The organism is Nonomuraea sp. NPDC051191 (genome assembly GCF_044455665.1).
Taxonomy (GTDB): domain Bacteria; phylum Actinomycetota; class Actinomycetes; order Streptosporangiales; family Streptosporangiaceae; genus Nonomuraea.
The window spans coordinates 1-57,150 of sequence record NZ_JBITEZ010000011.1 but is presented as its reverse complement, the minus strand read 5'-3'; the positions used below and the strand labels follow the sequence as shown (position 1 = coordinate 57,150).

Annotated in this window: 47 protein-coding genes (1 of these 47 only partly in view); 26 read left to right on the top strand and 21 right to left on the bottom strand. The window is 71.3% G+C overall.

The features are described from left to right. The 4 genes in view from ACIA8R_RS30195 to ACIA8R_RS30180 are tightly spaced (at most 4 nt apart) and all read right to left on the bottom strand, a layout consistent with a single transcriptional unit that may run on beyond the window. Window positions 1-288, bottom strand: the beginning of a protein-coding gene (locus ACIA8R_RS30195) for a carbohydrate ABC transporter permease (RefSeq protein WP_397041514.1). Its footprint begins 744 nt before the window's first position; 288 of the gene's 1,032 nt are visible here — the first part of the coding sequence; the start codon lies at window positions 286-288; its stop codon lies beyond the left edge, outside the window. 4 nt (window positions 289-292) lie between these two features. Beyond that, window positions 293-1,219 carry a carbohydrate ABC transporter permease gene (locus ACIA8R_RS30190; RefSeq protein ID WP_397041513.1) on the bottom strand — a complete coding sequence of 309 codons (927 nt, stop codon included), beginning with the start codon at window positions 1,217-1,219 and terminating at the stop codon, window positions 293-295. Then, window positions 1,204-2,577 (bottom strand): ABC transporter substrate-binding protein, encoded by a 1,374-nt coding sequence (locus ACIA8R_RS30185; protein ID WP_397041512.1) that lies wholly within the window; start codon window positions 2,575-2,577, stop codon window positions 1,204-1,206. The genes ACIA8R_RS30190 and ACIA8R_RS30185 overlap by 16 nt, the downstream gene beginning before the upstream one ends. After that, complete coding sequence (locus ACIA8R_RS30180) at window positions 2,574-3,344, bottom strand: GntR family transcriptional regulator (protein ID WP_364102121.1); 771 nt, start codon at window positions 3,342-3,344, stop codon at window positions 2,574-2,576. The genes ACIA8R_RS30185 and ACIA8R_RS30180 overlap by 4 nt, the downstream gene beginning before the upstream one ends. A gap of 126 nt (window positions 3,345-3,470) precedes the next feature. Here ACIA8R_RS30180 and ACIA8R_RS30175 point away from each other — a divergent pair, with 126 nt between their 5' ends. The 3 genes from ACIA8R_RS30175 to ACIA8R_RS30165 all read left to right on the top strand — a co-directional run bounded on the left by ACIA8R_RS30175 (window position 3,471) and on the right by ACIA8R_RS30165 (window position 6,794). Next, window positions 3,471-4,094, top strand: a complete 624-nt coding sequence (locus tag ACIA8R_RS30175; RefSeq protein ID WP_397041511.1) for a polysaccharide deacetylase family protein — start codon at window positions 3,471-3,473, stop codon at window positions 4,092-4,094. Between the two features lie 23 nt (window positions 4,095-4,117). Then, the gene (locus tag ACIA8R_RS30170; RefSeq protein WP_397041510.1) at window positions 4,118-5,137 is read left to right on the top strand and encodes a zinc-binding dehydrogenase; all 1,020 of its coding nucleotides are present in this window, start codon (window positions 4,118-4,120) and stop codon (window positions 5,135-5,137) included. A 199-nt stretch (window positions 5,138-5,336) separates the two neighbouring features. Continuing rightward, on the top strand, window positions 5,337-6,794 hold the full coding sequence (locus ACIA8R_RS30165) for an FAD-binding protein (protein WP_397041509.1): 1,458 nt from the start codon (window positions 5,337-5,339) through the stop codon (window positions 6,792-6,794). A gap of 23 nt (window positions 6,795-6,817) precedes the next feature. Here the strand turns inward: ACIA8R_RS30165 and ACIA8R_RS30160 are convergent, their stop codons facing one another. After that, window positions 6,818-8,002, bottom strand: coding sequence for an alpha/beta hydrolase family protein (locus ACIA8R_RS30160; protein ID WP_397041508.1), 1,185 nt, complete (start codon window positions 8,000-8,002; stop codon window positions 6,818-6,820). Between the two features lie 112 nt (window positions 8,003-8,114). On the opposite strand from ACIA8R_RS30160, the gene ACIA8R_RS30155 reads away from it, so the two are divergent. Genes ACIA8R_RS30155 through ACIA8R_RS30145 form a run of 3 tightly spaced genes read left to right on the top strand, consistent with a single transcriptional unit; the run spans window position 8,115 to window position 11,377 of the window. Continuing rightward, a complete protein-coding gene (locus tag ACIA8R_RS30155) occupies window positions 8,115-9,245 on the top strand; it encodes a sensor histidine kinase (protein WP_397041507.1) in 1,131 nt (376 codons plus the stop codon). A gap of 5 nt (window positions 9,246-9,250) precedes the next feature. After that, window positions 9,251-9,937, top strand: coding sequence for a response regulator transcription factor (locus ACIA8R_RS30150; RefSeq protein WP_364102106.1), 687 nt, complete (start codon window positions 9,251-9,253; stop codon window positions 9,935-9,937). A gap of 36 nt (window positions 9,938-9,973) precedes the next feature. Continuing rightward, window positions 9,974-11,377 (top strand): hypothetical protein, encoded by a 1,404-nt coding sequence (locus ACIA8R_RS30145; protein WP_397041506.1) that lies wholly within the window; start codon window positions 9,974-9,976, stop codon window positions 11,375-11,377. Between the two features lie 62 nt (window positions 11,378-11,439). On the opposite strand, the gene ACIA8R_RS30140 is transcribed toward ACIA8R_RS30145, so the two are convergent. Next, the gene (locus tag ACIA8R_RS30140) at window positions 11,440-12,873 is read right to left on the bottom strand and encodes a hypothetical protein (RefSeq protein ID WP_397041505.1); all 1,434 of its coding nucleotides are present in this window, start codon (window positions 12,871-12,873) and stop codon (window positions 11,440-11,442) included. A 358-nt stretch (window positions 12,874-13,231) separates the two neighbouring features. On the opposite strand from ACIA8R_RS30140, the gene ACIA8R_RS30135 reads away from it, so the two are divergent. Continuing rightward, window positions 13,232-13,705 carry a hypothetical protein gene (locus ACIA8R_RS30135; protein ID WP_397041504.1) on the top strand — a complete coding sequence of 158 codons (474 nt, stop codon included), beginning with the start codon at window positions 13,232-13,234 and terminating at the stop codon, window positions 13,703-13,705. Between the two features lie 360 nt (window positions 13,706-14,065). Here ACIA8R_RS30135 and ACIA8R_RS30130 read toward each other — a convergent pair whose 3' ends face one another. Then, window positions 14,066-14,647, bottom strand: coding sequence for a DinB family protein (locus tag ACIA8R_RS30130; protein WP_237104576.1), 582 nt, complete (start codon window positions 14,645-14,647; stop codon window positions 14,066-14,068). 42 nt (window positions 14,648-14,689) lie between these two features. Next, complete coding sequence (locus ACIA8R_RS30125) at window positions 14,690-15,511, bottom strand: NAD(P)H-binding protein (protein ID WP_397041503.1); 822 nt, start codon at window positions 15,509-15,511, stop codon at window positions 14,690-14,692. 131 nt (window positions 15,512-15,642) lie between these two features. Between ACIA8R_RS30125 and ACIA8R_RS30120 the strand changes: the two genes are divergently transcribed. From ACIA8R_RS30120 to ACIA8R_RS30100, 5 genes are all read left to right on the top strand, one after another. Further along, window positions 15,643-16,107: a MarR family transcriptional regulator gene (locus tag ACIA8R_RS30120; RefSeq protein WP_364102088.1), complete on the top strand. Its 465-nt coding sequence runs from the start codon at window positions 15,643-15,645 to the stop codon at window positions 16,105-16,107. Between the two features lie 76 nt (window positions 16,108-16,183). After that, window positions 16,184-17,710, top strand: coding sequence for an ABC transporter transmembrane domain-containing protein (locus ACIA8R_RS30115; protein ID WP_397041502.1), 1,527 nt, complete (start codon window positions 16,184-16,186; stop codon window positions 17,708-17,710). After that, window positions 17,707-19,437: an ABC transporter ATP-binding protein gene (locus tag ACIA8R_RS30110; RefSeq protein ID WP_397041501.1), complete on the top strand. Its 1,731-nt coding sequence runs from the start codon at window positions 17,707-17,709 to the stop codon at window positions 19,435-19,437. Before ACIA8R_RS30115 ends, ACIA8R_RS30110 begins: the two co-directional genes overlap by 4 nt. 193 nt (window positions 19,438-19,630) lie before the next feature. Next, on the top strand, window positions 19,631-19,771 hold the full coding sequence (locus ACIA8R_RS30105; protein ID WP_397041500.1) for a hypothetical protein: 141 nt from the start codon (window positions 19,631-19,633) through the stop codon (window positions 19,769-19,771). Window positions 19,772-19,867: 96 nt separating this feature from the next. After that, window positions 19,868-20,011, top strand: a complete 144-nt coding sequence (locus tag ACIA8R_RS30100) for a hypothetical protein (protein WP_397041499.1) — start codon at window positions 19,868-19,870, stop codon at window positions 20,009-20,011. A gap of 104 nt (window positions 20,012-20,115) precedes the next feature. Here the strand turns inward: ACIA8R_RS30100 and ACIA8R_RS30095 are convergent, their stop codons facing one another. Next, on the bottom strand, window positions 20,116-21,108 hold the full coding sequence (locus ACIA8R_RS30095; RefSeq protein ID WP_397041498.1) for an SDR family NAD(P)-dependent oxidoreductase: 993 nt from the start codon (window positions 21,106-21,108) through the stop codon (window positions 20,116-20,118). 84 nt (window positions 21,109-21,192) lie between these two features. Between ACIA8R_RS30095 and ACIA8R_RS30090 the strand changes: the two genes are divergently transcribed. Both ACIA8R_RS30090 and ACIA8R_RS30085 read left to right on the top strand, forming a co-directional pair. Beyond that, window positions 21,193-21,792 carry a helix-turn-helix domain-containing protein gene (locus tag ACIA8R_RS30090; protein ID WP_364102150.1) on the top strand — a complete coding sequence of 200 codons (600 nt, stop codon included), beginning with the start codon at window positions 21,193-21,195 and terminating at the stop codon, window positions 21,790-21,792. Window positions 21,793-21,928: 136 nt separating this feature from the next. After that, entirely contained in the window at window positions 21,929-22,474 is a 546-nt protein-coding gene (locus ACIA8R_RS30085; RefSeq protein WP_397041497.1) for a hypothetical protein, read from the top strand. A 61-nt stretch (window positions 22,475-22,535) separates the two neighbouring features. Here ACIA8R_RS30085 and ACIA8R_RS30080 read toward each other — a convergent pair whose 3' ends face one another. From ACIA8R_RS30080 to ACIA8R_RS30060, 5 genes are all read right to left on the bottom strand, one after another. Then, entirely contained in the window at window positions 22,536-23,465 is a 930-nt protein-coding gene (locus tag ACIA8R_RS30080) for a hypothetical protein (RefSeq protein WP_397041496.1), read from the bottom strand. A 13-nt stretch (window positions 23,466-23,478) separates the two neighbouring features. Further along, a complete protein-coding gene (locus tag ACIA8R_RS30075; RefSeq protein ID WP_364102064.1) occupies window positions 23,479-24,444 on the bottom strand; it encodes a hypothetical protein in 966 nt (321 codons plus the stop codon). A gap of 8 nt (window positions 24,445-24,452) precedes the next feature. Continuing rightward, a complete protein-coding gene (locus ACIA8R_RS30070; RefSeq protein ID WP_397041495.1) occupies window positions 24,453-33,101 on the bottom strand; it encodes an RHS repeat-associated core domain-containing protein in 8,649 nt (2,882 codons plus the stop codon). A gap of 347 nt (window positions 33,102-33,448) precedes the next feature. After that, window positions 33,449-33,616, bottom strand: a complete 168-nt coding sequence (locus tag ACIA8R_RS30065) for a hypothetical protein (protein WP_397041494.1) — start codon at window positions 33,614-33,616, stop codon at window positions 33,449-33,451. A gap of 38 nt (window positions 33,617-33,654) precedes the next feature. Beyond that, window positions 33,655-34,392 carry an SDR family oxidoreductase gene (locus ACIA8R_RS30060; RefSeq protein ID WP_397041493.1) on the bottom strand — a complete coding sequence of 246 codons (738 nt, stop codon included), beginning with the start codon at window positions 34,390-34,392 and terminating at the stop codon, window positions 33,655-33,657. Between the two features lie 36 nt (window positions 34,393-34,428). Between ACIA8R_RS30060 and ACIA8R_RS30055 the strand changes: the two genes are divergently transcribed. After that, entirely contained in the window at window positions 34,429-35,325 is an 897-nt protein-coding gene (locus ACIA8R_RS30055; protein WP_397041492.1) for a LysR family transcriptional regulator, read from the top strand. A gap of 162 nt (window positions 35,326-35,487) precedes the next feature. Here the strand turns inward: ACIA8R_RS30055 and ACIA8R_RS30050 are convergent, their stop codons facing one another. Beyond that, complete coding sequence (locus tag ACIA8R_RS30050) at window positions 35,488-35,958, bottom strand: nuclear transport factor 2 family protein (protein ID WP_397041491.1); 471 nt, start codon at window positions 35,956-35,958, stop codon at window positions 35,488-35,490. A gap of 122 nt (window positions 35,959-36,080) precedes the next feature. On the opposite strand from ACIA8R_RS30050, the gene ACIA8R_RS30045 reads away from it, so the two are divergent. Beyond that, window positions 36,081-36,677, top strand: a complete 597-nt coding sequence (locus ACIA8R_RS30045) for a TetR family transcriptional regulator (protein WP_364102046.1) — start codon at window positions 36,081-36,083, stop codon at window positions 36,675-36,677. A gap of 267 nt (window positions 36,678-36,944) precedes the next feature. Here the strand turns inward: ACIA8R_RS30045 and ACIA8R_RS30040 are convergent, their stop codons facing one another. Then, a complete protein-coding gene (locus ACIA8R_RS30040) occupies window positions 36,945-37,529 on the bottom strand; it encodes a hypothetical protein (RefSeq protein ID WP_397041490.1) in 585 nt (194 codons plus the stop codon). A 156-nt stretch (window positions 37,530-37,685) separates the two neighbouring features. On the opposite strand from ACIA8R_RS30040, the gene ACIA8R_RS30035 reads away from it, so the two are divergent. After that, window positions 37,686-38,396 (top strand): 2-phosphosulfolactate phosphatase, encoded by a 711-nt coding sequence (locus ACIA8R_RS30035; protein ID WP_364102040.1) that lies wholly within the window; start codon window positions 37,686-37,688, stop codon window positions 38,394-38,396. Window positions 38,397-38,606: 210 nt separating this feature from the next. Here the strand turns inward: ACIA8R_RS30035 and ACIA8R_RS30030 are convergent, their stop codons facing one another. Continuing rightward, entirely contained in the window at window positions 38,607-40,661 is a 2,055-nt protein-coding gene (locus ACIA8R_RS30030; protein ID WP_397041489.1) for an endo-1,3-alpha-glucanase family glycosylhydrolase, read from the bottom strand. 244 nt (window positions 40,662-40,905) lie between these two features. Between ACIA8R_RS30030 and ACIA8R_RS30025 the strand changes: the two genes are divergently transcribed. The 5 genes from ACIA8R_RS30025 to ACIA8R_RS30005 all read left to right on the top strand — a co-directional run bounded on the left by ACIA8R_RS30025 (window position 40,906) and on the right by ACIA8R_RS30005 (window position 45,455). Then, window positions 40,906-41,103, top strand: a complete 198-nt coding sequence (locus ACIA8R_RS30025) for a hypothetical protein (RefSeq protein WP_364102034.1) — start codon at window positions 40,906-40,908, stop codon at window positions 41,101-41,103. 162 nt (window positions 41,104-41,265) lie between these two features. Then, on the top strand, window positions 41,266-41,688 hold the full coding sequence (locus ACIA8R_RS30020; RefSeq protein WP_397041488.1) for a hypothetical protein: 423 nt from the start codon (window positions 41,266-41,268) through the stop codon (window positions 41,686-41,688). A gap of 108 nt (window positions 41,689-41,796) precedes the next feature. Next, window positions 41,797-42,159 carry a nuclear transport factor 2 family protein gene (locus ACIA8R_RS30015; RefSeq protein WP_357703870.1) on the top strand — a complete coding sequence of 121 codons (363 nt, stop codon included), beginning with the start codon at window positions 41,797-41,799 and terminating at the stop codon, window positions 42,157-42,159. A 723-nt stretch (window positions 42,160-42,882) separates the two neighbouring features. Next, on the top strand, window positions 42,883-44,301 hold the full coding sequence (locus ACIA8R_RS30010; RefSeq protein WP_397041487.1) for an FAD-dependent oxidoreductase: 1,419 nt from the start codon (window positions 42,883-42,885) through the stop codon (window positions 44,299-44,301). After that, entirely contained in the window at window positions 44,298-45,455 is a 1,158-nt protein-coding gene (locus tag ACIA8R_RS30005; protein WP_397041486.1) for an MFS transporter, read from the top strand. The genes ACIA8R_RS30010 and ACIA8R_RS30005 overlap by 4 nt, the downstream gene beginning before the upstream one ends. On the opposite strand, the gene ACIA8R_RS30000 is transcribed toward ACIA8R_RS30005, so the two are convergent. The 3 genes from ACIA8R_RS30000 to ACIA8R_RS29990 all read right to left on the bottom strand — a co-directional run bounded on the left by ACIA8R_RS30000 (window position 45,421) and on the right by ACIA8R_RS29990 (window position 47,868). Beyond that, entirely contained in the window at window positions 45,421-46,404 is a 984-nt protein-coding gene (locus ACIA8R_RS30000) for a sugar-binding transcriptional regulator (RefSeq protein ID WP_397041485.1), read from the bottom strand. The genes ACIA8R_RS30005 and ACIA8R_RS30000 overlap by 35 nt on opposite strands. Before the next feature lie 100 nt (window positions 46,405-46,504). Continuing rightward, complete coding sequence (locus ACIA8R_RS29995; protein WP_397041484.1) at window positions 46,505-47,122, bottom strand: LysE family translocator; 618 nt, start codon at window positions 47,120-47,122, stop codon at window positions 46,505-46,507. Then, entirely contained in the window at window positions 47,119-47,868 is a 750-nt protein-coding gene (locus ACIA8R_RS29990) for a metallophosphoesterase (protein WP_364102010.1), read from the bottom strand. The genes ACIA8R_RS29995 and ACIA8R_RS29990 overlap by 4 nt, the downstream gene beginning before the upstream one ends. Before the next feature lie 72 nt (window positions 47,869-47,940). Between ACIA8R_RS29990 and ACIA8R_RS29985 the strand changes: the two genes are divergently transcribed. Beyond that, a complete protein-coding gene (locus ACIA8R_RS29985; protein ID WP_397041483.1) occupies window positions 47,941-48,579 on the top strand; it encodes a CGNR zinc finger domain-containing protein in 639 nt (212 codons plus the stop codon). Between the two features lie 98 nt (window positions 48,580-48,677). Here ACIA8R_RS29985 and ACIA8R_RS29980 read toward each other — a convergent pair whose 3' ends face one another. After that, window positions 48,678-49,430 carry a S8 family serine peptidase gene (locus ACIA8R_RS29980; protein ID WP_397041482.1) on the bottom strand — a complete coding sequence of 251 codons (753 nt, stop codon included), beginning with the start codon at window positions 49,428-49,430 and terminating at the stop codon, window positions 48,678-48,680. A gap of 422 nt (window positions 49,431-49,852) precedes the next feature. On the opposite strand from ACIA8R_RS29980, the gene ACIA8R_RS29975 reads away from it, so the two are divergent. The 3 genes from ACIA8R_RS29975 to ACIA8R_RS29965 are packed head-to-tail and all read left to right on the top strand — an operon-like array spanning window position 49,853 to window position 57,046. Next, window positions 49,853-52,777, top strand: a complete 2,925-nt coding sequence (locus ACIA8R_RS29975) for an AAA family ATPase (RefSeq protein WP_397041481.1) — start codon at window positions 49,853-49,855, stop codon at window positions 52,775-52,777. A gap of 33 nt (window positions 52,778-52,810) precedes the next feature. After that, window positions 52,811-52,942 (top strand): hypothetical protein, encoded by a 132-nt coding sequence (locus ACIA8R_RS29970; protein ID WP_357703855.1) that lies wholly within the window; start codon window positions 52,811-52,813, stop codon window positions 52,940-52,942. A 33-nt stretch (window positions 52,943-52,975) separates the two neighbouring features. After that, entirely contained in the window at window positions 52,976-57,046 is a 4,071-nt protein-coding gene (locus tag ACIA8R_RS29965) for a S8 family serine peptidase (protein ID WP_397041480.1), read from the top strand. The last annotated feature ends 104 nt before the right edge of the window (window positions 57,047-57,150 follow it).

Sequence of the window (57,150 nt, the reverse complement as noted above, 5' to 3'; positions counted from 1 at the left end):
CGCCGCCGGGTCGACGAACTCGCTCTCGGCGCGCCCCTTCTTCACCAGGGCCAGTTCGCGGACCGCGCCGTCGACCGGCACCCGGTACACGTCGTACCGCCGGCCCTCATGGGTGAAGGTGCGCGGGTCGGACGGCAGCAGCGGCGCGTGCGCCTGGCTGACCTGCCGCTCGCTCTTCAGCGACGACAGCGTCATCTGGACGAGCGGCGACAGGAACGCCACGACGATGCCGAACATCACGATCGTCATCAGCGCCGTCCGGATGCGGCGGGCCGGGGTCGGGGTCACCGGGTCACCTCTCGCTCGTGTAGTGGACCCACCGCCTGGACAGCCGGAACAGCACCAGGGTCACGACGAGGGTGATGACGAACAACAACCACGCCAGCGTCGAGCCGTAGGACATCTCCTGATAGGTGAAGAAGGTCTGGTACAGGTAGAGGTTGAAGAAGCGGGTCGCGCCGCCGGGGTCGCCGGTGCCGTTGAAGAGCACCAGCGGGATGAGGAAGTACTGCATGACCTCGACGACCGCGAGGACCAGCGTGTAGAAGATCACCGGCGACATCATCGGGATCGTCACGTGCCACAGCCGGCGCCACCATCCGGCGCCGTCCAGCCGGGCGGCGTCGTACAACTCGGTGGGGATGCCGCGCAGCCCCGCCAGGTTGATGATGATGCCCGAGCCGAGCCCCCACAGGCCGATCATGGCGAGCCCGGGGATCACCCAGGCGGGGTCGCTCAGCCAGCTCGGCGCACCGCCCACGCCCAGCCAGTGCAGCGCGGTGTTGATCCAGCCGTCGTCGACCAGCATGTTCTGCCAGATCAGCGCGCCGGCCACGAACGGCACCACGTACGGCATGAACAGCAGCACCCGCAACAGCCCGGCGCCGCGCAGGTACCTGCTGTTGACCGCGACCGCGAGCAGGAACGGCAGGGCGACGACCAGCGGCAGCCAGAGCAGGGCGAAGCGGGCGGTCACCCACAGCGAGGCCCACGCCTGCTGGTCGGCGAAGAGCCGCCGGTAGTTCGCCAGGCCGACGAACATGAGCGGCTCCTGCTCGGCCAGCGAGATGTTGAGGAAGGTGAAGACGAACGTGGCCGCCATCGGCAGCGCCGTGAACGCGAGGAACCCGATGATCCACGGAAGGACGAACAGGAATCCGTACCGGGCCTCCCGGCGGGCCGGCCGGGACATCGTCTCGCCCCTCATGAGCGGTTCCACGCCGCCTGGATCTCCTCGCGCATCTCCTTGAGCTGGGCGTTCATGTCGAGCCCGCCCTTGGTCATCCAGCGGCTGCGGTAGGTGCCGAGGATGGTGAGCGTCTGGTTGTACTTGGGCGTGTACGACTCCGAGTGCGGGTTGTCGGCGAACGCCACGCTGTCCTTGGCGACCTGCCAGTCGACCTTGTGGGTGAACTGCCCGGCCAGCTTGGCGAAGAAGGCCTCCTGGTCGGCGGTACGGGCGGGCATCGCGCCGTACGCGGAGAGCAGTTCCTGGGAGGCCGGGCCGACCAGGTAGGCCAGGAACTCGAAGGCCTCGGCGGGGTGTTTGCTGCCGGACAGGATCCGGAAGGTGTCCGCGCTGGTGGGCGAGGTGGTCCTGCCCTTGTACGAGGGCATCGCGGCCAGGTCCCAGTCGTCGCCGGCGCCGGCCACGCCGTAGGTGGACCACAGGAAGTTGACGCTCATCGCGACGTGCCCGGAGAAGAAGGAGGCGCCGTCCCCGTTGAACTGCTCGCTCTCGAAGACGGGGCCGGTCATGATGAACCGGTCCTTCCACATGCCGTCGTAGAAGAAGCGCCAGGCGTCGGCCCAGGCGTCGGGGATCTTCACGGTCTTGCCGTCGCCCGTGTCCAGCGATCCGGAGGCGAAGGCGGCGCCCTGGTAGCGCAGGTCGTCGCGGGCCGGTTCGAAGCCGTACTGCACGATCTCGCCGGGGTCGAATCCCGCCTGGGTGGCGTCCTTGCCGTTCTTGTCGACGGTGAGCCTGAGGGCCAGTTCCCTGAGCGTGTCGTAGTTCCACTCGCTCTGGCGGCCGTCGGGCCAGGTGTACTTCTCGCCGTACTTGTGCGGCGGCTCGGCCAGACCGGCCTCCTCGAACATGTCGGCCTTGTAGTACAGGGTCGACGGGTAGATCGCGAAGGGGATTCCCTCCTGCACGGAGCCGATCCGGTAGAGGTCGGCGCTGCCCTTGGCGTACGGGCTGAGGTCGAAGCCGCTGGACCTGATGAGGGGAGCCAGATCGAGCCACTGGCCGTGGAAGGCGGCGGCGCCGCCGACACCGACGGGACCGGCGAGGTCGGGCCCGTTGCCGGAGGCGATCTGGGTGGCGAGCGTGTCGCGGGCGGAGTCGTAGGTGACGACCTCGAGCTTCACCCTGATCCTGCGCTGGGCGGCGTGGAACTTCTCGATCACCTTCTGCTGCACCTTGACCTGCTCGGCCTGCTCGCCGGTGCCTAGGCAGCAGTACCAGCGCAGCTCCACCGTCGCGGCGTCACCGCTCGGCGGGGAGGCGGAGCCGCAGGCGGCCAGTGCCACGGCTGATGCGATCGCGACCAGGGCGTTCGATAACCGATTCACGTGTCTCTCCCGAGGCTGGGGTTCGGGGGGCGGGCGATGGAGAGCTCGAACGAGAGGCGGGCGCGGTCGCCTCTCACGTAACTGCGGGTGAACTCGACGGGCTCGTCGCCGGGGCCGAAGGCGATCCCCTCGACGAGCATGGCGGGGCGTTCCACCGGCTGGTCGAGCAGGCGGGCCTCGTGGGCGCGCAGCCGTACCGGCTCGATGACCTCGCGGGCGCGCACGATCCTGGCCCCGTAGTGCTCGCCCAGCAGGCTGTAGAGGGAGTTGCGTTCGAGGTCGTGGTCGAGCAGCCCGGCGAAGCGATCGGCCGGCAGGTAGACCTGCTCCAGGATCAGCGGCTCGCCGTTGGCGATGCGCAGGCGCTCAAGGTAGACGACCTGCGCGCCGGCGGCCAGGGCCAGTGCGGCGGCGACCATCTCTCCCGGCCTCTCGATCCCCGACTCGATCAGCCTGGTGTCCGGGTCCATGCCGTGCATGTGCATGAGGTCGGCGAAGCTCTGGCTGGTGCCCATGTCGACCTCCAGCCGGGAGTGCAGGACGAACGTGCCGCGTCCGCGGGTGCGCTCCAAGCGGCCCTCGCGGGCCAGCTCGGCCAGGGCCCGCCGGACCGGGATGAGGCTGCATCCGTAGCGGCGGGCCAGCTCTCTTTCCGGTGGCAGGCGGTCTCCGGCCTGCCATTCCCCCTCGTCGAGCGCGGTGCTCAGGTCCAGATAGACCTGGTGGTGGAGGGGGATCGGACCGGCTTCGAGCCGATAGCGGGCCATCGGGCGTTCGCTTCCTTCCGGAATCTGCCAAGCGGTTGTTTGATGACAATGTTGTCAGCAACACCGACACTGATCACAGCCGCTACCTCTGTCAAGGCGGCCCCGACTCAGAGGCAGGTGCAAGGCGTGACGCAGTCACCCCTAACCCGACCGGCGTCCTGGCGAGTGGCGCTGACCTTCGACGTCGAGCACGGCGACCAGCCCGCTCACCCGGACGGCACCCGGCACGTGCTCGATACGCTCACCGAGCGCAAGACCGTGGGGACCATGTTCATCCAAGGACGCTGGGCCCAGGCCAACCCCTCGCTGGCCGAAGAGCTGGCCGCCCGCGGTCACCTCATCGGCAACCACTCCCATCACCACGCGCCGATGAGCTGGTTGTCGCCCAAGGCCTTCAAACTGGACGTACAGCGCGCCGAACGCGCCATCCGCCGCGCCACCGGCCACGACCCGCGTCCCTGGTTCCGCTGCCCGTTCGGCGACGGCAGCGAGGACCCGGCGATCCGGTCCGCACTGGACCGGCTCGGCTACCGGGAGACGAGCTGGCACGTGGACCCGTTGGACTGGCGCGGCAAGGCCACCGGGCCGGGCGTCGCCCGCCTGGTCATCGAGGAGGCCACCGCGCACGGCGACGGCGCCGTGGTGCTGTTCCATCCATGGACCAAGGCCACCGGCCGTGCCCTGCCACTGGTCATCGACGGTCTGCGCGCGGCCGGTGCCCGGTTTGTCCGCATGGACGAACTCGCATGAACCGCCCACCGTGGGAGGGGCCGATGAGGTCGTTGTTCGTGGAGTTCCCGAAGCCGGGCCAGGTGCGAGTGGCGCACGAGGACGTCGCTCCTCCGGGCTTCGGCGAAGTGCTGTGCCGCACCACGCTGTCGCTGATCAGCCCCGGCACCGAGCTGGCCTGTCTGCGCGGCGAGTTCGACCCCGGCACCAACTGGGAGGAGTGGGTGCGTTACCCGTTCCGGCCCGGGTACAGCATGGCCGGGATCGTGGAGGCGGTCGGCGAAGGCGTCACGACGTTACGTCCCGGTGACCGCGTGCAGAGCTACGCGCCCCACCAGGAACTGGTCACACTCACCGAGCGCGAGGCCCGGCTGCTGCCCGGCGGCGTGACGGCCGAGGAAGCGGTGTGGGTCCCCCTCGTCGTCACCGCGGCGGCGGGCACCGCCAGAGCCGCGATCACCCTGGGCGAGACGGTCGTGGTCCTCGGACTCGGCCCGGTGGGTCAGCTGGTCGTCCAGTACGCGGTCGCGCACGGAGCCTCCCGCGTCGTCGCCGTCGACACCGATGCCAGGCGGCTCGACCTGGCGCGGGCGAGCGGCGCGAGCGACCTGCTCGCGGCCACCGCGGCCGACGCCCGCGCCGCCGTCGCCGACCTGACCGGCGGCCGGCTCGCCGAGGTGGTCTTCGACGTCACCGGCAACCCCGCCGTGCTCTCCCAGGCGGTACGGCTGGCCCGGACGCTGGGCCGGGTCGTCCTTCTCGGCGACACGCCCACGCCGTCCCGGCAGATGCTCGGCCCCGGCGTGGTCAGCAACTCGCTGACCATCCTCGGGGCGCACGCCGACCTCGTCTCCGACGACCCGTCGGCCGGCCCGCTCAACCGCGACGCGGTGACCGGGTTGTACTTCCGCCGCCTCGCCTCCGGCACGTTCCGCACCGCCGGGATGATCTCCGAGCGGGTGTCCCCCATGGACGCGGCAGCCACCTACGCACGCCTGCGGGACGGCGGCGCACCGGCCGGAGCACTCTGCTTCGACTGGACCGACGCGAAAGGGGAACAGTGACCCGGCCCTGGCCCGCAAGCGCGGAGATCGCCCGGTCCGTCCTGCCTTGATGTGCTCGCCTGCCGCCCGGCTCGCTCGTCGAGGCCCGCGGCGCCGGAGTAAGCCTTTTGTGGCTGTCATCCGGTTTCGTTCGGGTAGCGTCGCCGGTTGCCGTCGGCGATGATCGACGCGACGTGACCGCGCTGCGAAGGGGTCGGACATGACGTGGCACCCGTGGAGACGGACGTTCCTCGCGACGGGGGCGGCCGTGGTCGGCTTCGACCCGTCCACGCGCACGTGGGTCACCGACGCCGCCCGGTCTCAGGGGATGGTCGACCTGCCGCTGCTGAAGGGCAAGGTGATGACCGATCCCGCCTCCCGCGGCCAGGCGGCCGACGACTTCGGGCACCTGGTCCATCGGACCCCCAGGGCCGTGCTGGAGCCCGGCGACGTCACGGACATCATGCTGATGATGAGGTACTGCCGGACGCACGGCCTCCAGGTGGCCGCGCGCGGTCAGGGACACGCCACCTTCGGCCAGGGCCAGGTAGAGGGCGGTCTGATCGTCGACATGACCCCGCTCAACGCGGTCGAGGTGCGGGAGGACACGGCCGTCGTGGAGGCGGGCGCGCTCTGGAGCAGCTTGGCGCAGGCAACCCTGGCCCATGGCCTGACCCCTCCGGTCTTCACCGACTACCTGGAGCTCTCGGTCGGCGGCACGCTCTCGGTGGGCGGTCTCGGCGGCCAGACCCACCACCACGGATCCCAGGCGGACAACGTCGTGGAACTGGAGGTCGTCACGGGGGACGCCGCCCTGAGGAGATGTTCCGCGCAACTGCGCCGCGACCTCTTTCATGCGGTGCTGGCCGGCAGAGGACAGTGCGGCATCATCACCAAGGTCACCATGCGCCTGCGGCCCGCCCCCGCGACGGTCCGCCACTACCTGCTCTCCTACCCGAGCGTGGCCGCGCTGACCGCCGACCAGCGGCGCGTGGTCCACGACGGCCGCTTCGCCTACGTGGAGGGAGAGCTCGGGCTGCCCACCGGCTCCGCCGGCTGGAGTCACCAGCTTGAAGCGGTCGCCTTCTTCGACGGTACGACCCCGCCCGACGACGCCGAACTGCTCGACGGCCTGGGCGACCAGCCCGGCGACCGGCAGATCCAGGACATGTCCTACTTCGACTTCCTCAACCGGCTCGCCGCGGGCGTCGCCGATCTGAAGTCCGCAGGCGAGTGGTACCGCCCGCACCCCTGGTGGAACATGTTCCTGCCGGCGAGCCGCACCGACGCCTTCGTGGAGGACGTCATCAAGGACCTGACCGAGACCGAGGTCGGCGCCAGCGGCGTGGTCCTGCTTTATCCCTTCCCCCGCGCCCGCCTGCGCCTGCCCCTGCTGCGCGTGCCCGACGAGGAGACGGTCTTCCTCTTCACCCTGCTCAGAACCGCCTCGCACGGAGCCGAGAGCCCGGAGGACATGGTGGAGGCCAACCGTTCCCTCTACCTGCGCGCCCGAGCCGCCGGGGGTTACCAGTACCCGGTCGGCTCCATACCCACCACGCCCGAGGAGTGGCGCACCCACTACGGCCCCGCATGGGCCGCCTTCGAGGCGGCCCATGAACGCTACGACCCCGACGGAATCCTCACCCCGGGCCAGGGCGTCTTCCCTCCGGGACCGTGACGTCCCCGCCCGCCGACCCGGCCTCAGGGGTTCTGGAAGGTCACTTCCGGGTTGGCGGGTGACGGGCCGTTCAGCAGGGGCTGGTTCTTGCCGCGGAGGTGCTGGTCGAAGAAGGCGCCGACGTACGCCGTGGTGATCTCGCCCGATCGCTTGCCCGACAGGGGCGCGGAAGGGTCCACGATCCCGACCTGGGCGCCCAGGATGGGCAGGTCGATGAAGGTGAAGTGGCCGGAGTCGGCCACGGTCAGCCAGCGCTTCCAGCCGTCCAGGCGTGGCCAGTCCCGTCCCCAGGTGGTGTCGGCGGAGCCGGGTGAGTGCTGGACCTTGGTGCCGAGCATGAGGAACGGCCGCCCGTCGAGCCCGGCGACCGGGACCGGGGCGAAGAACGAGCCGTCCAAGTTCGCCCCGGCGCGGACCCGCTGGTCGGCGGCCATGACGCTCGCCGCGGCGTTGCCGCCGAGCGAGTGGCCCGCGGCGCCGATCCGGCGCGGGTCGATCATCTGCCAGTGCCTCCAGGCGGGCGCGGACCGTACGGGGCGGGTCAGCCGGTCGATCACGAAGGACAGGTCGGCTGCCCGGCTGACCGCGGCCTTGGCCATCAGCTCCTTCTCCGCCTCGTCGGTGGGGGCGCTCTCCACCGTCTCGCATGCGACGCAGGTCAGGGTACGACCGCCGGGGAAGGTCGCGCCGAACGACTCGTAGGCGTGATCCACAAGGGCGACGACGTAGCCCTTGGAGGCGAGGTCCTCGGCGAGGGTGGTCAGGGTGGCCCGGTTGAGGGTGAACCCCGGGGAGAGCACCACCAAGGGGTGCCTGCCGCCGACGGGACGAGCGTTCAGGTGCGCGTTCGTGCTGACCTCGGCGAGCTGCTCCGCCTTGAAGACGGTGTCGAGCCTCTGCCCCTTGAGAAGCAGCCGAGCCTCGTCGACGGTCATGTACGGCGCGGCGCTCCCGCCGGTGCGCGCCGGGAAGTACACCGACACCATCAGCTCGCGTGCGGCCGCGGGCATCCACGGGTCGCGGCGGCCGGCGTCGACGAGATGCAGGGTGTCGCGCCCCACTTCGTACTGGCCGGTGGGCCGCGGGATCGCGACGCGTACGTCGGAGGTGTCCGCGGTGGAGGCGGCGGCGGGCGATGCGGCCGCCGCCGGGAGGGCCAGCGCCAGGGCGAGGAGGAAAGGTGCGGGATTACGGCGAGTTCTGATCATGCACAGAACTGTAGAAACGACGCCACCACCCCTCACATGCCCGAAAGACAACTTCGGCCCCTTACTTTCGTCAGGGAGTGGAGCCCGTCGGGTGGCGGCCGATAATGAGCGAATGATCAACGTGGGTCGCGTCGGCGGGGTTGCGATGGTCCGGGCTGCCAGGTTCTCCGGTCGGAGCGCCGACGGCGCGATCGCGGCGTTCACCACCGCGGCCACCCTCGGCCCGCTGCTGGTGGACGGTCCCAAGGCGTGGTGGATCGTCGCCCTGGGCACGCTCGCCTCCGCACCCGTCTACTGGCGCAGGCGCGCGCCCATGGCCGTGGCGCTGGTCGTCGGCGCCGCGATGACCGCCATGGTCTTCTGGGAGAAGCCGTTCCTCCCGTTCGGCCCCCTGGTCGCCGTCCACACCATCGCCGACGTCAGCCCCACGTGGAAGCGCCTGGCAGCGATCCCGGCGATCGCCGCCATCGTCGGCGTCTCCCTGGCGCTGCCGGGGGAGGACAGCGAGACCTTCCGCCTGATCGGCACCGCCTTCGTGGCCGCCTACGCGCTGGGCACCAGCGCCCGGGCGAACCGGTCACGTACCGCGGAACTGGCCGAACGGGCCCGTCGCCGTGAACAGGAGCACATCGCCGCGGTGGCGGAGGAACGGGCGCGGATCGCTCGTGACATGCACGACATCATCACGCACGCCGTCGGGCTGATGGTCGTCCAGGCGGAGGCCGGGCCCGTGGTCGTACGGAGCGACGCGCCCAGGGCCGAGGCCGTCTTCGACGCGATCGCCGACACCGGCAGGGAAGCGCTCACCGAGCTGCGCGGCCTGCTCACGGCGCTGCGCACGTCGGCCGTTCCGGCCGGGGAGGACCTCGGGCCCGCCCAGCCGACCCTGGACGGACTCGCCTCACTGGCCGAACGCAGCGGCCTGGACGTGGTCATGACCGTGGACGGCGAGCGGCGGCGGATCTCCGGCAGCCTGGAAGCCGCCGTCTACCGGATCGTCCAGGAAGCCCTCACCAACGTGCGCAAACACGCCGGGGCGCGCAACGTACGGCTGCGACTGCGCTGGACCGCGCGGGAACTGCTCGTCGAGATCGCCGACGACGGCGGCGGACCACGTCGCGACGGCGGCGGCTACGGCCTGACAGGCATGCGGGAACGAGCGACCACCTACGGCGGGACACTCACCACGGGACCGGGACAGGACGGCGGATTCCTTGTCAGGGCCGTCTTTCCGCTTGAATAGCGCGCATGCTGCGCGTGCTCATCGCCGACGACCAGGATCTCTTCCGTGCCGGGTTCGGCCTGATCCTGGGTGCTCAGCCGGACATGCTGGTGGTGGGCGAGGCGTCCGACGGTGACGAGGCGATCGCGCTGGCTGGGCGGCTGCGTCCGGACGTGGTCCTGATGGACGTGCGGATGCCGAACAGGAACGGCATCGAGGCCACCAGGGAGATCTGCGCGACCACCTCCGCCAAGGTGCTTGTCCTGACCATGTTCGACCTGGACGAATACGTCTACGACGCCGTCCGCGCGGGCGCCAGCGGCTTCCTGCTCAAGGACATCCGCCGCGACGAGCTGGCGCACGCGGTGCGCACCGTGGCCGCCGGTGAGGCGTTGCTGGCGCCCGCCGCCACCCGCAGGCTGCTGGAGAACCTGGTCAGACGGCCGGCTCACGGCCCGATGCCACGGCTGGCCGGACGGCTGGAGGCGCTCACCGAGCGGGAACGCGAAACGCTCAGGCTGGTCGCCCGCGGACTGTCCAACGCCGAGATCGCCGCCGCGCTCGTGGTCACCGAGCACACGGTCAAGACGCACGTCAGCCGCATCCTGACCAAGCTGGACCTGCGGGACCGGGTGCAGGCGGCGGTGTTCGCCTACGAATGCGGCCTCGTGGTCGCCGGTGAGAGTGACATCGGAGATCACACTCACGACTGACGCGCCACCAGGGTGGCCGCGAGCAGCATCGTCGGCATGAAACGTGTCCTGATCGCGCTCGCCGCGGCCCTCGCCTCGGCTGTCCTGCTGCACTTCGGCACCGGGCTGCACCCCGTGGCCTGGCTGACGTGGCTCGCTCCCTTGCCCGTGCTGCTCGCCGCCCCCCGGGTCAGGGGCGGCTCGGCCTTCGCCGCGGGCGCCCTCGCCTGGCTCGGCGGGCAACTGCAGTGGTGGTCGTACTTCACCGGGACGATCGAGACGCCCGTCCCGGTGGCGGCCGGTCTTCTCGCCGGGCCGGCGCTGCTGTACGGCCTCGGCGTGCTGCTTCACCGTTCGCTGCTGGCCAGGCGGCGGCCGCTGTCGGCCGTGCTCGCCGTACCGGCGCTGTGGGTCGGCGTCGAATACCTGATGGCGCTGGCCGGACCGCACGGCGCCTGGTGGAGCCTGGCATACACGCAGGCCGACGTGCTGCCCGTCGTGCAGACGGCCTCCGTCGCCGGCGTCTGGGGGATCACCTTCCTGCTCCTGCTCGTGCCCGCCGCCGTGGCCGCGCTTCTCGCACCGGGCGCGACCCGCCGGCTCCCTGTCGCGGTGACCGCGGGCGCGCTGGTGGCGCCGGCCCTGGCGTACGGCCTCGTGCGGCTCGGCACCGGCCAGGACGGCGGGCAGCACCGCGAAGTCGCGCTGATCTCCACCGACAACCCGCTCGACACCGCGGAACTGGACACCCCGCAGGGACGCGACCTGCTCCGGCGCTACGGCCGGGCCGTCGAGGCGGCCGCCGCCCGCGGTGCCGGGATCGCGGTGCTGCCGGAGAAGACGTTCGGGGCGGCCACCGCCCGCCTGCCGCTGGCCAGGCCGGGAGTGACGGTCGTCGCCGGCGTCGCGCTCGGCACCGGCGCGACGCGGACCAACAGCGCGCTGGTCTACCCGTCCGGCGCCCGCTACGACAAGCACCACATGATTCCCGGGCTGGAGTCGGAGTTCACGTCCGGCAGCACGCTGACCATGCTCGGCCCGACGACGGGCCTGATCATCTGCAAGGACCTCGACTTCCCCTGGCTGGTACGCCAGTACCGCCAGGCCGGCGCGACGGCGCTGCTCGCCCCCGCCTGGGACTTCGACGACGACGCCTGGCTGCACAGCCGCATGGCGATGGTCCGCGGGGTGGAGAGCGGGTTGTCGGTGGTCCGCGCGGCCCGCCAGGGCTTCCTCACGGTGAGCGACACCCGGGGACGGGTGCTGGCCGAAGGCCGCAGCGGCGAATCCGGCGTGGAGACGGTGTTCGCGGCGCTGCCGCAGCAGGGCGCCTCGACCGTCTACACCAGCCTGGGCGACTGGGCCGCCTGGTCCTCGGTCGCGATGCTGCTCGTCGCACTCGCCAGACTCCGCATCGCCGCCCCGCACAGGATGCCGGATCAGCAGCCTTTGGCGGGCTGAACCCCGTGCGAGGCACGATCTTCCCACGGACGGGAGGCGCCCTGTCACGACCGGGGATCTGATCAGGACACCGAGGTCAGGTGGCCGTATCTGGACAGGGCCGTGGCCAGGTCGCCGGATTCGCCACGGAGAACCGCGTCCAGGAAGGCGATGGTGGCCTCCGCGGTGATGCGCGGCCCGGCGGTCCGGCCGAGCGAGCCGACGAGCGCGGGCAGGGGCGGCAGGAAGAGCGGGGCGTCGGTGAAGGTGAGGTGCGCCGTGCCGGGGACGGTGAGCCGGTAGCTCGTCGCCGTACTGAGCTGAAGCACCCGCGTGAGGCGCGGGATGTATTCCGGCGTCTCGCCCGGTTCGACGTCGTGGGTGAGCGCGAGCACGGGCTGGTGGAACGGTCGCGTCACGGGGTCGCGGGGGAAGCCGTCCAGGTCGATGACGGCTGCGAACCGGGGGTCCTGGCGGGCGGCCTGCAGGGCGGCGGCGCCTCCGAGGGAGTGGCCGGTCGCCGCGGCGCGGCGGGTGTCGAGCCGCCCGGTCAGGAGGCCGGGGATCTCTCCACGGTCCAGGCGGCCGAGCTGGGTGAGCACGAAGCTGAGATCGGCGGCCCGGACCGCCGTCCACCCGGCCGCGCGCCTGTCGTCCTCCGCCTGGTCACCGGTGGCCGCGACCCGGGTGCGGATCGTCCGGCCGTCGGTGAGGGTGACGACGGCCGAGTCGTACGGGTGGTCGAGGGCCGCCACGACGTACCCGCGGCCGGCCAGTTCCTCGGCCCAGGCGGTGTTCTGGGTGCGCACGCCGCCGAGCCCGGGCGAGAACAGCACCACGGGGAACCGGCCGCCTCCGCCGGCCACCGGCGCATCGGGCACCGAGCTCGTGCGGGCGCGTGGCGGCTCGTCGAGGATGAAGCCCGGAAGGCCCAGGTAGTCGGCCTCACCACGGGCGACGAGCTGTGCTTCTCGCATGGTGCGGCCGAGGTACCGGGCCCGCTGGGCGGCCGGGGGAGCGTCCTGCGCGGGATACCAGAGCTGGACGACGACCGTCCGCTTGTCATCGGTCCGGGACGTGGCGATCTCCGCGCGATCAGGGTCGCTCCATTGCACGACGGTGGTGCCGACGGCGTAGGCGCCCGACGGCTCGGGGAACACGGGCACGGGCAGCGCCCACGCCGCCACCGCGCCCGCGAGGATCAGGGCCAGGCAGGCCGCCGATCCCGGCAGGGCCAGCCACCATCGAGCCCGCCGTACGGGCCGTCCGGCACGCCATCGCAGCAGTGAAGGAGCAGCGAACGCCAGCGCGATGGCCCCTCCCGCGAGGACGGGGAGGAGTTGCCAGCGGATCCCGAGCACGGCCAGCACGGTCGCGGACACCGCGAGGAGCGCCGCGCCGGCCAGTGTCGAGAGGTGGCGCGCCCTGGGCGGCAGCCAGCGGGCCGGCACCAGTGCGACTGCGGATGCCAAGGCCACGAGCTCTACGGGGGAGAGCCCGAACACGGTCACGTTCATGTGATCACCGTGGCGGAACGACCCCGACCGGACATCGGGCCCAGTACCGAGAGTCGCCTGCGACCCCGGTATGACCCTTCGCGCCCCGTCTGCGACTGTTGGCTGATCTCTGCCCCGACCACGCGAAACCTCGGCGGAACGGGTTCCGGCCCTCATGCGATTTCCTCACCCGAAGATGTGGATGTTCTCCCGGACCCAGTCGTGAAGGGTCAGCGGCGGCTGGCCGGTGAGCCTTTCGACGGTGTCGAAGATCTGCCGGTCCCAGGCGGTCGATTGGCGCTTGAGCTCCAGCAGCGCCTCCAGCCGAGGCCCCGACCAGCCGAGGCGGTCGAATTCCGCTGGTGGACAGCTTGACCAGATGGGACGCCCCCGCCCGGGCCGCCGCGGCGACCAGGTTGCGTTCCTGGACGGGGCCGTCGGGACCGTAGCCGGGCGGCAGGACGAAGACCTTGTCGACGCCGTCGAGTGCGGCGTCGAGGGTGTCGGGCCGGTCGAAGTCACCGGTGGCGACTCGACGCCGGTGGGGAACGTGGCCTTGGCGGGATCGCGGGTCATGGCCCGGACGGGGACGTTCCGGTCGGCGAGCAGGGCGAGAAGGAACAGGGACAGGGCCGGCCCGATCGACGCGATCGCGATGGAGCACCGGGCCGGCGTCGATCACCGCGCACAGCAGCCCGATCAGCGCGAACAGGACCATGCTCGCGAGGGGACGGTGGCGCCGGCGGGCGCGGTCACGGCAGGTGCGGAAGAACGGGAAGTCACGAAGATCCTGGCGATCAGAGAAGCAAACTCCGGCGGAGCCTGCGAACGAACGGAAGAACATCGGCCCTGAACGGGCGACGGAGATGGGATCGGTCAGGCGTGAACCTGACGCGAACCGGCCTGCTCGGCCCTCTCAACCCTGATCCACCCGCTCGCGGGCTTGTCGATCAAGGTCCTTCATGTGTTCGTCTGGTCTCGAGGCTCCCGATCGATCGCCAGGATGCGGAAAGTCCGGAGTTGATCAACCGGACGGCGGCGACGCCAACACTCCAGGCCAGGGCGCTGCAACTTCGGACCGGCCGGTGAACGTCCGCAGACCCGCCGGGCCGCCCTGGACGGCGGGGTGGCCGATGGCGTCCAGGGAACGGCGTGCGCGGGTGGCTAGTGCGGTGACCGCTAACGTTCACCGGGTTCAGTGACCTGCGGCCGGTCAGTCGTCGTTGACCAGCCACTGCCGTCCGTCGATCAGCTCCCGGACCGCGTCGAGCTGTCCGGCGTGCGTCGCAGTGTCGACGATCACGTGCATCAGCACTTCGCGCAAGGACCCCAGCCGCCATGACCCCGAACCGAACATCTTCGTCGGCCACCAGGCCGGCACGGCATCGATCGCCGTCGCCCCGATGACCATGTTCGACTGCTCGATCGTCCGTCGATACCGCGCGAGCACGTCCGCACCGGAGAACTCCTCGGGGACCTTCCAACCGAACTCGCCGACCACGAGCGTGTCGATGACCTGGCGATCGGCGGTCATCGCGCCGCGAAACCAAAGCGCCTCGGACCAGGTCAAATGGTGCACCAGGTCGCGGGGCGACCAACCGGACGGCAGCACCACCTGGCGTAGTTGCTCCTCGCCAAGGCCGTCCAGGATGCCCAGGACGTGCTTGCGCTGCGAGTCCAGGTAACCGACCAGTGTTTCGCGCTCCACGGCCTTGCCCTCCCCACGATATTTGCCGACGTCAGACCATACAACAACGAGATCGGCAACCGCGTGGATCAACGTGAGCGCGGTCAAGCCGGTGCGTTGTCCACCCGGTGAACGTTCATGGTCACCGCACTAGCCGAGGAACGCCGTCCGGTTCTCCTCGGCCCAGGAGGCGAACGTCCGCGCGGGCGTCCCGGTCAGTTCCTCCACGAGCGAGGTGAGCTCGATCGGCCGGCCGTCGCAGCCCTTCCAGTAGTCCAGCAGGGCGTCCGCGAGGGTCGCGTCCATGTACTGCGCCATTTCGGCCTTCCACTCCTGCCTGGTGACGGGTGTGATCGCGATGTCCCGTCCGGTGACGCGCGAGAGGGTCTGGACCTGGTCGGTGAACGTGAGCGACTGCGGTCCGGTCAGTCTGTACGTCCTGCCGCCGAGGGCGGGGTCGGCCAGGACGGCAGCCGCCACCGCCGCGATGTCCGCCTCGTGGATGGCGTCGACGTGCGCGTGCGGGTAGGGCAGGGTGATCGGCCTCCCCGACTTGATCGCCCAGGACCACGCCATCGCGTTGCCGCAGAAGGTGCCGGGCCGCAGAACGGTGCTCGGCACGGGTGAGGCGGCCAGGGCGCGTTCGGAGACGAGATGCGTGGCGGCCAAGGGGCTGCTGTCGGGGTCGGGCGTGAGCACGGCAGCAGAGGACAGCAGCACGACGTGCTCGACCCCGGCGGCCTCGGCCGCCGCGGCGAACTCCTGCGCGTGTGACGGTTCGGCGTAGAGGAAGACCGAGGTCACGCCTGCGAGCGCGGGAGCGAAGGTGGTCGGGTCGCCCAGGTCGCACCTGACGACGGACGGGTCGGCAGGGGCCTTGGAGGCCGGTCGTACGGGCAGGCCCTGCTCGCGCAGGAGGCCGATAAGCGCGGTCGCGACAGCGCCGCGAGCGCCCGTGACAAGAGTGGTCATGTCAGTACAGATCCCCTCACAGGCTCGCGCCACCTTGAGCGCGGCGCCTGTCGATAGAATGAAGGCGTGACACAGAAGTTGTGTCGCGCAAGTATTGCGTGACGCACATTATGAGGAGGATGGAGCCGCCCGTGTCAAATCGAGCCGAGACGCTCAAGCGCATCAGCGACGAGAGTCAGCGCCACTACGCGGCCTACACGCTGTTCAACCAGGCCATGGCCGACCGGCTCGGCCTCCATCCCACCGACCTGCAATGCGTGGCCCTGCTGGATCTGGAGGACGGGCCGATCAGCACCGGTGAGATCGCCCGCCTGGCCGGTCTCACCCCGGGATCGGCCACCCGCCTGGTCGACCGCCTGGACAAAGCAGGTCTCGTCGTACGGCACGCCGACCCGGCCGACCGCAGGCGCGCCCTGGTCGCCCTGTCCCCGGAGGCCCGCGCCCGGATCGGTTCGGCCTGGGACGTCCCGGGCAGGGCGTTCGTCGAGATGCTCGACCACTACGACGACGACGCGCTGGCCCTGATCGCCGACTACCTCCACCGGGCCGCTTCGGTGGGCCGCGCGCAGGCGCAGCGCCTCACGGCCTCCAGCTAAGGCATGCTTCGGGCACCCGGACGCCCCCGAGCCCCCGTTCGGCAGGACGGTGAAAGCATGGTCTAGCGTGATCGCCATGAAGGCGGCTGCTCGGTATCTGTACTGGTTGGCGTGGGCGCAGAAGGGCCGGGTCGCGCTGGGTGCGACACTGGGCACCCTGTGGACGGTCGGCCTCACGCTCCCGCCGTACCTGCTGTCCAGGGCGATCGACGACAACCTGGCGCCCGGCTGGGTCCTGGCGCTGCTCGGCTCCGGCCTCGCCAACGCCTGGCTGGCGATGATGCGGCACCGCACGATGACCAAGATCCGGATGGACGCCAACTTCCGCACGGTGCGCGCCCTGGTGGAGCAGATCAACACTCTCGGCGCGGACCTGACCAAGCGCACCTCGGCAGGCGAGGTCGTGACGATCGGTATCGGCGACGTCATCACGATCGCCGCCGCGCTGACGGTGACCGGTCCCGGGGTGGGCGCGGTGATCAGCTACGGGGTGGTGGCGGCGCTGCTGCTCCAGGTCTCCGTGGTGCTGGCCGTGGTGGTGCTGCTCGGCGTGCCGGTGCTGGCGATCGTGCTCGGGCCGCTGCTCGGGCGGCTGATGAAGGTGCAGAACGGCTACCGCGAGAGCCAGGGCAGACTGACCACCCGGCTGGTGGACCTGATCGAGGGGCTGCGGGTGCTCAACGCGTTCGGCGGCAAGGACGCCTACGCCGAGCGTTACCTCGCCGACTCGGCGCGCCTGCGCGAGCAGGGTTACCGGGTGGCGTCGCTGACGAGCTGGATCGGCGCGCTGGGCGTCGGGCTGCCCGCGCTGTTCCTGGCAGCGGTGACGTGGCTGGGCGCCAGGCTGGCCGCAGACGGCGCGATCACGGTGGGCGAGCTGGTCGGCGTCTACGGATACATCGCCATGCTGGTGGTCCCCGTTTCGTTCTTCATCGAGGGCAGCTTCCAGATCAGCCACGGCCTGGTCGCCGCCCGGCAGGTCACCCGCTTCCTCGCGCTACGGCCCGGCGACCGCCCCCGCTCCCTCGGGACGCTGGAGATCGCGCCGGGAAGCCTTGTGGGGCTGGTCAGCGCCCGCCCCGAGGAGAGCGTGGCGCTGCTGGAGAGCCTCGGCGGCTTCGACGGCACCTCGTTGATCGCCGACCACGACGCCGCGCTGTTCGCCGGCACGCTGCGCGAGGTGCTGCAGGGCCGGGGCGCGGCCGACGACGAGACCATCCGTCGCGCCGTCACCGTCGCCGCCGCCCAGGACGTGGTCGCCGGACTGCGCCACGGGCTGGACTCCATGATCGAACCGGCCGGGCGCAACCTGTCGGGCGGCCAGCGGCAGCGGGTGCGCCTGGCCAGGGCACTGGTGGCCGATCCCGAGGTGCTGCTGGCGGTGGAGCCCACCTCCGCGCTGGACGCGCACACCGAATCCCTGCTCGCGCAGCGCCTTCGTGCGGCGCGCACCGGCCGTACGACGGTCGTCGCCACCACGTCGCCGCTGCTGCTCGCCCATACCGACCAGGTCGTCCTGATCGAGGACGGCCGGGTGTCCGCGACCGGCACCCACCGCGACCTGCTGGAATCCAGCGACGAGTACCGGACGGTGGTGTCATGATCCGCGCCCTCCCCGTCGCCGACCGCAAGCACGTGCGGCAGGCGGCCCTGCGACTGATCCGCCGCGACGTCCCCGGGTTCACCGCCACCCTCCTCCTCAACGGCCTGGCGGCGTCCGCGGCCCTGGTCAGCCCGTGGCTGCTGGGCCGCATCGTCGACACCATCTCCGCCGGCGGCGCCATCGACGTCCTGGCCGCGGTCGCCGTGGGCGGGGCGCTGCTGCAGCTCATCCTGTCCCGGTACGCCGAGAAGGTCGGCACCCGCTTCAGCGAGCGCACCCAGGAGCACATCCGCCAGGAGTTCCTCGACCGGGTGCTCGCCCTGCCCGCCGCCACGGTCGAGCACATCCGCACCGGAGACCTGACCGCCCGTGGCACCACGGACGTCGGCGTGGTCGGGCGCACCCTGCGCGACGCCGCCCCGGCCGTGCTGATCTCCTCCCTGCAGGCACTCTTCCTCGTCGTGGCCGTCTTCCTGGTCGACCCGCTGATGGGAGCCTGCGGTCTGGTCGCGCTCGCCGGCGTCGCGGCCGCCTCCCGCTGGTACCTGCGCCGCGCCCGCGACGCCTACCTGGAGGAGGGCGCCGCCCGCTCGGAACTGGCCGAACACCTGGCCGCCAACGCCGCCGGCGCCCGCACCATCGAAGCACTCGGCCTCCAGGACCGGCGGACCAGCGCCGCCGAGCGGGTGATCGAGCGCGGGCGGGTCGCCCAGCTCAGAACCCTCTTCCTGCGCGGCGTCCTCTGGCCGTCGGTGGAGGTCTCCGCTCTGCTCCCTCCGGTCCTGGTCCTGCTGCTCGGCGGAGTCCTGCTGGACAGCGGCCAGGTCACCCTCGGCGCCGTGGTCTCCTCCGCGCTCTACCTTCGCCAGCTCCAGCAGCCCGTCGAGACCATCCTCATCTGGATGGAACAGCTGCAGAGCAGCGGCGCCTCCTTCGCCCGGCTCGAAGGACTCCGGACCCCGGCGGCGCGGGCCGACGTGACCGCCCCTGACCCCCAGGACGACCACATCGTGGCGACCGGCGTGCACTTCGCCTACGAATCCACCGACGACGTCGTCACCGGCGTGGACCTGACCGTGCGGCCCGGCGAGCGCCTGGCCGTCGTCGGCCCTTCGGGAGCCGGCAAGTCCACGTTCGGCAAGCTGCTGGCCGGCATCGACCGCCCCCGCCTCGGCACGGTCACCGTCGGCTCGGTCCCCGTCGCCGACCTGTCTCCCGCCCAGCTCCGCAAGCACGTCGTGCTGGTCACCCAGGAGCAGCACCTGTTCCTCGGCACCGTCCGCGACAACCTGCAGCCGGCCGACCCCAATGCCGACGACAACCAGATGGAGAAGGCCCTGGCGGTCGTCGGCGCGGACTGGGTCACCTCACTGGACGACGAGCTCGGTTCGCAGTCCTCCGGCACCGAACTCGGCCCCGACCGGGTGCAGCAGCTCGCCCTGGCCCGGGTCGTCCTGGCCGACCCGCACACCGTCATCCTCGACGAGGCCACCGCCATGCTCGACCCGCGTACGGCCCGTCGCGCCGAACGGTCGCTGGCGGCGGTGCTGGACGGACGTACGGTGATCGCGATCGCGCACCGGCTGCACACGGCGCGGGACGCGGACAGGGTGGTGGTGATGGAGGCCGGACGCGTCGTGGAGGTCGGCGCGCACGACGAGCTGGTCGCGGCCGGTGGGGTCTATCAGTCGTTGTGGAGGGCTCACGCCCCTGAGTCATCGCTCTGACCTGCGAGATCGGTGAATCCGCGTGCACGGCACAGAGCGTGTGCGAACGAGAGCAGCCGGTGTGTCCGTCTCGCGTCTTTCTGCCGGTACGTCGGGACAGGAAACTGCGGACGGCGGCCAGGGCCGCCGTCACGCGAGCGGAGGAGGGGCCACACGCCGACGCCGGGCCGGTCCCGCGCTCCCCGGAGCCTGAGTGGCCGCCCCTCGCGCACCGGGATCGAGGGTGCTGACCCGGCGCACCGGTCCCCGCCAGATGGGCAGCGGCGCGAATCGCTACTGGGTGGTGGAGCAGACGCGCAACGAGGAATGGACCGCGCCCGACGGCAAGGCCTGATTCGGGTACCGGACGGCGGGGGCGTCCCCGAAGATCGGCCACCCGAAGGTCGTTCAGCAGAACGGACTGACGATCAAGGGCAAGACCGACCTGATCGTGGACACCGGCACGATGCTTCTGCTGTCCGAGAGCCAGACGACCGCGATCAGGGGCAAGCCGTCCCTCAACGAGACCAGCACCCACACCATGCTCGCGGCCGGCTGGACCAACACCGCGCCGGCCGTCCCCGCCCTGCCGTAGCGGGGTGACGGCCAAGCGCAACGAGCCTCGCTCGTTCAGCCGGAATGTCATCCAGAGGATCGTTAATGGAGAAAGGTGCCTCCGACCTGCGATGATCGGAGTGCCTAGATTGCCTCGGAGTGAACTTCCTGGTCAAGCAGGGCGTTGATCATCTCCTGGAGTCGGTCGCGTCCGATGGTGCCGAGTGCGCCGGACAGGGCCTGGGCGAGCTTGTCGAACGGGTCGTCCATCGGCAGCTCCTTCACCTTCTCGGCCAGTTCCTGCACGCCCCACAGCCCGTCTTTGTGAATGTGGCCGCCGAGGGACCAGCCATGATTGACCGTGACCGTTCCGCCTCGTACCGACAGCACCTGGCCGGTGAGCGGGCAGGCTGCGCCGGCCAGGTAGGCGGCAACAGGTGCGCAGGCGGCCGGGTGCAGTGGGTCGAACCGGCCCGCCGGCGGTTCCTCGCTCATACCTGGAACGGCGAGAGTGAGGCGGGTCCGGGCCATCGAGGGCGAGATGCAGTTGACCCGCACGCCGTACCGGCCGAGTTCGAGGGCGGCCACGGTGGTCAGCGCCGCGACCCCGGCGTTGCCTGCCGCATAGGAGACCTGCGCGGGCAGCGGGTTGAGCAGCCCGGAGCCGGAGGAGGTGTTGACCACGGCGCGGTCGGCGTGGACCCCTGCCTGATGCCGGTCGCGCCAGTGGCGGGCCGCCCAGTGCGTTACCGCGAAGGTGCCCTTCAGCTTGACGGCCACGACGTCGTCGAAGTCCTCCGCCGACAGGTCGGTCAGGCCCATGTTCCGTTCGATGGTCGCGTTGTTGACCACGACGTGCAGGTCGCCGAAGGACTCCAGAGCCGTCTCCACCATGCGGCGGGCGCCGTCCCAGTCGGTGACGCTGTCGGTGTTGCCCACGGCCTGTCCGCCGTGGGCAGTGATCTCTTCGACGACCTTCGCGGCTACGCCGGCGTCGCCGCCCCTGCCGTCGATGGCGACGCCGGGGTCGTTGACAACGACCTTGGCCCCTTCGGCGGCGAAGAACAGCGCCTCTTCCCGCCCGATGCCGCGCCCTGCTCCGGTGATGAGGACGACGCGTCCGTCCAGACTTCCCATGAACGATCTCCTTCACTGACTGCAGTCTATGTACTGATTCACAGTATGCATTAATTCAGAAGATGTAATAAACTGCCCTGCGTGATGGAGAAGCACGGACTGCGAGAGCGCAAGAAGCAGCGCACCCGGCAGGCCCTCATCGAGGCGGCGGTGCGCCTGTTCGAGGACAAGGGCTACGACCACGTGACGGTGGCCGAGATCGCCGACGCCGCGGAGGTGTCCCCCCGCACCTTCTTCCTCCACTTCCAGACCAGGGAGGATGTGCTTCTGGCCAATGCCGACGTGCGCGTCGATCTGGCGCTGCAGGCGATCGCCGAGCGCCGCGCCGGGGAACAGCTGTCCGAGGTGCTGGTGCGGGCGATGGACCAGATGATCGCCGATACCTGGGACAGCGACCTCCCCAGCGGGCTCGCGGCACTGCGGGCACGGCTCGCGGCCTCGGTGCCGGCGCTACAGGCCCGGCTGCTTCAGCGATACCTCACTGCGCAGGCCGAACTGGCCCAGGCTCTGCAGCGGGCATTCCCCGACAGGCTCGACACGATCACCGCCTCCGCCTTGGTCGGCGCGATGGTGGGCGCGATCAGCGCAGCCGCACTGACCGCGCTGCAGCGCGGCGACGGACCTGGCGAGGTACGGAACGCCATGCGGCAGGCCATGGCTTTGGTGGCGCAATCCGTCACCTGACCCCGTCCATCCGGCCATGTGCGGAAGCCGTAACCAGCTCGCGTGGGGGAGGCGAGTCACCCGCACCGCCTACGCGCTTCCCTGGCTGCTGCTCCCCACGTGCCTGTGGAGGTTGCCGTTCGCCTTTCACTTCGACATGGGCCAGCTCGACGACGCGCCTGTGGCACCGTTGTGGATCAGCATCCCCTATGTCTTCGGGCTCAGCGTGCTCACCGAGCTGGCGGCGCTGCTCAGCATCGGTCTGGTGCGCGGCCGGGGCGAGGTGGTCCCGAGCTGGATCCCGGTCATCGGCGGCAGACGTGTGCCGCCCATGGCAGCGGTCGTCCCTGCCGTGGCCGGTGGGCTGCTCTTGACTGCGGTGTCGGTCTGGATGACGCTCTCCTGGGTCGGCGTCTCCGACAGCATCGCGTACGAGAATGGCTGGTGGCGGGCGCTCACCGGGATCAAGGCCGTGGCGGCCGGCGCCCACGGCCACACCGAGAACGAACTGCGCGACGTCCGAGATTTGTGCAGGCTCTACGCCGTCCAGATCGCGAACGCCACCTTCGCCGGCCGCAGCGCCAGGCATGCCTTCCCGGACGTGCCCGAGATCGATCGCCTCGCCGAAGAGGAGCCGCGGCCGACCGGCCATGTGTGGAGGAGGCTGCCGGGTCGGGTCCCGGCTCGTCGGCGCGGTCGTTGAGGACGGCTTCGCGCGGTTGGAGCTGAGCAGCATCTTGAGTGCGGGAGCCGAGGTGGAAAGGTCATGAGCATTCCACCAGGAGGTAGCTCACCAGCGCGTTCGCGGCCGTGACCGTCGTCCCCGACCCGTTGTAGTCATTGTCCTGGAGTCCCTGCTCGGAGACGGCGGTCACCTCCCCGACGTCCGGCTCGTTAAGCATCACCGACGTCGGGGAGACACCGAAGCAGATCTGCGAGAGGTCCGGCGTGGGATCGAGCGTGGGGTCGAACTGGGGCCAGAACGACTGCAGGAGGTAGGCCGCCGAGGCCACGCTCGCGCCACCGAGGGCGGGCAGCGGCCCGACGGTCTGGGTCACGGGGGCGACGTTGGGCAGGTAGGCGAGGCCGAGCCCGAGGCCGGTTCCCTCGGGGGTCATCGCGATGACGGCGGCGTCGACCGTGCCCGAGAAGGCCGAGTCGCCGGTCCAGATGCCGCCGGCGACCGCCGACACCGCGGGCGTGCGCGACGTGAGCGGGTACGTGACGCCCACTCCGACGCCGAGGCTCAGGAAGTCGGAGTCGTCCTCGGCGAACGTGTACGAGAAGCCGGAGATGGCCGCGACCGCGTACACCGGCGGATACGACGTCGGCAGCGGCTCCTGCGCCACCTGCGACGACATCTGGTCGACCGGGATTCCATGCTGGTTCTGCATGACGAGCCCGGACGGGTCGTCCGAGCCGATCCAGGCGACGACCGTGACGTAGGTGTAGGACGAGGAGGTGTCGATGTCGTCCATGAGCAGGGTCTGGTTGATGATGACGGTCGTCGAATCCGCTTCGGCGTCGCTGCCCACCTGCAGGGACACGCCGATGTTCTGGATCTGCGCGTTGGGCGGCTGCGTCTGCCAGTTCAGGTAGCTCAGCGCGTAGACGAAGGGCCCCACGGTGCCGGTGAAGGCGAAGGTTCCCGAGCCGCTGCCGGTGATCTTCTGCGTCTGGATGGCGATCGGCATGGTGGCGCTCCTGTCAGGCGAACTGGGCGATGACGGCCATCGTGGCGGTGCTGTCTGAGGTGATGTAGGTTCCGGCGCCCCAGTCCGGGTTGTAGATGTTGAGGGTGAAATTTCCGGATACTTGGGCGCCGGAAATGGTCAGGTCGGACGACTGCATCGCCCCGATGAGCTCCAGAGTGGTGGTGTCCCCGTAGACGATCGTGACGTCCTGGAGCAGGATGGCCGCGTTCGCGATCTGCGAGTAACCGTCGGGGATGGTGAACGTCGCCTGGAACGTTCCCGTCATGCCGTTCTCCTTGTCGGGAGCGGCCCAGGTCACGTCCACCGTCCGCACCACGTCGAACCCCGTCAGGTCGGGAAGGTAGGACAGCAGGCCGACGTCGACGGTGCCGCCGGACTGGAAGTCCGTCAGGGCGGTGGTGCCGTTGACCTGCACCTGGTCGTTCAGCGGCGAGGAGACGCCCGAGCTCAGCGTGAGGCCGCCGATGTAGCCGCGCGAGCCGGTGGCGCTGGCGACGGAGAACCCGGAGAGGAACGCCAGATTCTCGGCGCCGTCGGGGACGTAGATCGGCGGCGAGTCCGCGCCGGACTTCAGGCCGAAGGTCGTCCCGCAGACCGCGGTCGTGACGGAGGTGCCGATCACGGCCAGCGCGGTCACCTGCACCACGCTGGCGGGGTCCGACTCCCCGTCCCAGAAGCAGCGCGCGGTGTCGCCGTTGTAGTCGGTGAGCATGACGTTGCCGCCCACGGCGAGGGTGTCGCCGAACAGGTTGGGCGTCAGGGACGCGCCGACGGCTCCCACCGGTTCGGCCCAGTACACCGAGTTGGTCACGTAGTTGAGCAGGAAGCCGCTCAGCGCGACGGCATAGGCGAGGATCTGCTCGCCCTGGCCGACGTCGCCGCTGAAGTCGAACACGACCGGCGAGGCGAAGGCGTTGCCCGAGGGCATCTTCTGCGTACGGACGCTGAGATGAGCCATGACTCCTCCTAGAAGCCGAACCGGAGATTCGTGTAGCACAGGTACCCGCCGCCGAGGAGCACCAGCGGCAGGGCGGAGATCGCGACGGTCGCCCACGGGTCGTTGGTCCAGGCCGTCTTGAGGGTGCCGGCGTTGATGTCCCCCCACTCGGCGCCGCCCTGGGCCACCACGCCCAGCAGCGACGTCCCCATGCCGAAGCCCAGGTAGGACAGACTCTCCATGCCGACGCCCTGGCGCAGCGGCCGGTCCTCGGCCACGTTGCACATCACCTGCTTCACCGCTCCCTGCACCGCCCCGCCCGGCCCGCCGGACGCCGCCGCGATCAGGCCGCGGACCAGCGCCGGCTTCGCGTACTGCAGGGCGCGCGTGGCGGCGGAGGCGGGCCGGGCGGGCGCCGGCGCCCGCTCCTGCGCCGCGCCGGCCGGTGGTTGCTCCCCGGGCGGCTCGGCTCCGGCGGACGGCGCGACCTGGTCGATGGCGCCGCCGCCTTCCTGCGTCACCTGCGCCAGCGGCGGCCCCGCGGCCTCGACGACTCCGGCCTCGGCGGACTCGGCACCCGGCGCCGCGGCCGCCCCGGCGGCCGCCGCCGGCTCCAGCAAGGACGACAGCCCCCCGCTGATGCCGCCGGTCACCAGCCCTCCGGCGGCGCCGGCGGCCAGACCGATGCCGAAGTCCAGGCCGAACGCCTTACCGCTCCAGTTGCCCGGAGGAGTGGTCACGGCGTATTCGAGCCCGCTGCCGGCCGCGCCCATGATGCCGCCACCGGCGGCGCCGATGCCGGCTCCCGTCGCCACCGCGCCGGCCAGGCCGCCGAAGATGCCCTCGGCCGCGAACGCCGCCGGCACCAGCGCGGCGGTCGCCCCGGCGGTGGCGATCGCGCTGGCCAGGATGAGCAGGGTGAGTGCGGCCTCGATGCCGGCCTCGCCCATCGCGGTCATCGCGCCGGTCGGGTCCGTCAGCAGCGCCGGCTGGTTGCCCGCGTAGACGTACGGGCTGGCGTACTGGCCGGCCGGGTCGGGGTTGAGGAACCGGGCGATCGACGGGTCGTACAGGCGGGCCGGGAACGCGTACAGGCCGGTCTCGGCGTCGAGTTCCTGCCCGGTGAACGACATCGGCACGAAGCCCGGCGACGGCTCGTGGGCCAGCACCTGACGGCCGAACACGTCGAAGGAGTAGGCCGCGACGAGCGCGCCGTCATCGTCGAGGACCAGCCGGGGAGTACGCAGGTGGTCGGTCACGATCGTGTGGCGCAGGCCGCCGCGCATCATCGCGACCAGCCCGCAGGGACCGTACACCCAGGCGGTCGGGGTGCCGGACGCGTCGACGGTGAGCAGCGGGCCCGGTGTCCCGGCGTGCACGTAGAGCGCGGGCGCGTCGTCGCCGGCGACCTGTTTGACCCGGCGGTAGCCGTTGACGTCGTAGGCGAAGGTCAGCGTCGTGCCGCCCGTGCCGGTGATCGTGGCGGGCAGGGCGGTGGCGTCGAGGTAGGTCAGCGTGAGGTCGTCGCCGCGCTGGGTGAGCAGGCCGTTGGCCTGGTAGGAGCAGGTCGCCGGGGTGCCGTTCGCAGGGGTCACCGAGGTGAGCCGGTTGGTGCCCGCCGCGTAACCGAAGCGGGCCGGGTCGCCGCCGCCGCGCGCGAGCGTCTGGATGTTGCCGTTCTGGTCGATCAGCCCCGCGGTGGTGGTGTAGCCGACGCCGACCGTACGGGTCCCGTCGGCGTCGTCGGCGCTCAGCAGCCGCTGCAGCGGGTCGTGGCTGTAGCGCACGGCCGCCGTGTCCTTGACGCCGTCGCCGCTGACCGACTCGACGAGCGTCTGCGGGTTTCCGGCGACGTCGTAGGTGAGTTCGAGCGCGAACGCCGTGTCTCCGGACGCGACCGCGAGCGAGCTCAGCCGGCCGAGCGGGTCGAAGGCGGCCGATCCGGCGCAGCCGCCGGGGTAGGCGTGCTTGACGGGCCGCCCCCGGGGGTCGTAGGCGTAGGTCGCCAGCGGAGTGCCGTCGTCGTCGGCGACGCTCACGACGTTGTCCCGGCCGTCGTAGGTGTAGCGCACGGCCGTGAGCCCGGTTCCGGACGCGCACGGGTAGCCGACGCGGGTGGCTCGGCCCTGGTTGTCGAACTCGTAGGTGGTGGTGAACGTGCCGAGCGTGCTCCCGTCCTGGCTCATCCGCACCGTCCTGCTCGCGAGCGTGCCGTCCGGCGCCCAGCCGAAACTCTCGGCGACCTCGTACGACGACGCGCCCGAGCCGGTGACCGCCACCGTGCCGACGACGTGGTCCAGCGCCGCGAGATCGCCGCCGTCGCCGTCGTACGTCCAGCGCCGCGTCACCTGGTACGGCGTCTCCGTCTGGTCCTCCGGCCAGCACGGCTCGTCGGCGTACTGCTGGAGCGAGCCGGAGTCCCAGCCGAGGGTGACGGTGCCCGACGACAGCCGCCGGCCCAGGACGTCCCACGTGTGGTAGGCGAACAGACCGGCGGCCTGCGCGGCCGCGTCCTGGACGAAGCGCACCCGCCCGCCGCGGTCGAACAGGTAGTGGGTGGCTCCGGTGTCCGGAGAGAGGTCCTCGACCACCTGCCCGACGGCGTTCTCCCGGTGGGTGAGCGACTGCGCCGGCTCGCCGTAGGTGTAGGAGTCGGGCAGCGCCGTGACGGTGTCGGCCATGCCGTTCGCGTACTGCGGCGTGACCGTGTCGAGCGCCGCGTCCGCGCCCGCCGGGGTGTAGCGTGCGGCGGGCCGGCCGCTCGCGTCGCGCAGCGTGGTCATCGCGGTCTTCGTCTGGCTCGTGCGGGTGGTGAGCTGGAACGTCGCGTCCGGCGGGTTCAGCCCGTACGGCAGCGCCTCCTCGTTCGCGTCGTACCCGAACTGGACGGTGGCCCGGGCGGCCGGCGTGGTCGATCCGCGGTCGATGACGGCGTGGTCGATGCCGGGGAAGCCGAGTTCGACCGGGCGGGCGTGCCGCGCCGGTTCGAGGACGGCGCGCGTGTACGGGTAACCGCCGTCGTCGGAGTCGTGGGTCCCGTCATACCAGTCGGCGACGTCCCCGGTCATCGTCGCGTCGCTGTCGAGCCCGGCGAGGAAGGCCGGTACGTCGACCAGCCCGCCGCGGTAGGCCAGGACCGGCAGGGACGCGCCGCCGCCGAACAGTCCCGGCGCCGGTTCGGTGCGCGCGATCTTTCGGGCGCACCCGTCGCGGATGGTCTGCGACACCAGGTAGTCCTCGTTCGTCAGGACGTGATCCTGGCAGGCCGCTCCCGTCGCGTCGCTGTGCCTGAGCCGTAGCGCCGGGCCGTCGAGGAGCACGAGGTTGGCGATGGCGAGCCCGTTGCGGCCGACGACGACGGTCGGCGCGCCGCCCGCCTGCGTCTGCTCGGCGAACAGCTGCCGGCCGTCGGCGTAGAAGATCAGCCGTCCGCCGATCAGGACGAGCAGGCACCACGTGGGCGGGCCCGCGACGGAGGCCGGTGAGCCGGTCGGCGTGCCGTCGAGTGCGAGCCGCCACTGCGCGGTGGCGGGGTCGAAGGTGACGGCGGCGTCGTCGCCGGCCGTGATCGCGAAGTCGTCGGTGAGCTGGAGCGGGCCGTCGCCGAGCGGGGCGAGCTCGACGTAGAGCGCGTACGACGGCCCGGGCGAGGCCGCGTAGCCGAGCGAGTCGCTCTGCGCGGACGGCTGGTGGGCGAGCACGCCACCGGTGGCGGTGAACGCCGTGGCGGCCGACGGCGTCCAGTCGGCCTGCCATCCGGTCCCGTCCCGGAACGTCTGGTGGCTGCCGCCGGAGAAGCACTTCACCGCCAGCGACCCGTTGGGGTCGGCGCCGTCGAAGCCGTCCGGATTGCCCTGCCGGGACAGGTATTTGAGCTGCAGGGACGACGGCGCCCCTGCCGAGGTGGTGCCGCCGATCACGCGCAGGAAGGTGTCGCGGATCAGGTGCCAGGTGTGCCCGGCGCGGTCGATGCGGGCCAGCGGCAGGCGGCTCGCGGCGTCGTAGGACCGGGCGGTGAACTGCGCGGTCAGCGGCACCACGGTGACGTCGTCGGCGTGCACCGCCGCCGTGGTGGTGTTGGCGGCGGCGACGGCGAGCGTGACGTCGCCGCCCGCCGGCACGGCGATCGCCGCCGACTGGGGCGACCAGGCGCCACCGGTGTCGGGGAACGGCAGGAACCGGGAAGTTGGCGTGCCGTCCGCGGTGACGGTGAACGTCCAGCCCGAGGTGCCCGGGGTGAAGCCCGCGCCGGTCTTGCACCAGCCGGTGAAGACGTAGGTCTGGCCGGTCTTCGGCGACAGGGCCGCGCGGGTGGCCGTCGCGCCCGCGCCCGGCAGCGCCAGGCTGCTCGAACCGGTGTGCGCGTCGGTGTCGTCCCATTTCGCCCCGCCGGTGAGCGTCCACCCCGTCAGGTCCTCGTAGGTCTCGAACCCGGTGTAGGCCGCCTGACCGGCGGTGAAGCTCGCGTTGGCGACATGTGCGAGGTCGAGCAGCCCGTCGGCGGAGGCCAGCGTAGCGTGGACCGTCCCGGCCGGGTCGGCGGACTCGGAGACCGCGCCCCGGGCGCTCACGGCCGTCGCGGTGCTGGTGGTCACCCAGTACGCCGGGTCCGGAGCGCCGTCGAACGGGAAGCTCCCGTCGTCGCCGCCCGACGGGTCGCCGGTCCACGCCCACTGCCGGGCGGCGGCCATGACGCTCACCTGCTTGCCCGGCTGCGACCAGGACGACCAAGTCGTCGCCGTGGAGCCGACGGTGACCGCCGCGGCGCCGTCGACGCTCACGGTGTGCAGCGAGGCGACCACCGGCTTCAGCAGGTTCGCCGCGAGCAGCCCGGGATACTGCTCGTACCCGTACGTGAGCCGCTCGGCGTGCGCCTCGACGCTTCCGGTGACCGTGGCGAGCTGCCAGCTACGACCCACGACGCCGCCGGAGAACGGAGCCGGGACGAGGAACGGGCGCATCGGGTCGATCGGGGCGTAGTCCAGCGTCGTCGTCATCGGCACGCCGTCCCGGCGCTCGACGACCTCGGTCGGACGCACGTAGGTGCCATAGATCGGCTGCGGGACGGGGTCCTGCGGCGACCGGCCGCGCTGATCGAACAGCGTCCACGTGGTCGTGCGGCTGTGCACCGGCGTCCCCGTGAACACGCGCACCGCGTCGGACGCGCCGGGGTCGCCGGTGTAGTCGATGTTGTAGGCCAGGCCCGACGCCGGGTCGGCCACCGCCCAATAGCAGTACGCGCCGTCGATCTGCAGGTACTGCACCGTGGCGCCGCTGCCCAGGGTGCTGCCCGCGGCGGCGAAGGCCCGCGCGAGGCCGTCGGGGACGGGCTGCGGCGAGCCGGGCGCGGCGTCCGGGTCGAGTCCGAGCGCGCTCGACATGGCTGTCGCGAACGTGAACGCGCCCGCGAACGCGGCCGTCTGCCGCAGCAGCCCGTCGAAACACAGATCGCTCGCCCCGGGCAGGGTGCCGTTGAGGTAGGAGTAGACCGTGCGCCCGAAGACCGAGGTACCGGCGTCGGCGGCGCCGTCGTACACCGCTGCCCGGTAGTACTTGACGACCTGCCCCGTCGGATCGCACGCCGCCGTCGCCGCGTCGAACTCGTACCCGGTCGTGTACGTGCCGCCGAAGCCGTCGCCGATGACCAGCGTGCTGACCGGGTAGCCGGTTACCGGGCCGCTCATCGCCTGACCGGCGTACCGGTACACCCGGTAGGACGGCGCCTGGCTGAACCCGCCCTCCGTGGCGGCGTAGACGACCAGCGAGAACGGCCCCGCGGGCCACTGGCCGGCCGTGACGCCCGGCGACACGCCCGGGACGTAGTACGCCGAGCTCCCCAGCGGGTCCGGCAGCGGCTGGAGCACGCCCCCGTTGCGCAGCACGAGCAGCTGGACCGCGTCGTCCGCAGCCACCGCGGCGTCGCTGACGAGGTAGGCGAGGAAGGCCGGCGCCTGGTTGACGATGCTGCGCGAGTCGACGTCGGTGGCCAGCTCCGAGGTCGACGTCAGCGCGAGCACCGGCTGCCGCACCGGCTCTGCCCAGGTCGTCGACGTGCCTCGGTAGAAGACGGAGTTGCGGGCGACGATGAAGTCCCCGCCCGACGCGGACGGCCAGCCCTGGGTCTCGATGCTGCCCCCTTGCGGCAGCGCGGTCGTGATCGGCGTCGGCTGGGCGGCGAACCCGTCGCCGTCCGGGTCGTAGGCCATCAGCTCGGTGGCCGCGTCGGTGTAGTCGTTGACGACCTGGACCGCGACGTCGTCGCCGTAGGCGAACGCGAGCCAGCCGGCCCCCTGGCTGGAGGTGGCGAAACTCGTGCTGTGCCAGGTTCCCGCGTCGAAGCGGAACAGGTTCTGGCGGACGGCGACGAACGCGCCGTCCACCACCTCCGGCTGGGGCGGCCACGTCACCGGCTGGTAGGCGTCGATCGGCTCCGACTGCAGCCCTCCGGCGTAGGCGGTGTCGGTGAAGTGGTAGTCCAGGTCCCAGCGCAGCAGCTGCAACCCGTACGTCATGCCGGGCCGGCCCTCCGCGAACGACAGCGCGGCTGCCGACGGGCCGGCGTCCCAGAGCAGCTGATGGTCGTCGCTGTCGCCGACCGTGTGTCCCTGCAACGTGATCGTGTCGCCGTCGTGCCAGGTCGCGAACCCGTCCAGCCAGGCCAGCGACACGTCGGTGCCGTCGAGGGAGGTCTCGGCCACCAGCAGGCACTCCGCGGCGCCGAGTGCGAACAGCGGCGACGATCCGCTCTGCACCGGTTCGTCCGTCCCGGACCAGCCGCCGCGCCAGTCCCACGCCCAGCGATACAGGTCATAGGACGAACCGTCGGCCAGCACGGCGGCGACGAAGGCGCTGCCGGCGGTGATCGTCGCCACGCCGGTCAGCGCCGGCACGCCGGTCGCCGCCCACTGGTCCGGCCGCGTCGGAGTGCGGCTGAAGAGCGTGACGTGGCTCCGGCTGTCGTCCTGGGCGACCAGCGCCAGCGCGAACGTGTCGTCGCCCGTGACGACCTGGGTGTCGCCGGCGTCGAGCGGGTTGTCCTGGTCGTCATAGATCGTGCCGCCGGACCAGTGCGACCAGCGGCCCAGCCACGTGTACACGTCCAGCGTCGCCATCGTCCGCTCGGCGTTGAGCCAGACCGACACGACATAGTCCGCGCCGCTCCAGACCAGCGGGGTCGCGCCCGCGCCGAGCACGTCCGCCGGCGCGATGACGGGCGTGGCGCGGTCACAGACCTCCAGGCCGGACTCGGCGTAGGACCAGGTGGCGACGGCGCCCTGCGGGTAGGTGACCGACTGCAGCGCGCCGAGGTTCGGGCCGTCGGCGGCGTCGACGTAGTAGTCGAAGGCGTAGCCGGGCAGCGTCGCCCCGGCGGCGTTGCGCTCGCTCACCCCGGCGAGATACCGCTTGACGGCCGTCGCCGACAGTTCCGCCGGCGTCGTCGACACCACCTGCGGCGCGGTGTAGTCCAGGTCGACCGCGAACAGCAGCGCACCGGTCGAGGCGCTCACGTCGAGACCGCTCAGGTAGAGGGTCTCGTAGCGGTCCTGATAGGCGTTCGCCGCGCAGAGGTTCGTCGGCGGCGTCTCCGGCGCCTCTGCCGGTTGCAGCTCCTTGTGCGGGTCGAGGTACTCCTGCACGTCGGCGGTGAACGTCTTGTCACCGTAGCGGAACGTCACGACCTGGCCGGCGACGCTGGTGACGCTCGTCGGATAGATGGCCTTGGTGTACGGCAGGCCGGTGCCGACCAGCTGCTCGGCGTTGTTCCCGAGCAGGCCGTCCGTGCCCCTGGGGAACTCGTTGTACGCGTACGAGACCGACGATCCCCAGCGGTCCCGGCGCGCGCTCAGGTTCCAGGCCCGCGCGTACTGCTGCTGACCCGCGGCCACGGTCGACGGGCCGGTCCACGTGCCCGACGGCCCGCCCCATTTGACCGCCCACTCGACGCTGTTGCCCGCGCTGGTCGCGTACTGCTCCGCCGTCCTGCCGAGCCCGCCGCCGAACGTCCGCACCTCGCCGGAGTCGGTCGTGATCTCCCATTTCTGGTAACCGGCGTAGTAGGAGATCTGCCAGAACTCGTAGTCCTGCAGTTGGAAGCGCGAACCCCCGTCGCACACCTCGGCGCCGGTGCCGGTCGCCACCACCGAGAACACGCGTTCCCAGGTGTCGTCGCTGATCGTCCAGTCCGTGCCGCCGCCGGCGACCGTCGCCGCCGCGTCGAGTGGCACGCCTTGCGCGGCGAAGGCGGCCACGACCTCCGCCGACACCGTGCCTTGGGCGAGCGTGGCCGTGGCGGCGGCGTCCAGGCTCACCCGCGGCCACGGCGTCGCGTCCGGGACCAGCGTGTTGGAGACGCCGGCCGACCAGTAGACGTACCGGGTGGCGGCGCTCACGGACCCGGTGGCGGCGGCCTCGATCCTGTCCCAGGCCAGGTACCAGCCCAGACCGGCGATCCCGGTGGGGGCGTCCAGGTTCCATTGGGTGACCTGGTCGCTGACGTTGCTGCGGTAGTGCAGCGCGACGCCGACCGAGAGCGTGTCGTCACCCGGCACACCAGGCAGCTGCACGAGCTTCTGCGGATAGTTGACGTCGCCGCGGAACAGGTTCACGTCCCGGGAGAGCCTGCCGATGTCGCCGGTCTCGAACTGCCCTGGTCCGATCGCCGGAGTCGCGTTGCTCATGAGTTCCCATCCACACGTACACACAGCGGCGGCCCGCGATCCAGGCAGCTGCACGCGTTATGCCCCATGCGATCTTCCTGGACGCTGCCGCCGGGTAACGTTCGCGGACCGACACGCCAGGACAGCGCAAACCGCAGGGTTCGCGCGCGGCGAGGAAGGCCGGTGAGGGATGGGCGAGCCTACTGAGCTGCCCGATCACAGCCGACCCGGGCCGGGTGAGGGATCAGGTGCGCGTCTTCGCGGCGGCCTCCGGCTACCGAGATTGCTCGCCGACCGCAGTAAGGGGCCGGTGTTCCTCACCGAGCGGCGCGCCCCCGTCGCCCTCGCCGCCGGCGACCCGGACCCGGTCACCGGCCGGCCATCGCGCCGGTGCGTATGGCCGGCTCGCCGGGGTTGACGCCTGCGGCCTTGACCCGTACGAGGACCTGCCCGCTCTCGGGCACTGGCCGGTCGACCTCGTCGACCCGCAACACCTCGATTCCACCGAACTCGTCGTATCTGACTGCCTTTGGCATTGTCTTGCTTCTCCTGCGGTGGCGTGCTGGTGTGGCTGTCACCAGGGCACCGTTCCGGCGTCGTCGAAGAACTGGCCGGTCGGCCCGTCGTCAGGCAGGGTTGCGAGGCGGATCGCGATGGCCGCGCCCTGTTGTGGTGTGCGGACGCCTTGGAAGCCGTTGAGGTCGGTGGCGGTGAAGCCGGGGCAGCCGGAGTTGATCAGGATGTTGGTGCCGCTCAGTTCCTTGACGTACTGGATGGTGAGCGCGTTGAGGAAGGTCTTCGAGGCCAAGTAGGCGGCGGGAACCTGGCCCATGTCGATGCCCGGTGTGGTGTGCAGGGTGAGCGAGCCGACGCTGCTGGACATGTTGACGATCCGCGGTGACGCCGAGTCGCGCAGCATCGGCAGCATCGCGTTGGTGACCCGGATGACGCCGATCACGTTGGTTTCCACGACAGCTCGCACGGTCGCGGGCTCGACCGTGGTCGGCGTCTGTGGCATCCCGCCGGTGATCGCGGCATTGTTGACCAGGACGTCGAGCCCTCCGGCATGGCCGGCGATCAGCTCGGCCGCGGCGGCGACACTTTCGTCGTCGGTGACGTCGAGCGGCACGCCGAACGCATCGGTCCCGGCCGCGCGCAGCTTCTCGACCGCGGTGTCGCGGCGTTGTCGATCCCTCGCGCCCACACCGACTCGCCAGCCAAGGGCGCCCAGGCCCGCGGCGATCTCGTATCCGATCCCCTTGTTCGCGCCGGTCACCAGCGCGATCGTCCGTTCACTCATGCCGTCGATCATGTTGCGGACTCGGGTGGGGCGTCCAAGACCGGTCAGGTGGGCGACGATACCGCACGGGTATTGGTCAAGGTCAGCGCCGGATACGATGAGCCGGTGGAGACGCGGGAGTTGCGATACTTCGTCGCGGTAGCCGAGGAGTTGCACTTCGGGCGGGCGGCACAACGGCTCGCGATGGCGCAGCCACCCCTGTCGCGGGCGATCCAGCAGTTGGAACGGCGGCTCGGAGTCGTTCTGCTGCACCGTACCGCTCGCGCGGTCGCCTTGACCGAGGCCGGGTCGGTGCTGCTCCGGGAGGCCCGGCTCGCGCTCGACGCGGTCGAAGCCGCCGAGCGCCGCACCCGCCGCGCCGCGGCCGACCGGCCCGGTGTGGTCCTGGCCACCAAGGCCGGAGCGTCCAGGGAACTCTTGTCGAAGCTGCTGCACGCCTACGCCGCTGAACCAGGCGCCGTGGCCGTCGAGGTGATGCTGTGCGGGCCGGGCGAGCCGGAACCGCTGCTGCGCACCGGGCGTGCCGACGTTGCTCTGCTCCACCGGCCCTACGAGACGACAGCCGGATTCGACACCGAGGATCTGCACACCGAACAGCAGGTCGTGGTCCTGCCCAAGGGGCATCCCCTCGCCAACCGGGCGTATCTGTCGTTGGACGAGGTCAAGGCCCAGACGGACCTGCCCCTGCCGCGCTGGCCTGGACCGGATGGCGGTCATCCGGACGGCCCCGGCCCGCAGGTGCGCGACCATACCCAACTGTTTCAGCTGATCGCCCTCAGGCTGGCCTGCGCCGTCGTGCCCGAGTCGCTCCGCGACCAGCTACGCGACGACTACGCCGTCGTGCCGGTGCCGGACGCCCCGGCGGTCACGACCGTCATCGCGTGGCCGCCGCACAGCAGATCCAGAGCCGTCGCCGACCTCGTCCGCACCGCGACACGCGGATAGCCGAGTCAGGTCGGTGACCGGCGACAAGATCCGACCGTTCATGCCGGATTGACGAAGTTCAGCCGTGACCGCCACCGACGACGTCATGGCCGGCGACATCCAGATGTGTGCAAGGGGCCACGGATGATTCCCGGCAGCGGTGTTCCGGTTCGCTTCGGAGACTCACGCAAGCGTTCGAGCGCGAGACTGCATGGAGCGAATGACGGCGACGTCGAGGCCGATCTGCTCGGCGAATGCCCCGGTGTCCCAATAGGAGCGCACCCGCGTGATCAGGCCTTCACGGTTGAAGGAGAAGAACGCGGCGATGTCCATCCTGTACGGACGACCACGCGTCGGACCGGTGACAAGGGCGTCGGCCAACCCCGGCGGGACAGTGAGGGTGCCGGTCTCGACGAACTCGCAGGCGACCGTTTCGCCCTCGACCACGGTCCTGACCACCTCCTCGTGGATGTCAGGGGTGACCTTGGCGAAGAGCATCGACCACACTGGCCGGAGGTTCTCCTTGCCCTGGATCGGCTCTGGGGTGGTGGGGAACTGGATGATCACGTCGTCCGACATGAGCGCGAGAACGGCATCCACATCGTGGCCGTTGTATGCCTCCCAGTAGTGATTCATGACGTCTTCAAGGCTCATATCCGCCTTCTCCCGCTTGGTGGTGTGCGGGCGATCGCCGCATGCGGACACTAATGGCAGATGTGTTACTATGGCAACCCTGTCATTTGGCAGATATGTCAGGCCGTGCTACGGTCTCGACCGTGACAGCCCGTGATGCCGAGTCCAACCTGCGAGAGCGCCGAAAGCGGCGTACGCAGAACGCGATCATCGACGCGGCCCTGCAACTGTTCGAGGAGAAGGGGTACGACGCCGTATCGGTGGAGGAGATCGCGGCGGCGGCCGACGTGTCGCCGCGGACCTTCTACCGTTACTTTCCCGCCAAAGAAGACGTTCTCGTGGTCGACCCTGAGGTGGAGACCGCGATGAGGGCGGCCCTCGCCGAGCGCCGCCCTCACGAAACAGACGTGGACCTCGTGGCGCGGTCGATGATCACTGCACTGGCCGCCCGCCGCCCCGAACGCGCACGCGGCGCATATCACCTGTTCGACGCCACACCGGCACTTCAAGCTCGCATCCACCAGTTGGTGTGGCGCGACCAGGAGCACGTCGTCGAAGCCCTGCTGGCCGGAGTGCCCCGGACTCCCGAGGCCGAGTTCCGCGCGCGTGTCATCACCCACGCCGTCACCGGGACGATCCGCGTGGCGGTTGTCGCCTGGATCCAGTCCGGCCAGCGCAGCACCGTCGTCGCACATTGCGAACAAGCACTGACGTTCTTGCGCGAAGAGTTCGCTCACTGACGGCAAGGCCGTCCGGCGCCGCGAGAGGCGGTGGCGTTCGTCGCCGACCTGCAACGCCGCCCTGGACGGCGGGGTGACGATCACGCGAAGAAGGGCGAGCCGTGGATCGGCGTGCCGCCGCTGGACAAGCAGGAGGAGTCGGCCGCCCTGAAGGCGGAGATCTCCTGCCGGTGGGGCGATCGATCCGCTGGACGTGCTCAAGGACGTCGCCCACGTCACCGGCTGCACCGCCGCGTTCACGTCGGCGGCCGGCTGCTGTCGCGCGGCTCAGAGCCGGTCCATCGCGTCGTCCAGCTCAACAAGGAACTTGTCGACGGCGCTCCTGTCCAGGCATGGAGAGGTGATCGAGAAGCTGGGGGAGATCCTGATCCCGTTCGAGGAGGCCCCCGCGCGGACAGTGGGGCCCGGCCCCTCCAGGCCCGCGATGATCTGGTTGATCAGGGCGTCGACCTGTCGCGCGCTGTAGCCCTGGGGAACGACGGGAACGTGGGTGCCGCGGATCTTCCGTACGAGCCTCGCTCGGGGGGTGCGCGCCGCGCCTCTGGTCCGGCGCCATGCGCGCAGGCGTGTCATGGGGACGTCCAGGCTGTCGCGCAACAGGCCGCCGGCCAGCAGGAGCACGCCGCCCCCGGTGAGGGTCCCGCCGACCAGCAGCATTCCGGACGCTACGGCCGCAGAGTCACTCTTGGACTCCTCGTAGCTGTTCGGCCCCGACTTTCTGCTGGAGCAGTAGTCACCTGGGCTCATCCGGTCGAAACCGCACCGGGGCTCTTCCGCGTCCTTGGCCACCACCAGCCAGACCAGTAGGACAACTGCCCCGATGGCCAGCATCCAGGCGCCCGCCTTGATCATGTCCACCCCCTTTTGGGTGGGCAAGATCGTATCGCGTGCCACCGAAACACGGCTCCGCATGCGCCGAACGGTGACTCTGATGATGGTCTCATCGTGGAAGCCGCGACTTCTGGCGATCTCCCCGGGAGCAAGGAGCCCGGTCGGGTATGTGCGAGCATGTCCGAAATGGACGCTCGTTTCGTTGGTATTGCCGATCTGGTCGAAGTCCCGCCCGTGGCGGTCGTGGTCGACGTCATGCGTGCCTTCACCGTGGCCGCTTGGGCCTTCGCCCAGGGGGCGGAAAAGATCGTTCTTGCTGAGTCGCTGGACGAAGCCCTCGCGCTCAAGGCTCGCCACCCGGATTGGGTGGCACTCAAAGACGGTCCGCCGGCGCCCGGGTTCGACACCGTCAACTCACCGGGCCTGCTGCGGTCTCTTGACCTGGGCGGACGGACCGTTGTGCAGAAGACCACGGCGGGAACGGTCGGCGCCCTTGCGGTCAAGAAGGCGTCGCTGGTGCTGTGCGCCGCCTTCGTGGTGGCGGAGGCGACGGCTCGGCTCTTGCGGACACGCGCGAGTGACAGGGTCACGTTCGTGATCACCGGCGAAGACGGGCAGGCTGACGAAGATCTGGCGTGTGCTCAATACATCGCCCGGAGGGTCACCGAGGCTGGGACGGATGCTGCTGAGTTCCTCCGCCGCGCTGCCGAGTCGCGCGCCGCCGCCGAACTGGCGCAGGGGGTACGTCAAGGAGTCCATCCCGATGACGTTGCGCTCTGTCTAGAGGTCGACCGGTTCCCCACTGCCATGGTGGCGACCTTGGAAGGCTCGCTCATGGTCCTGCGTCCACACGCGATGGCTTCGCTGGTCGACGAGGACGCGGTCTGATCACTGGGTGGGACGCCGGATGACGGGCCGACCGTGTCGTATGAGTTCTCGATCGCGGTGGCGAGGGTTCACTTGGGCGCCTCCAGTACACGGTCTGCGAGGCGCCACCTCCGCCATTTCCCGCGGCAGCGGGTCGCGCTCGCCGTGAATCCGCTCCCCGAGCGGCGACATGCCGCCTCCCGGCCCCGGGACGGGCCGGGAGGCGGCGCGCTACAGCGGGCGCGAGCAGGGGACGCCGCCGCCTGCGTGGTTGATCAGATCCTGGTAGACGACGCTCTTGACGATCGGGGTGTCACTCTTGACCGTCTGGACGACCTTGCCGTTGCGCTTCAGCTCGAAGACGGGGGTCGTCCCGGGCACCATCGGCGCCTTGAAGGACACCATGCCCGGCCCGGTCACCTCCTTGGTCTGGACGTCCGTGCCCTGCTTGATGGTCAGGGTGCCGGCCTCCTTGACGAAGGCGAGCAGTTCGACGTTGTTGGTGGCCGCGTCACCGTAGGGGATGGAGATGGCGCCGATGGTCTGCCTGGAGGCGTCGAACGGCGCGTCGGTGCGGTGGCTGCGGTGGAAGTAGTACAGGGCGTCGCGCTTGACGCTGGGCTCCTTGCCGGTCTTGAACCAGGTCGTGTAGTAGGCGACGACGTCGGCGGGCGCGTAGCCACGCTCGACCGACGGCGCCAGCCACGACTCGGCGTAGTCGTTCCAGGTGAGCAGGTTGACGATGTCGGCGTCGCCCTCCATGGCCTTGACGAACGACTGCCGCAGGGTGCCGCTGTTGGACGGTTCCCAGTAGCGCTTGTCACGCGGGCGGACGTCCTCCAGGGCGGCCGGGGCCATGTAGAACTTGCCGCGCTTGGCCGCCTCGATGCCGGACTTGCGGTAGCCGTCCGTGGAGCTCTGCCAGCGGACGCCCCAGGAGGAGTAGCCGGCGACGGAGTCGTTCCACTCGGTCTTGCCCGAGCCGCTCCAGTCCAGGAAGATCGGCACCAGCACCGTCTTCATGCCCTGGGCGGCCAGCTTCTCGCGCACGGTGTCCCACCAGGCCGGGCTCTGACGCTCGGGGTAGAACGGCGCCAGCGGGATCGTCCCGTCGGGCAGCTTGTACAGCGACGGGTGCCCCTTGGCCATCAGGACGTCGGAGATCACCTTGTCGGGCGCGGCGCCCTTGGTGGTCGGGAAGTCCGGGCTGAGCATGATCCGGAAGCCGGGGTCCACCGCCTTGGCGGCCGCCAGCATCTTGGGGAACTGGTTGAAGCGCTGGTCGCTGGTCGAGGTGTGGTGCTCGTAGACGAAGCCGTCCAGGCCCATGGCGATGGCCTGACGCACCTCGACCTCGAAGTCCGCCTGCCGCCAGTCGCCGGAGCGCACCGGACGGGTCAGCGGCCGGTCGCGGGAGTGGCCGCCCTGCCCAGCGTACATGCCGTTGGAGCCGGCGGGGTCCAGCCAGGAGGCGTACTGGTCCTTGGCCGGGTCCTTGTTGTCGATGGACAGCGGATAGGGCGGGAAGTAGAAGGCGAACACCTTCTTGTCGTAGGAGCGCAGCGTCGAGGCGGCCGGCTTGTCGAACGGCAGGCAGGGCACGCTGCCCGTCGCCGTCGGGGAGGCCGTGGGGGAGGCCGTCGGAGATGTGGTCGGAGACGCCGTGGGGGTGGGGCTGGTGGTCGGGGTAGCCGTCGGGGTGGCGGCGGGCGTGTAGGTGACCTTGAGGTTCGGTCCCTTGCCGGTCGTGCGCGAGGAGTACAGCACCGCCACCGGGCCCTTGGACGCGGTCAGGCCGAAGGAGTAGCTGCCGTTGCCGGCGTAGGCCTCGCTGACGTCCAGTTCCGCCAACGTGTCGGCGGTGAAGCCGGTGCGGGTGGTCAGCGCCGTGCCGAACGCCGGTCTGCTGGTCCAGGACGTGGTGGTCTGCGACCACGTGCCGGTGACCTTGTGCGCGCTGACGGTGGTGTCCGTGGTGCGGGTCGAACGCACCTGGAGCGTCAGCTTGACGTTCCGGGCGTCGGCCGGGACGCCGGAGACCTTGAACTGCATGAGAGCTCGGCGCTCGGCGTTGGTGGCGTCGTTGCAGGTCTTGACGCAGACCGACATCCACTCGGCGCTGCCGTAAACGGTTTCCGGCGCGGCCTGGCTGATGAACACGTCGTTGGTCGAGGGCACCACGACGCTCACCGGCGCCGCCGAAGCCGACGCGTCCGCCGCGCCCGCGCTCAGTGCGCAGGCCACGGCGACGAGGACGGCGGGCACCGCCCGTCGATGGGTTGACAAAGGGCCTCCAGTCGGGGGGTTCCCTGGGGTGAATGTGGATCACCTTAGCCGCGCCTTACAAACCTCCGGCGATAAAATCCACCTTTTTGTCAGCTCCATAAATAGCCGTTTGCGCTGTAAATCCGATTGGACCGGGCCATGTTCCGACATGTGATCGTCCCGTCACACGAGCAGAGCCGCCACCAGGAGCGCGGAAGGGTGAAGTGGGCCTGACCATGTCGGCAGGGCCTGCCAAGATCGCGACATGACGATCGAAGGACTGACGCCGTTCCGGTGGCAGCTGTCGCCGTACGGCGACCGAGGCAACCCCCTCGGCGAGATCTACTGCGTGACCTTGCTGCGCGAAGTCGACCCGAGCGCCCGTACGCTGAACCAAGCCGGATCTTCGGTGGCCGTAGAATCGCCGCGGCAGCCTTCACGGGAAGCGAGAAGCCGCGGATGAGAGTCGGAATCTCCGGCGCGCACGGGACCGGGAAGACGACGCTGGCCGAGGCGCTGTGCGAGCAACTGCCGGGCCACGTGGTGGTCGACGAGCCGTACTACCTGCTTGAGGAGGAGGGGTTACGAGTTCGGGTTCCCCCCGTCCTTGGAGGACTACCGGGCCATGCTCGCGCGCTCGGTGCAGAGTATGACCTCGCCGCTGTCGGCAGCCGGGGTCGTCTTTGACCGGACACCACTGGACTACCTCGCGTACCTGGCCGCGATCGGCGCCGATCCCTCGGGCGAGGCCGGAACCGCAGGGCTCCGGGCCGCCTTTGCGGGCCTTGACCTGCTGATCGTCACGCCGGTCACAGCGGAGATAGAGCGGGTGTTGCCGGCTGCGGAGATGCACGTGCTCCGCTCGCGGGTGAATGACGCGCTGCTGGACCTGGTCTATGACGACCCGCTGAGCGCCTGGGAGTCCATCCCGGTGCTGGAGCTCAGCGGGTCGCTGGATGGCCGACTGGCCGCGGTCCTCGCCGCGCTGGGCCAGGCGGTGTCCTGGCCGGGCGTGAATGCGCGAATGAGCTGTCGGGAAGCCTTCTGAACCTGACACCCACTCACCGGCGACCGGAGTCCCCGGATGGGACTGCGAAGATCAGCCGAGCGTGAACGTCCTGGCGCGGATGCGGCGCCGGCTGGGAGGGTGGGCCTCATGATGGAGGACTTGAGGGACGCCGAGCGCCGGCTCCAGGCCGCGCAGCTCGCTGGAGATGTAGAGGCGCTGGATCGGCTGCTGGATGATCGGCTGATCTTCACCTTCGGTGCGAACGTTGCCACCAAGGCGGACGATCTGGAGCTGCACCGCACTCGGACGCAGGTGGTGACGAGGGTGGCCGAGGAGGAGTTGACCGTGCTCGTCGATGGGCGCACCGGGGTGACGTGGTTTCTCGGCACCATCGAAGGCACCGTCTCCGGGGCGCCGTTCGCGGCCAGGATGCGCTACACCCGTACTTGGCTGTACGACGACACGCACGGCTGGCGAATCATCGCCGTGCACGCCGGCACGACCGATTGACATAGCCGACACGTTGTCCGACGACCGGCCGGCCGGCCGGTCGTCGGCGAGATTCGACCGAAGGGAGCTCGCGCAGTAGCGGGCACAGGCTCGCACGCCGCCGCTACGCGCCAATCACCACTCACCTTCGACCTGCGAGGCGGGAACAGCGCCCCGGACGTGCACTGGTTCAGTTCAGAGTGACTCGAACCATGTCGAGGCCACGGAGATGTGCGGGCGAACACCCTGAAAGTCGAGGACGACGTTCCCTGACGGACACACCGTGACCTGCGGTGATGCCGCCCGTTCGGGCCGAGGTCGGCATCATGCGGGACGGCGGCACAGGCCGCTCCCGGAGCTACGGCTTCGTGACGATGAACAGGTCGCCATCGACGGCCTTCACGGGCGAGAACCCGACGGGCGCGCCATCGGCGTCGACGTGGCCGACAGGAGGTCCGCGGGCAGAGGATCGGATCCGAGGACCCGGCAGACAGCCGTCGACGCCGATCACGAGATGAAGCACCTTCGCCGGCGACGACTCCGACAGCCTCGGCGTCACGCGTGCCCGCTCACGTCACGCACGCCCGCGATGCCGGTGGTCGCGACGCGGAATCTGGACCGGCGACTCGGCCCCGACAAAAGGTGCGAAACGTGCATCGTGCACGTTCGTGCAGGTCTGTTGACCATCCGTTCACAGGCACGTCACAGTGGCGCGACACCCCAGCACTGACTGAAGGAGTGCCTGTGACTACCCTCCGCTTTACGCGTGACATCCCGATCAGTGATGCCACCGACGTGCTCGTCGTGGGCGGCGGCCCCGCCGGGATCGCCGCGGCCGTCGCCGCCGCGCGCGCCGGCGCCTCCGTACGGCTCGTCGAGCGGTTCGGCTTCCTCGGCGGCAACCTGACAGCAGGGCTCGTCGGCCCGTGCATGACGTCGTTCTCCCTGGACGGCGGCACGCAACTGGTCCGCGGGATCTTCGACGAGTTCGTCCGCAGGATGGAGGACGCCGGCGGCGCGGTCCACCCCTCGCGGACGAAGTCCGGGAGCGAGTACTCCGGGTTCATGGTGTTCGGGCACGAGGCGGTCACGCCGTTCGATCCCGAGGCGGCCAAGCAGGCCGCGATGGAGATGTGCCTGGAGGCGGGGGTCGAGCTGCTGCTGCACAGCTTCGTCGCCGACACCGTCGTGGCCGACGGCCGGGTCACCGGCGTCGTCGTCGCGAACAAGAGCGGCCTCGCGCTCCTGCCCGCCACCGTCACCGTCGACTGCTCGGGCGACGGCGACGTGGCCGCCCGCGGCGGCGCCGCCTTCGAGTACGGCCGCGCGGCCGACGGCGAGGTGCAGCCGATGACGGTGTTCTTCCGGGTCTCGAACGTCGACGACGCCAAGGTACGGGCCTACCAGGACGCCCACCCCGACGAGCTGTTCCCCTACCAGGGCATCGTCGAGCGGGCCCGGCAGGAGGGCCGGTTCCCGATCCCGCGCCGCGGCGTCCAGCTGTTCAGGACGCTGGAGCCCGGCGTCTGGCGGATCAACACGACACGCGTGCTCGGCATGAACGGCACCGACGCCGGCGACCTGACCCGCGCCGAGGTGCTCGGCCGGCGGCAGGTGAGCCGGCTCATGACCTTCTTCCACGAGAACCTGCCGGGCCTTGAGGAGGCCAAGCTGCTCGACACCGCCGCCACCGTCGGGGTGCGCGAGAGCCGGCGTATCGTCGGCGAGTACGTCCTGACCTTGGAGGATCTCATCGACGGCAGACACTTCGAGGACGTCATCGCGGTGGCCGGCTACCCCGTCGACATCCACAGCCCGGTCGGCGGCGACGGGCCGTTCGAGGACGGCATCCCGCCCACCGCCAACATCTACGAGATCCCGTTCCGCAGCCTGGTCCCGGCGGAGCTCGACGGCGTGCTCGTGGCCGGGCGCTGCGTCTCGGCGACGCACGAGGCGCTGGCCGCCGTACGGGTGATGCCGCCGTCGTTCGCGATGGGCGAGGCCGCCGGGCTCGGCGCGGCGATGGCCGTCGCCGCCGGCACCGCGCCGCGGCTCGTGGACGTGCCCGGCCTCCAGCGGCGGCTGCTGGAGCAGGGCGCCTACCTCGGCCCGCAGGCCGAGCGGCTCGCCGTCGCGGGCGACCGGTCAGGGGCGGCCCGATGATCCGCCGCGTGGTCTCCGCGAGCACGATCGGGACCGCGCTGGAATGGTACGACTTCATGTTGTACGGCACCGCGGCCGCGCTCGTCTTCGGCGGCGTGTTCTTCCCCAAGGGCGACCCGCTCGCGGCGACGCTGGCCTCGCTCGGCACGTTCGCGGTCGGCTTCCTCGCCCGTCCGGTCGGCGGCCTGCTGTTCGGCCACCTCGGCGACCGGTACGGCCGCAGGTTCGTGCTGGTCGTGACGCGTCGCGGGCTGTTCGCCGCCATCCCGCCCACGGGCAACGCGCTCGGCGTCATCCTCGCCACCCTGGTGTTCACCCCGTTCACCTGGCTGGCGCAGGACGCGTTCCTGAGCTGGGGGTGGCGGGTGCCGTTCCTGCTCAGCATCCTCATCCTGCCGATCGGCCTCTACATCAGGTCGCGGGTCGACGAGACGCCGGCGTTCACCGAGTCGGTCGAGGCGGGTGAGCGCAGCGCGGCGCCCGTCGTCGCGGTCCTGCGGGAGGCTCCGGGGTCGCTGCTGAAGGGTTTCCTGGTCAGCGTCGGGCCGAACGTCGCGACGTACATCCCGAGCGTCTACGCCCTCTCCTACGTGACCGGGAACGTCGGGCTGGCGGCGGCGGTCGCCACCGGCGGCCTGCTCGTGGCCAACACCGTCAAGCTTGTCACGCTGCCCCTGTCCGGCGCGTTGTCCGACCGGTTCGGCCGCAGACCGGTGTTCATCGCCGGGGCCACGCTGTGCGCCGCCGCGGCGTTCCCGTTCTTCTGGCTGCTCGACACCGGGAACCCGATGCTGGTGTGGCTGGCTATGGTCCTCGTGCTGACGTTCGCGAACGACCTGATGCTGGGGGCGCAGGCGTCCATGTTGCCGGAGCAGTTCCCGACCAGGATGCGCTTCACGGGCGTGGCGGCCAGCCGGGAACTGGCCGCGGCGGCGGCGGGCGGCACGCTGCCGTTCATCGCGGCCTTCCTGACCGCGCGCACTCAGGGCACCTGGGCGATCTCGTCGCTGATGGTGGTGATGTGCGCCATCGCGATCGTCGGCGCGCTGGGCGTCAAGGACGGCCGCGACGTCCCCCTCGGCGGCGGGGACGCCGAGGGCGGCGAGGCGTCGTCCGCGCTCACGGATGGCGCTCCAGCAGAACGTGCGCGGTGATCTCGTCGATGACGAGGTCGGTGACGTAACCGCCGGCGAGGGCCGCGTGCAGGGCGTCGACCTTGTGGTCGCCCGACACCGCGCAGATCCGGTGCTTCACCTGCCGGAGCTGGTCGAGGTCGGGTCCACTCGTCCGGGCGTTGAAGCTGACGCCCTCGTGCGATCCGTCCAGGCGGTAGAACGAGGTGGCGATGTCGCCCACGGCGCCGTCCTGCCTGAGTGAGGCGAAGTCGGCCTCGTCGAGGAAGTAGCCGCTCAGGTAGGGGCTGCTGGGCACGCCGTCCGTCACGGTGCCGACGCTGAACAGCACGGCGTCGGCGCTCTGCTGCAGCTCGACGACCCGCCGCACGCTCCGCTCCGCCAGCAGCAGTTCCTTGGTACGCGCCGAGTCGAAGAACAGCGGCAACGGGAACTGCTGGACGTACGCGCCGAACGCCGCCCCGAACGCGGTCAGCACGGCGCCCGCGTAGTGCATGCCCGTCGTGCGGGCGTTGCCGAGGCCGTTGAGCTGCACGATCTGGCAGTTGGCGGTCTGCTTGGGGACCAGGCAGCGGCTGATCGCGTTGACCATCGTGCCCCACGACAGGCCGATGATCATGTCGGAGTCGAACACCGACGTGAGCAGCCGTGCCGTGTGGACGGCACAACGTTCCAGCCGCTCGACCGTCGAGGCCGTGGCGGGCACCGGCACCACGTGCGCGTGCACGCCGTAGCGGCCGGCGAGATCCGCCTCGCTGCGCGTGGAGCGCGAGCGCGGCGGCATCACGCGGATCTCGACCAGGCCCACGTCCCGCGCGTACGCGAGCAGCCGGGACACCGTCGACCGGGAGGCGCCGAGCTCCCGGGCGATCGTGTCCATGGTGACACCGTGCAGGTAGTACTTGCGGGCCGCCCACAGGGCGTCCTCCACCCTGTGGCCGGCGGCCGGGCGCTCGCCTTCGACGGACATATCGCCTTCCTACAGCCGGGCGCCGCGGATCAGCAAGCGTCCTCCCAGGTGAGAGAGCCCCGGCGGCGCAGCCGGAAGGCGCCGCCAACCGCGACATCGCCTACGTCGTGGCGGCCCGGACACCGAGGGCGACCAGCACCACCGCCGTCACCTTGCCGACCGCACGCCTGAAGCGGGCCTTGTGCAGCATGGACGCCCCTTGGCGAACAAGGGCCGTCCAGGTCAGCAGCCACACCGCCATCAGCAGGGCATGGGCGGTGGCCAGGGTGAGGATCTGCCCGTTGAGAGGACGGCCGGGCACGATGAACTGCGGGACCAGGGTCAGGTAGATGGAGGCCGCCTTGGGGTTGAGCACGTTCGCGAGCAGGGCCTGGGTGTAGACGGAGCCGGTACGCCTCGGCCGTTCCGTCAGCGGGGGAGGCGGGGGCAGGGTGGTGGAGCGCCAGGTCCACAGGCCGAGGCCGACGAGGTAGGCCACCCCGAGGAGCTTGACGATGGTGAAGGCCTGGCTGGAGTGCATGACCAGGGCCGACAGTCCGGCGATGGCCAGGGTCGCGTGGGCGTACAGGCCGCTGACCGTACCGAGGATGATCGGGAGGGCCTGCCGGTGACCACCGGCCGTGACGTGCTGGATGAGCAGGGTCAGGCTGGCGCCCGGAGTGGCGATGACGGGCAGGATCGCCAGGAGGAACGCCGTGACCGCGTACGTGTGCGTCATGCCTGGAGCACGACGCGGAAGTGGGTGGTGAGGCGGTGGTCGTCGTCCAGGATGTGGAAGGCGAGGCCGGGCGGCTGGTCGCGGTCGGCGGGCTGGTCGCCCTCCCACGGCAGGCGCAGGGTCCAGGTGACGGCCGGCGCGACGATCAAGGGACGACCGGCGAAGGTGGAGGCGGCCGCGGTGTGAGCGTGGCCGGTGAGCACGGCGACGACCTGCGGATGGGCGTCGAGCAGCGCGGCCAGGTCGCCGGGCGCCTCCAGCCGCCCTGAGTCGGGCAGCGGGTGGTGGAGTACGACGGGCGGCTGATGGAAGGCGATCAGCGCGGGCGTGCCCGGGGCGAGTCCGTCGAGGGTGGCGTGCATCCAGGCGACGGTTTCGGCGTCGAGCCGGCCCTCGTCGCGCCCGGGAATGGTGGAGTCGCACATCAGGATGGCGGTGCCGGCGACGTGGTGCACCCGGTTGACGGGGCCGGGCGCGGACGGCTGTCGCAGCAGCGCCTTGCGGTAGGCCGGGCGGACGTCGTGGTTGCCGGGGCAGGTGAGCACCGGGAAGGGGGCGGCCAGGATCTGGGCGGCCTGCTCGTACTCGGCCTCCTCGCCGTGGTCGGCGATGTCACCGGTGACCAGCAGGGCGTCGACCGGGCGGGGCAGCGCCCTCAGGTGGTCCATGACCTGGGTGGCGCGCCGGGTCGCCCTCTCGGTGCCGTCAAGGTGCAGGTCGCTGATCTGGGCCAAGAGCAACGTCATCGTGCGATCCCCCAAGCTGTCTAATGGTTAAATGGGATTTAGCGTTAGGGACCATAGAGTACGGAAGAGGCCGTGAGCAACCGGGAGGTTCGAGTGGAGCGCTGGCCGGCACTGGAACTGGCGAGCACGATCCGCCACGACGGCAACGGCGGTGTCGCCGACGACCTGGCGACGGCGCAGAGCACGACCCGCTGGATCCATCAGCAGGCCGAGTTGCTGGCCGGCCGCGTCGACGTCGCGGAGCTCACGGTGGGCGAGGAGCTCAGGGGCGAGATCGTCGGGCTCCGCCGGGCCGTGCGGGCGCTGTTCGCGCAAGCGGTCAGCCCGGCGCCCCCGAGCCGGGCCGACGCCCACCGGCTGATGCCGGTCGAGCAGGCGCTGGCGCACCTCAACGCGGCTGCCGCCCGTGAGGCGATCGTCCCGCAACTCGACTGGCCCGCGAGCGGAACACCCCGTACGGCGGTGTTGTCGACCGAGCGCGATGCGAGCGTCCAGCTGATCGCGGCCCTGGCGCGGGCCGCCATCGATTTCCTGAGCGGTCCGCAGCGTGAGCAGTTGCGGGCCTGCAACGCGCCGCGCTGCGTACGCTACTTCGTCAAGAGCCACGGGCGGCAGGAGTGGTGCAAGCCGTCATGCGGCAACCGCGCCCGAGCCGCACGCCACTACCAGCGCCACAACACCACGACCGCCCCAGAGCTGCCCGGGTCCTGAGCACGCGGTCGTTGAACAGGCTGAGGCGATCAGGCAGGTGAGCGATCGGCGTGCGGCCTCCTCCCCGTGGAGGCCGATTCGGCGGGGGTGTGGGATGTTCAGTTCCGCTTGGGCATCTGCTGGGTGGCGCAGTGGATGCCGCCGCCGTTGCCCGCGGCGATCACGAAGAGGGTGCCGTACTGGTCGCTGAGGGCTTCGACCGCCTGCTCCAGGGGGTCCTGCTCGGGTGTGCCCGGCATGCCGAGGCTCATGTTCCCCACCCGGGCGCCCTGCTCCGCCGCCCACTGCATGCCGGCCAGGATCGCCGAGTCGGTGCAGAAGCGCGACGCGCACACCCTGCCGTCCAGCAGCGTGACGCCCGCGGCCACGCCACGGTAGCGCCCACCGGACGCCGCACCGCTCCCGGCGATGGCGGAGGCCACGTGAGTGCCGTGCCCGACAAGGTCACGCTCGTCGGGCTCATCCGTGAAGTCCTGCCGGCCGCTCACCTTGCCAGCCAGGTCAGGATGGGTGGCGTGGATCCCGGTGTCCAGTACCGCGACCTTGACCCCTTCCCCGGTGAAGCCCTTCGCCCAGGCCGCGGGCGCCCCGATCTGCGGGAGCCCTCCGGTGAGGTCCTTCCAGAAACGGGAGGCGTGCGCCCGCTCCTCCCGCACCGCGAACCCGCCGACCGCGGCCAGCGCCGTTCCGTTCGAGGCTCCGGCCGGCGTCCGGGGCTGAGCGGCCCCGGTGACGACGAGTGGGAGATCCCTTCGCCGATCGTCGTAGCCGTACTCCAGCAGGGTGGTCACGTCGAACAGCCGCGCGTCCAGCCGCCCGGCGTTCAGCAGCGGCATCGCGTCACTCGGCACGACGCGCAACCGCCCGCCGCTCTCGTCGGTGATGAAGGTGACCCCCTTCCTCCCCTCACCGGCTCGATCACCGCGCCGCGCTGCCCGGTGACTGTGACACGGTCACCGCTGATCAGCGTGACGGTCCGTGGGGCCGGGGCGGGTGGCTGCGTTCCGGCAGGTGGGGACACGGCGACGGCCGGGCCGGGGGCGAGCAGAGCGGCGGTGAGCGGTAACGCCCCAGCCGCACCGACTCTCGTTCTCAAACGCATGGATGCTCCGGATCGACGAGAAGTGGATCAGTACTTCTCAGCCGGTCGGGAAATTTCTTTCACGCCTTGCCCCGCGGCCTCGTGCGGAAGGCGCGGCCCGCCAGGATGTCCGCCGGGCCGGTTGCTGTATGAATGATCGCAGCAAGGGGCAGGTGAGCGGAGGCGATCTCGATGGCCAACGGCGACACGGTCGAGGGACGGGTGATCTCCCCGGTCCTGGTCGGCCGCGAGGAGGAGCTTCGCCGCCTGGCCGCGGCGGTGAGCCGGCCGCCCGCCGTGGTGGTCCTCGAAGGCGAGGCCGGGATCGGCAAGAGCAGGCTGCTGGCGGAGCTGGCGGCGCGGCCCGGGACGGCCGATCGGCTGCTGCTGTGCGGGGGTGCCCGGCGTATCCGGGAGCCGTTCCCCCTGGGCCCGCTGGTGGAGGCGCTGCGCGGGGCCGAGGAGCCGCTGGCGCGGGCCGAGCTGTCGCCGGTGGCGGGCGCGCTGCGCGGCCTGCTGCCCGAGCTGGCGCCGGTGCTACCGCCCGCGCTGGAGCCGCTGGACGATCGCGCCGCCGAACGGCACCGGCTGTTCCGCGGGCTCGCCGACGTGCTGCGGGCGCTCGGCCCGGTGGTGCTGGTCGTGGAGGACCTGCACTGGGCCGACGAGCAGACCGTCGAGTTCCTCGCCTACGTGCTGGCGGCGCCGCCTCCGGGATTGTCGGTCGTGCTCACCTACCGGGGTGAGGAGGCTGGCACGGAGGTCAGGGAGGTGACCGGGCGGCCCGCCGACGCGGTGTTCCACGATCACATCCTGCTGAAGGCGCTGGACGTCGCGCAGACCGGCGACCTGGCGGCGGCGATCCTCGGGGAGCCGGGCGTCACCGACGACTTCGGCGCGCATCTGCACGAGCTGTCGTCGGGGTTGCCGCTGGCCGTGCAGGAGCTGATGGCGCTGCTGCGCGCGCGGGGCGCACTGATCAGGCTGCGCAGCGGACGGTGGGCGCGCAAAGCGGTGGCGGAGCTGGACGTGCCGCCGGGCGTGCGGGACTCGGTGCGCGAGCGGGTCGCGCGGCTGCCGGAGGCGGGGCGTGCCGTGGCGGAGGCGGCGGCGGTGTTACAGGCGCCGGCGCGTCCGGCGGACCTGGCCCGGGTGTCCGGGCTGCCCAGGGCCGAGACCGTGGCCGGGGTGGACGAGCTGCTGGTGTCCGGGCTGCTGGCCGAGCAGGCGGGCGCGGTGGCGTTCCGGCACGTCCTGGCCGCGCAGGCGATCTACGGCGCGATCCCGCTCGGACGGCGGCAGGAGCTGCACGCGCGGGCGGCGGCGGCCGTACGGATGCTGAGCCCGGTGCCGCTCGGCCAGGAGGCCCACCATCTGCGCCAGGCCGGACGGCTGGCCGACTGGGTCGGGGCCGCCGAGCGGGCGGCCGAGCTGGCCTCCCGCCTCGGCGACGACGCCGAGGCGGTGCGGATACTGGAGGACGTGCTGCGCCACGCGCCGCACGCCCCGGACCGCCGGGGCCGCCTGGCCGCACGCCTGGGCTGGGCCGCCGCCCAGGTGCTGCGCCCTCCGCAGATCATCGACCTGCTGTCGCAGGCGCTGGAGACGGAGCAGCCTGGCCCGCTGCGCGGAGAGCTGAACTTCCTCGTCGGCACCCTTCAGGAGAGGCTCGGGGTGGACCCGGACGTGCAGCGCCGCACGATCGCCGCCGCCGTCGGCGACCTCGCCGACCGGCCCGACCTCGCGGCGTGGGCGATGGCGACGCTCGGCAGGCCGATGGACCCGGGCGTGCCGCTGGCCGAGCACGTCGTGTGGCTGGAACGGGCCCTGGAGACGGCGCCGCGCATCGGCGACCCGGTCGAGGAGGTGTTCGTCCTCGGCAAGGTCGCGACCTCCTTCAGCGGGTACGGCGATCCGCGCTGGCTGGCGCTGACCGAGGAGGTGCGCCGCAGGACCGGCGGCCGGCCACGGCATCGGCAGGAGGTGGGCGCCTACCGGTCCATCGCGGAGAACGCCTGCCTCGCGGGCGGCTACGAGGTCGCCGCCGAGCTGCTGGACGCGGCGATGCGGGGCGCCGCCGGCGAGGAGTCGTCACGCGAGCCGCTGTCACGCTGCCGGCTGATCGCCCTGCTGCTGGCCTGCTGCCGTGGCCGCTGGGACGGCCTGGAGGAGGAGACCGCGCTGCTGCTCGACGAGTACGGCGGGCGGCCGTACGACCGCCTGGGCGCCGAGATCGTCGCGGCCTGCCTGGCGCTGGCGCGCGGCGAGGTCGACACCGCCAGGCGCGAGCTGCCCGAGGTCACCGGGAACGCTCTGGCCCATGGCGCCTACGAGCTGCTCACGCTGTCGGCGGCGGCGTTCCTGCGGCTGTCCACGGCGAGCGGCGAGGCCGGGACCGCACTCGCGGCGACCGAGGCGGCCGTCGAGGTGTGGGAGACCAAGGGCCTCTGGCCGCTGGCGGTGCGCGCGCTGCCCGCACTGGCCGAGGCGATGGCGGCGGCGGGACGGCGGGACGAAGCGGTCGCGCTGGTGGAACGCCTGTCGGCGAAGCTCGGCGGCCTCGACGCGCCGATGGCTCCGGCGGCGCTGGGGCACGCGCGCGGCCATCTCATCGGGGACGACACGGAGGCCGCGGCGGAGTTCCGCGCGGCGGCGACCGGCTACGACCTGCTGGGGGCGCCGTACGAGGCGGCCCAGGCCCGCGAGCTGGCGGCCGGACGGCTGTTCGCGGCCGGGGCCGCCGAGGCGGAGGAGCTGCTGGTGGAGGCGATGGCGGCGTTCCGCGACCTGGCCGCCCGATGGGACCTCGACCGCGCCGCGCAGCTCGCCCGCAGGCACGGCGTGACGGTCAAGGGCCGCTACCCCGGCGGTCCGCAGGGCTACGGCGACGACCTGTCGCCTCGGGAGCGGGAGATAGCCGAAATGGCCGCCGCCGGGCTGACCAACCGGGAGATCGGCCGACGGCTGTTCGTCTCGCCCAGGACGGTGGAGAAGCACCTCGGCGCCGCGCTGCGCAAGCTCGGCCTGCGCTCCCGTACCGCGCTCGGCGCGCGTCTCGGGGACCCCCGTAGTGACCCACCCGGTACGGGCACCGCGAATGGGGTGGCCTACCCATAGTCCCCGCCGGGTGACGCGAACGAGGCTTGTGGCATGTCCGAAACCGATTCCCCCGATGGCGAACCGGCCGGCGCCGACCCAGCGCCGGAAGGACCGGCGGCCCCGCCGGAGAAGCCGGCCGTCGAACCCCTTGAGGACGCCCCCGAAGGGTTCGAGCCCGTCTGAATCACCCCCCAGCAGCCGAAAGGGCAGTTCCGCATGTCACCACGCAGATCACCGCATGATCCCCCCTCCCTCAGGCCCCGCCGCGCCGGCGCGCTCCTCGCGGCCTCGGCCCTCGTCCTCGGCACGCTCGCCGTCCCCGGCGTCCCCGCCCTGGCCGCCCAGGAACCCGGGCCCGCCGCCCCGGCGACCGGCCAGGTCACCGGCCCGATCGCGCTGACCGGGCTCGGCAAGGGCGACCGCACGGTCACCCTGATCACCGGCGACCGGGTGCGCCTCAGCGACGCGGGTGGCGGCACGTACTCCGTCCGGCCCGAGTCGAGCGGGCGCCCCGATGGAACCACCGCCCAGCTCTCCACGCTCGCCACCCCGAAGGGGGTCTACGTCACCCCGAGCGACGCCGTGCCCGCCATCAACGCGGGCCGCCTGGACCCGGAGCTGTTCAACGTCACCTACCTGGCCGAGAACGGCTACACCGACGACCAGACCAAGCAGTTGCCCGTCATCGTGCAGTATCCCGGGCAGTACACCGACAGGGCCGTCGCCTCGGCGGCCGAGGCCATCCCCGCCAGCGAGCCCGTGCTCACGCTGGAAAGCCTCAACGCCTCGGCGCTCCAGGTCACCAAGGCCGAGGCGGGCGCCTTCTGGACCGCGGTGCGGGCCGTACCCGACGGGAACGGGCTCGCCGGGCGGTCGGCGCTGCGCGGCGGGATCGCCAAGGTGTGGCTGGACGGCAAGGTCGAGGCCGACCTCGCCGAGAGCGTCCCGATGATCGGCGCGCCGCAGGCGTGGGCGGGCGGCCATGACGGCACCGGCGTGAAGGTCGCGGTCCTCGACACCGGGATCGACGCCACGCACCCCGACCTGGCCGACCGGATCGCCGACAGCAAGTCCTTCATCCCCGGCGAGGAGGTGCGGGACGGCCACGGCCACGGCACCCACGTCGCCTCCACCATCGCCGGTTCCGGCGCGGGCGGAGGCGGCAGGCACAAGGGCGTCGCGCCCGGCGCCCGGCTGGTCGTCGGCAAGGTGCTGTCCGACGAGGGACAGGGCCAGGACTCCCAGATCATCGAGGGCATGGAGTGGGCCGCCGCCTCCGGAGCCAAGGTGATCAGCATGAGCCTGGGCGGAGGTCCCAGTGACGGGAGCGACCCGATGAGCCAGGCGGTCGACGCCCTCAGCGCGTCGGCCGGGGCACTGTTCGTGATCGCCGCGGGCAACGAGGGCGGGGGAGGGGCCGGGACCGTCGCCACCCCTGGCACCGCCGACGCCGCGCTCACCGTGGCCGCCGTGGACAAGAACGACGCGTGGGCCCCCTTCTCCAGCCAGGGACCGCGCGTCGGCGGCGGACTGAAGCCGGACATCGCCGCTCCCGGCGTGGCCATCACCGCGGCGCGCGCCGCCGGCACGAGCCTGGGGAGCCCGCTCGACGAGCACTACACCACCGCGAACGGCACCTCGATGGCCACCCCGCACGTCGCCGGAGCCGCCGCGATCATGGCGCAGCGCCACCCCGGGTGGACGGGACCGCAGCTCAAGGCCGCGCTCATGTCGACCGCCAAGGACGACGCGCTCAGCGTGTACAAGCAGGGCGCCGGCCGGGTCGACCTGGCCAGGGCGTACACGCAGCAGGTCTTCGCCACCACCGGCGGGATCGACTTCGGCGCGGTCGAGAGCGGCGCCGAACCCGCCACCCGGGAGGTGACCTACACCAACCTGGGCGGCGCGCCCGTCACGCTGACGCTCGCCGCGGACCTGCGCGGGTCGGCGGGCGGCGCGGTCGAGGGCGGGCTGCGCCTCGGCGGGACGACGCTCACCGTGCCCGCCGGAGGCACCGCCACCGCCGCCGTCACCGTCGACCCCAAGACCCTGACCGGCCTGGACAACTACACCGGCGCCGTCACCGCGACCGCCGACGGCGTCCGGCTGCGCACCCCCGTGGGCGTCGTCCGCGAGGCGCCCAAGGCCACGCTCACCATCCACACCCTGGGCCGCGACGGCAAGCCGCTGACCCCCTGGGCCCAGGACACCATCGACGTCTCCGGCGACAAGGGCGTCATCGGCGGCGTCTCCGTGACCGCCGAGGGCACCACGGTCGTCCGCGTCCCGCAGGGCGTCATCAGCGTGGCGCAGTTCGTCGAGTGGGTCGGCGACGACGACCGGTTCAACCTGGCGATGCTCTCCGTGCCGGAGCTCAACGTCACGGGGGACACCGAGATCACGCTCGACGGCCGGAGGCTGAGCGAGGTGCGGTTCGACACCCCGGAGCCCGCCGAGCCACTGAGCAACTTCCCCAACCTGGCGTATCAGCGGACCGTGGTCAACGGAGGCTCCTACATGGGGTTCACCTGGCCGCGCGCGCCCTATGGAGGGTTCGCCCGGCTGTGGGCGCTGCCCACCGAGAAGGTCACCAAGGGCGCCTTCCGCTTCCACACCCGCTTCACCCTCGGACAGGCCGAGGTCGCCATGAGCGTGCGCGGGCGCGACAAGCTCACTCTGCACCCGGTCCCCGCGCTGCACGGTTTCAACACGTCCGGGGTGCACGAGCAGAGTGACGGATTCCCCGACTTCCGGCCGTTCACCGGGACGCGGGACCTGGAGGTCGCCGACGTCGGCGAGGGCAGGCCCGAGGACCTCGCGGGCCGTGACCTGCGCGGCAAGCTCGTCCTGCTGGAGGCGCCGATGTCGAGCGGCGTGTTCGGCGACGCCTGCGGCGTCCAGATCGAGCGGATCGGCCCGATCCGTGACGCCGGCGCAGCGGCGGTCGCGTCCTTCCCGAAGGCCGGGACCGGCTGCGCGATCCCGCTGGGCTTCACGCAGATCCCGTTCACCGGGGAGGCCAGACCCATCGGCGTGCCGACGGTGTCCCTGCCCTCCCGGGAAGGGCTCGCCCTGCGCGACCGGCTCACCCGCGGCAGGCAGGTGACCGTACGGGTGACCGGCACCGAGGAGTCGCCCTACACCTACACCTTCGCCCCCTACGAGGAGGGCCGGGTTTCGCGCTCACTGCACTACACGTTCAAGGAGCGCGACCTGGCCAGGGTCGATCTGGACGCCCACGTCGTGTCCCCGCACCGCTACGACGACTGGCGGTACGCGGCCAGGCCCGACGACGTCCTGCCGCTGTCGGCGAGCCTCGCCGGGTGGGGTGGCCCCAGGCTCACCCGGCAGGAACGCCGCGACTGGGTCGGGCCACTCGACGGCGGACTCCTCTGGTCGCACGGCATGGAGGAGATGCGCGGCGCACCGGCGGACTTCCGCGTCCCGCAGTGGGCGCTGGAGGTGTTCGACCAGCCGGTACGCGTCCGGCGGACCTGGATGGCCACGCCGCTCACTCCCGGCGCCGCGACCGGCTCGGCCAAGGTTTACGGGCTGGCCCGGCCGGGCGCCAATCTGGGTGCGTTCTTCCGGTGCATGATGTGCGTCCAGGGCGACAAGCTGTGGGCGGAGTTCGAGCCCAGCTACGGCTCCCCGGGCACCAGGCAGTACAGCGGCGGCTACTGGCCGGTTAACGACCTGACCAAACCGGGCTTCGACGTGCGTCTCTACAGGGACGGCCGGGAGATCCCGCGCGCCGAGGCCGGCGGCTCGACCATCCTGCCGGTCTTCACCCTGCCGAAGCAGTCGGGCAGCTACCGGGTGACCGCCAGGAATGACCGGCACGACACCGAGTGGACCTTCACCGTCCCGGTCGGGACCGAGCGCCTGCCCGGCTCGTTCTGCTCGCTGGAAGCGCTGTACGGGACGGCCCAGCCCTGCCGGCCGGCTCCGGTCGTGTTCGTCGGCTACGACCTGGGCGACACGCTGGACGCCGCCAACAGCGTGCGCGCCGGGCGTACGCACTCCTTCACGGTGTCCGCCTACCACTCGCCGTCCGCGTCGAAGATGGCCGGCATCGCCGGTCTGAAGTTGTGGGCCAGCACCGACGACGGCGCCACGTACACGCCGGTCGCCGTGCAGCGCGGCAAGGACGGCGTTTACACCGCGAGGACCCGCTATCCGGAACTCGGCGCCACCAAGGGCGCCGTGACCCTCAAGGTCGAGGCGTGGGACGAGGCGGGCAACACCGTCAAGCAGACCACCGTCCGGGCTTTCGACCTGCGTTGACGATCTCCCGGGGGGGGGGGGGGGGGGGGGGGGGGGGGGGGGGGGGGGGGGGGGGGGGGGGGGGGGGGGGGGGGGGGGGGGGGGGGGGGGGGGGGGGGGGGGGG

What these genes read in the sequence shown, in the direction of transcription:
- ACIA8R_RS30180 (WP_364102121.1), bottom strand. Translation starts at nt 3,344, where the DNA reads ATGGCCCGCTATCGGCTCGAAGCCGGTCCGATCCCCCTCCACCACCAG.
- ACIA8R_RS30170 (WP_397041510.1), top strand. Translation starts at nt 4,118, where the DNA reads ATGAGGTCGTTGTTCGTGGAGTTCCCGAAGCCGGGCCAGGTGCGAGTG.
- ACIA8R_RS30165 (WP_397041509.1), top strand. Translation starts at nt 5,337, where the DNA reads ATGACGTGGCACCCGTGGAGACGGACGTTCCTCGCGACGGGGGCGGCC.
- ACIA8R_RS30160 (WP_397041508.1), bottom strand. Translation starts at nt 8,002, where the DNA reads ATGATCAGAACTCGCCGTAATCCCGCACCTTTCCTCCTCGCCCTGGCG.
- ACIA8R_RS30155 (WP_397041507.1), top strand. Translation starts at nt 8,115, where the DNA reads ATGATCAACGTGGGTCGCGTCGGCGGGGTTGCGATGGTCCGGGCTGCC.
- ACIA8R_RS30150 (WP_364102106.1), top strand. Translation starts at nt 9,251, where the DNA reads ATGCTGCGCGTGCTCATCGCCGACGACCAGGATCTCTTCCGTGCCGGG.
- ACIA8R_RS30145 (WP_397041506.1), top strand. Translation starts at nt 9,974, where the DNA reads ATGAAACGTGTCCTGATCGCGCTCGCCGCGGCCCTCGCCTCGGCTGTC.
- ACIA8R_RS30140 (WP_397041505.1), bottom strand. Translation starts at nt 12,873, where the DNA reads ATGAACGTGACCGTGTTCGGGCTCTCCCCCGTAGAGCTCGTGGCCTTG.
- ACIA8R_RS30135 (WP_397041504.1), top strand. Translation starts at nt 13,232, where the DNA reads ATGGGACGCCCCCGCCCGGGCCGCCGCGGCGACCAGGTTGCGTTCCTG.
- ACIA8R_RS30125 (WP_397041503.1), bottom strand. Translation starts at nt 15,511, where the DNA reads ATGACCACTCTTGTCACGGGCGCTCGCGGCGCTGTCGCGACCGCGCTT.
- ACIA8R_RS30115 (WP_397041502.1), top strand. Translation starts at nt 16,184, where the DNA reads ATGAAGGCGGCTGCTCGGTATCTGTACTGGTTGGCGTGGGCGCAGAAG.
- ACIA8R_RS30110 (WP_397041501.1), top strand. Translation starts at nt 17,707, where the DNA reads ATGATCCGCGCCCTCCCCGTCGCCGACCGCAAGCACGTGCGGCAGGCG.
- ACIA8R_RS30095 (WP_397041498.1), bottom strand. Translation starts at nt 21,108, where the DNA reads ATGGGAAGTCTGGACGGACGCGTCGTCCTCATCACCGGAGCAGGGCGC.
- ACIA8R_RS30090 (WP_364102150.1), top strand. Translation starts at nt 21,193, where the DNA reads ATGGAGAAGCACGGACTGCGAGAGCGCAAGAAGCAGCGCACCCGGCAG.
- ACIA8R_RS30085 (WP_397041497.1), top strand. Translation starts at nt 21,929, where the DNA reads ATGGGCCAGCTCGACGACGCGCCTGTGGCACCGTTGTGGATCAGCATC.
- ACIA8R_RS30080 (WP_397041496.1), bottom strand. Translation starts at nt 23,465, where the DNA reads ATGCCGATCGCCATCCAGACGCAGAAGATCACCGGCAGCGGCTCGGGA.
- ACIA8R_RS30075 (WP_364102064.1), bottom strand. Translation starts at nt 24,444, where the DNA reads ATGGCTCATCTCAGCGTCCGTACGCAGAAGATGCCCTCGGGCAACGCC.
- ACIA8R_RS30070 (WP_397041495.1), bottom strand. Translation starts at nt 33,101, where the DNA reads ATGAGCAACGCGACTCCGGCGATCGGACCAGGGCAGTTCGAGACCGGC.
- ACIA8R_RS30065 (WP_397041494.1), bottom strand. Translation starts at nt 33,616, where the DNA reads ATGCCAAAGGCAGTCAGATACGACGAGTTCGGTGGAATCGAGGTGTTG.
- ACIA8R_RS30060 (WP_397041493.1), bottom strand. Translation starts at nt 34,392, where the DNA reads ATGATCGACGGCATGAGTGAACGGACGATCGCGCTGGTGACCGGCGCG.
- ACIA8R_RS30050 (WP_397041491.1), bottom strand. Translation starts at nt 35,958, where the DNA reads ATGAGCCTTGAAGACGTCATGAATCACTACTGGGAGGCATACAACGGC.
- ACIA8R_RS30040 (WP_397041490.1), bottom strand. Translation starts at nt 37,529, where the DNA reads ATGATCAAGGCGGGCGCCTGGATGCTGGCCATCGGGGCAGTTGTCCTA.
- ACIA8R_RS30035 (WP_364102040.1), top strand. Translation starts at nt 37,686, where the DNA reads ATGTCCGAAATGGACGCTCGTTTCGTTGGTATTGCCGATCTGGTCGAA.
- ACIA8R_RS30025 (WP_364102034.1), top strand. Translation starts at nt 40,906, where the DNA reads ATGACGATCGAAGGACTGACGCCGTTCCGGTGGCAGCTGTCGCCGTAC.
- ACIA8R_RS30020 (WP_397041488.1), top strand. Translation starts at nt 41,266, where the DNA reads ATGCTCGCGCGCTCGGTGCAGAGTATGACCTCGCCGCTGTCGGCAGCC.
- ACIA8R_RS30015 (WP_357703870.1), top strand. Translation starts at nt 41,797, where the DNA reads ATGATGGAGGACTTGAGGGACGCCGAGCGCCGGCTCCAGGCCGCGCAG.
- ACIA8R_RS30005 (WP_397041486.1), top strand. Translation starts at nt 44,298, where the DNA reads ATGATCCGCCGCGTGGTCTCCGCGAGCACGATCGGGACCGCGCTGGAA.
- ACIA8R_RS30000 (WP_397041485.1), bottom strand. Translation starts at nt 46,404, where the DNA reads ATGTCCGTCGAAGGCGAGCGCCCGGCCGCCGGCCACAGGGTGGAGGAC.
- ACIA8R_RS29995 (WP_397041484.1), bottom strand. Translation starts at nt 47,122, where the DNA reads ATGACGCACACGTACGCGGTCACGGCGTTCCTCCTGGCGATCCTGCCC.
- ACIA8R_RS29990 (WP_364102010.1), bottom strand. Translation starts at nt 47,868, where the DNA reads ATGACGTTGCTCTTGGCCCAGATCAGCGACCTGCACCTTGACGGCACC.
- ACIA8R_RS29975 (WP_397041481.1), top strand. Translation starts at nt 49,853, where the DNA reads ATGGCCAACGGCGACACGGTCGAGGGACGGGTGATCTCCCCGGTCCTG.
- ACIA8R_RS29970 (WP_357703855.1), top strand. Translation starts at nt 52,811, where the DNA reads ATGTCCGAAACCGATTCCCCCGATGGCGAACCGGCCGGCGCCGACCCA.
- ACIA8R_RS29965 (WP_397041480.1), top strand. Translation starts at nt 52,976, where the DNA reads ATGTCACCACGCAGATCACCGCATGATCCCCCCTCCCTCAGGCCCCGC.